The organism is Streptomyces sp. NPDC043878 (assembly GCF_056435735.1).
On the sequence record NZ_JBWKDW010000009.1, the window covers coordinates 47,201 to 104,871 of the forward strand.

The 57,671-nt window shown below is 71.5% G+C and carries 46 protein-coding genes and 1 tRNA gene (1 of these 47 cut by a window edge); 25 read left to right on the forward strand and 22 right to left on the reverse strand.

Annotation, left to right across the window (positions count from 1 at the left end):
• Positions 1-111: 111 nt before the first annotated feature.
• The 4 genes from AC07AZ_RS14640 to AC07AZ_RS14655 form a co-directional block, all read right to left on the reverse strand.
• A complete protein-coding gene (locus AC07AZ_RS14640) occupies positions 112-1,560 on the reverse strand; it encodes a S28 family serine protease (protein WP_478847463.1) in 1,449 nt (482 codons plus the stop codon).
• Between the two features lie 118 nt (positions 1,561-1,678).
• Positions 1,679-2,065 carry a hypothetical protein gene (locus AC07AZ_RS14645; RefSeq protein WP_478847465.1) on the reverse strand — a complete coding sequence of 129 codons (387 nt, stop codon included), beginning with the start codon at positions 2,063-2,065 and terminating at the stop codon, positions 1,679-1,681.
• Between the two features lie 77 nt (positions 2,066-2,142).
• Positions 2,143-5,874: an ABC transporter ATP-binding protein gene (locus AC07AZ_RS14650; RefSeq protein ID WP_478847467.1), complete on the reverse strand. Its 3,732-nt coding sequence runs from the start codon at positions 5,872-5,874 to the stop codon at positions 2,143-2,145.
• A gap of 371 nt (positions 5,875-6,245) precedes the next feature.
• Entirely contained in the window at positions 6,246-7,106 is an 861-nt protein-coding gene (locus AC07AZ_RS14655) for a serine hydrolase (protein ID WP_478847470.1), read from the reverse strand.
• Positions 7,107-7,262: 156 nt separating this feature from the next.
• Here AC07AZ_RS14655 and AC07AZ_RS14660 point away from each other — a divergent pair, with 156 nt between their 5' ends.
• The 3 genes from AC07AZ_RS14660 (at position 7,263) to AC07AZ_RS14670 (ending at position 11,252) form a co-directional block, all read left to right on the forward strand.
• On the forward strand, positions 7,263-9,536 hold the full coding sequence (locus tag AC07AZ_RS14660; protein WP_478847472.1) for an ArnT family glycosyltransferase: 2,274 nt from the start codon (positions 7,263-7,265) through the stop codon (positions 9,534-9,536).
• Between the two features lie 196 nt (positions 9,537-9,732).
• On the forward strand, positions 9,733-10,536 hold the full coding sequence (locus AC07AZ_RS14665; RefSeq protein WP_478847474.1) for an endonuclease I family protein: 804 nt from the start codon (positions 9,733-9,735) through the stop codon (positions 10,534-10,536).
• 95 nt (positions 10,537-10,631) lie between these two features.
• Complete coding sequence (locus AC07AZ_RS14670) at positions 10,632-11,252, forward strand: DUF7691 family protein (RefSeq protein ID WP_478847476.1); 621 nt, start codon at positions 10,632-10,634, stop codon at positions 11,250-11,252.
• 113 nt (positions 11,253-11,365) lie between these two features.
• Here the strand turns inward: AC07AZ_RS14670 and AC07AZ_RS14675 are convergent, their stop codons facing one another.
• A complete protein-coding gene (locus AC07AZ_RS14675) occupies positions 11,366-13,045 on the reverse strand; it encodes a thiamine pyrophosphate-binding protein (protein WP_478847478.1) in 1,680 nt (559 codons plus the stop codon).
• On the reverse strand, positions 13,042-14,010 hold the full coding sequence (speB, locus tag AC07AZ_RS14680; protein ID WP_478847480.1) for an agmatinase: 969 nt from the start codon (positions 14,008-14,010) through the stop codon (positions 13,042-13,044). The genes AC07AZ_RS14675 and speB overlap by 4 nt, the downstream gene beginning before the upstream one ends.
• A 428-nt stretch (positions 14,011-14,438) precedes the next feature.
• Here speB and AC07AZ_RS14685 point away from each other — a divergent pair, with 428 nt between their 5' ends.
• Together AC07AZ_RS14685 and AC07AZ_RS14690 are read left to right on the forward strand one after the other, a co-directional pair.
• Entirely contained in the window at positions 14,439-15,974 is a 1,536-nt protein-coding gene (locus AC07AZ_RS14685) for a PucR family transcriptional regulator ligand-binding domain-containing protein (RefSeq protein WP_478847482.1), read from the forward strand.
• Positions 15,975-16,036: 62 nt separating this feature from the next.
• Positions 16,037-16,831, forward strand: coding sequence for a phosphatase (locus AC07AZ_RS14690; RefSeq protein WP_478847484.1), 795 nt, complete (start codon positions 16,037-16,039; stop codon positions 16,829-16,831).
• A gap of 22 nt (positions 16,832-16,853) precedes the next feature.
• On the opposite strand, the gene AC07AZ_RS14695 is transcribed toward AC07AZ_RS14690, so the two are convergent.
• From AC07AZ_RS14695 to AC07AZ_RS14710, 4 genes are all read right to left on the reverse strand, one after another.
• Positions 16,854-17,840: a cation diffusion facilitator family transporter gene (locus AC07AZ_RS14695; protein ID WP_478847486.1), complete on the reverse strand. Its 987-nt coding sequence runs from the start codon at positions 17,838-17,840 to the stop codon at positions 16,854-16,856.
• Between the two features lie 5 nt (positions 17,841-17,845).
• Complete coding sequence (locus AC07AZ_RS14700) at positions 17,846-18,727, reverse strand: acyl-CoA thioesterase (protein ID WP_478847488.1); 882 nt, start codon at positions 18,725-18,727, stop codon at positions 17,846-17,848.
• Positions 18,728-18,763: 36 nt separating this feature from the next.
• Entirely contained in the window at positions 18,764-19,921 is a 1,158-nt protein-coding gene (locus AC07AZ_RS14705; protein ID WP_478847490.1) for an acyl-CoA dehydrogenase family protein, read from the reverse strand.
• 180 nt (positions 19,922-20,101) lie between these two features.
• Complete coding sequence (locus AC07AZ_RS14710) at positions 20,102-20,698, reverse strand: SACE_7040 family transcriptional regulator (protein ID WP_478847492.1); 597 nt, start codon at positions 20,696-20,698, stop codon at positions 20,102-20,104.
• 95 nt (positions 20,699-20,793) lie between these two features.
• Here AC07AZ_RS14710 and AC07AZ_RS14715 point away from each other — a divergent pair, with 95 nt between their 5' ends.
• The 11 genes from AC07AZ_RS14715 to AC07AZ_RS14765 all read left to right on the forward strand — a co-directional run bounded on the left by AC07AZ_RS14715 (position 20,794) and on the right by AC07AZ_RS14765 (position 34,875).
• On the forward strand, positions 20,794-22,410 hold the full coding sequence (locus tag AC07AZ_RS14715) for a carboxyl transferase domain-containing protein (RefSeq protein WP_478847494.1): 1,617 nt from the start codon (positions 20,794-20,796) through the stop codon (positions 22,408-22,410).
• An 11-nt stretch (positions 22,411-22,421) separates the two neighbouring features.
• On the forward strand, positions 22,422-24,434 hold the full coding sequence (locus AC07AZ_RS14720) for an acetyl/propionyl/methylcrotonyl-CoA carboxylase subunit alpha (protein ID WP_478847495.1): 2,013 nt from the start codon (positions 22,422-22,424) through the stop codon (positions 24,432-24,434).
• A gap of 8 nt (positions 24,435-24,442) precedes the next feature.
• Complete coding sequence (locus AC07AZ_RS14725; protein ID WP_478847826.1) at positions 24,443-25,360, forward strand: hydroxymethylglutaryl-CoA lyase; 918 nt, start codon at positions 24,443-24,445, stop codon at positions 25,358-25,360.
• Positions 25,361-25,371: 11 nt separating this feature from the next.
• Positions 25,372-26,532, forward strand: a complete 1,161-nt coding sequence (locus AC07AZ_RS14730; protein WP_478847828.1) for an acyl-CoA dehydrogenase family protein — start codon at positions 25,372-25,374, stop codon at positions 26,530-26,532.
• A gap of 163 nt (positions 26,533-26,695) precedes the next feature.
• Complete coding sequence (locus AC07AZ_RS14735) at positions 26,696-27,742, forward strand: ABC transporter substrate-binding protein (RefSeq protein ID WP_478847497.1); 1,047 nt, start codon at positions 26,696-26,698, stop codon at positions 27,740-27,742.
• Between the two features lie 118 nt (positions 27,743-27,860).
• Positions 27,861-28,736: a siderophore-interacting protein gene (locus AC07AZ_RS14740; protein ID WP_478847499.1), complete on the forward strand. Its 876-nt coding sequence runs from the start codon at positions 27,861-27,863 to the stop codon at positions 28,734-28,736.
• A 140-nt stretch (positions 28,737-28,876) separates the two neighbouring features.
• Positions 28,877-30,322 (forward strand): lysine decarboxylase DesA, encoded by a 1,446-nt coding sequence (gene desA, locus AC07AZ_RS14745; RefSeq protein WP_478847501.1) that lies wholly within the window; start codon positions 28,877-28,879, stop codon positions 30,320-30,322.
• The gene (locus AC07AZ_RS14750) at positions 30,306-31,589 is read left to right on the forward strand and encodes a lysine N(6)-hydroxylase/L-ornithine N(5)-oxygenase family protein (protein ID WP_478847503.1); all 1,284 of its coding nucleotides are present in this window, start codon (positions 30,306-30,308) and stop codon (positions 31,587-31,589) included. The genes desA and AC07AZ_RS14750 overlap by 17 nt, the downstream gene beginning before the upstream one ends.
• Positions 31,586-32,140: a GNAT family N-acetyltransferase gene (locus tag AC07AZ_RS14755; RefSeq protein ID WP_478847505.1), complete on the forward strand. Its 555-nt coding sequence runs from the start codon at positions 31,586-31,588 to the stop codon at positions 32,138-32,140. Before AC07AZ_RS14750 ends, AC07AZ_RS14755 begins: the two co-directional genes overlap by 4 nt.
• On the forward strand, positions 32,137-33,906 hold the full coding sequence (locus tag AC07AZ_RS14760) for an IucA/IucC family protein (RefSeq protein WP_478847507.1): 1,770 nt from the start codon (positions 32,137-32,139) through the stop codon (positions 33,904-33,906). Before AC07AZ_RS14755 ends, AC07AZ_RS14760 begins: the two co-directional genes overlap by 4 nt.
• Before the next feature lie 93 nt (positions 33,907-33,999).
• On the forward strand, positions 34,000-34,875 hold the full coding sequence (locus AC07AZ_RS14765; protein ID WP_478847509.1) for a DUF4429 domain-containing protein: 876 nt from the start codon (positions 34,000-34,002) through the stop codon (positions 34,873-34,875).
• A gap of 65 nt (positions 34,876-34,940) precedes the next feature.
• Here AC07AZ_RS14765 and AC07AZ_RS14770 read toward each other — a convergent pair whose 3' ends face one another.
• Positions 34,941-36,503: a purple acid phosphatase family protein gene (locus AC07AZ_RS14770; RefSeq protein ID WP_478847511.1), complete on the reverse strand. Its 1,563-nt coding sequence runs from the start codon at positions 36,501-36,503 to the stop codon at positions 34,941-34,943.
• A gap of 186 nt (positions 36,504-36,689) precedes the next feature.
• On the opposite strand from AC07AZ_RS14770, the gene AC07AZ_RS14775 reads away from it, so the two are divergent.
• Positions 36,690-36,947, forward strand: coding sequence for a hypothetical protein (locus AC07AZ_RS14775; protein ID WP_356036848.1), 258 nt, complete (start codon positions 36,690-36,692; stop codon positions 36,945-36,947).
• Between the two features lie 20 nt (positions 36,948-36,967).
• Positions 36,968-38,785 carry a glutamine--fructose-6-phosphate transaminase (isomerizing) gene (gene glmS / locus AC07AZ_RS14780; RefSeq protein ID WP_478847514.1) on the forward strand — a complete coding sequence of 606 codons (1,818 nt, stop codon included), beginning with the start codon at positions 36,968-36,970 and terminating at the stop codon, positions 38,783-38,785.
• 97 nt (positions 38,786-38,882) lie between these two features.
• Here the strand turns inward: glmS and AC07AZ_RS14785 are convergent, their stop codons facing one another.
• Together AC07AZ_RS14785 and AC07AZ_RS14790 are read right to left on the reverse strand one after the other, a co-directional pair.
• Complete coding sequence (locus tag AC07AZ_RS14785) at positions 38,883-39,449, reverse strand: GPR1/FUN34/YaaH family transporter (protein WP_478847516.1); 567 nt, start codon at positions 39,447-39,449, stop codon at positions 38,883-38,885.
• Positions 39,450-39,600: 151 nt separating this feature from the next.
• Positions 39,601-40,128, reverse strand: a complete 528-nt coding sequence (locus tag AC07AZ_RS14790; RefSeq protein ID WP_478847518.1) for a universal stress protein — start codon at positions 40,126-40,128, stop codon at positions 39,601-39,603.
• Between the two features lie 427 nt (positions 40,129-40,555).
• Here AC07AZ_RS14790 and AC07AZ_RS14795 point away from each other — a divergent pair, with 427 nt between their 5' ends.
• The 4 genes from AC07AZ_RS14795 (at position 40,556) to AC07AZ_RS14810 (ending at position 43,411) form a co-directional block, all read left to right on the forward strand.
• Complete coding sequence (locus AC07AZ_RS14795) at positions 40,556-40,861, forward strand: hypothetical protein (RefSeq protein ID WP_478847520.1); 306 nt, start codon at positions 40,556-40,558, stop codon at positions 40,859-40,861.
• Between the two features lie 378 nt (positions 40,862-41,239).
• Positions 41,240-42,502 carry a helix-turn-helix domain-containing protein gene (locus AC07AZ_RS14800; RefSeq protein ID WP_478847522.1) on the forward strand — a complete coding sequence of 421 codons (1,263 nt, stop codon included), beginning with the start codon at positions 41,240-41,242 and terminating at the stop codon, positions 42,500-42,502.
• Between the two features lie 119 nt (positions 42,503-42,621).
• Positions 42,622-43,224 carry an oligoribonuclease gene (gene orn / locus AC07AZ_RS14805; protein WP_478847524.1) on the forward strand — a complete coding sequence of 201 codons (603 nt, stop codon included), beginning with the start codon at positions 42,622-42,624 and terminating at the stop codon, positions 43,222-43,224.
• Between the two features lie 114 nt (positions 43,225-43,338).
• A tRNA-His gene (locus tag AC07AZ_RS14810) sits at positions 43,339-43,411 on the forward strand.
• 107 nt (positions 43,412-43,518) lie between these two features.
• Here AC07AZ_RS14810 and AC07AZ_RS14815 read toward each other — a convergent pair.
• The 5 genes from AC07AZ_RS14815 to AC07AZ_RS14835 form a co-directional block, all read right to left on the reverse strand.
• The gene (locus AC07AZ_RS14815; RefSeq protein WP_478847526.1) at positions 43,519-44,574 is read right to left on the reverse strand and encodes a LacI family DNA-binding transcriptional regulator; all 1,056 of its coding nucleotides are present in this window, start codon (positions 44,572-44,574) and stop codon (positions 43,519-43,521) included.
• Between the two features lie 231 nt (positions 44,575-44,805).
• Positions 44,806-46,257, reverse strand: a complete 1,452-nt coding sequence (locus tag AC07AZ_RS14820; protein ID WP_478847528.1) for a GH1 family beta-glucosidase — start codon at positions 46,255-46,257, stop codon at positions 44,806-44,808.
• 184 nt (positions 46,258-46,441) lie between these two features.
• A complete protein-coding gene (locus AC07AZ_RS14825; protein WP_478847530.1) occupies positions 46,442-47,362 on the reverse strand; it encodes a carbohydrate ABC transporter permease in 921 nt (306 codons plus the stop codon).
• Between the two features lie 14 nt (positions 47,363-47,376).
• Positions 47,377-48,369, reverse strand: coding sequence for a carbohydrate ABC transporter permease (locus AC07AZ_RS14830; RefSeq protein ID WP_478847532.1), 993 nt, complete (start codon positions 48,367-48,369; stop codon positions 47,377-47,379).
• Positions 48,370-48,744: 375 nt separating this feature from the next.
• Positions 48,745-50,067: an ABC transporter substrate-binding protein gene (locus tag AC07AZ_RS14835; protein ID WP_478847534.1), complete on the reverse strand. Its 1,323-nt coding sequence runs from the start codon at positions 50,065-50,067 to the stop codon at positions 48,745-48,747.
• A 637-nt stretch (positions 50,068-50,704) separates the two neighbouring features.
• On the opposite strand from AC07AZ_RS14835, the gene AC07AZ_RS14840 reads away from it, so the two are divergent.
• The 3 genes from AC07AZ_RS14840 (at position 50,705) to AC07AZ_RS14850 (ending at position 52,624) form a co-directional block, all read left to right on the forward strand.
• Complete coding sequence (locus AC07AZ_RS14840) at positions 50,705-52,138, forward strand: GH1 family beta-glucosidase (RefSeq protein ID WP_478847536.1); 1,434 nt, start codon at positions 50,705-50,707, stop codon at positions 52,136-52,138.
• Between the two features lie 115 nt (positions 52,139-52,253).
• Positions 52,254-52,418 (forward strand): hypothetical protein, encoded by a 165-nt coding sequence (locus AC07AZ_RS14845; RefSeq protein WP_478847538.1) that lies wholly within the window; start codon positions 52,254-52,256, stop codon positions 52,416-52,418.
• Between the two features lie 11 nt (positions 52,419-52,429).
• Complete coding sequence (locus AC07AZ_RS14850) at positions 52,430-52,624, forward strand: DUF397 domain-containing protein (protein WP_478847540.1); 195 nt, start codon at positions 52,430-52,432, stop codon at positions 52,622-52,624.
• 44 nt (positions 52,625-52,668) lie between these two features.
• Here the strand turns inward: AC07AZ_RS14850 and AC07AZ_RS14855 are convergent, their stop codons facing one another.
• The 4 genes in view from AC07AZ_RS14855 to AC07AZ_RS14870 are tightly spaced (at most 50 nt apart) and all read right to left on the reverse strand, a layout consistent with a single transcriptional unit that may run on beyond the window.
• Positions 52,669-54,675 (reverse strand): beta-galactosidase, encoded by a 2,007-nt coding sequence (locus AC07AZ_RS14855; protein ID WP_478847542.1) that lies wholly within the window; start codon positions 54,673-54,675, stop codon positions 52,669-52,671.
• A complete protein-coding gene (locus AC07AZ_RS14860; RefSeq protein WP_478847544.1) occupies positions 54,672-55,985 on the reverse strand; it encodes a glycoside hydrolase family 36 protein in 1,314 nt (437 codons plus the stop codon). Before AC07AZ_RS14860 ends, AC07AZ_RS14855 begins: the two co-directional genes overlap by 4 nt.
• 50 nt (positions 55,986-56,035) lie before the next feature.
• Positions 56,036-56,929, reverse strand: coding sequence for a carbohydrate ABC transporter permease (locus AC07AZ_RS14865; RefSeq protein WP_478847546.1), 894 nt, complete (start codon positions 56,927-56,929; stop codon positions 56,036-56,038).
• Positions 56,926-57,671, reverse strand: partial view of a carbohydrate ABC transporter permease gene (locus AC07AZ_RS14870; protein WP_478847548.1) — the 3' portion only. Its footprint extends 238 nt past the window's final position; the window shows 746 of its 984 coding nt (coding positions 239-984); the start codon falls outside the window, past its right edge; it ends in the stop codon at positions 56,926-56,928. The genes AC07AZ_RS14865 and AC07AZ_RS14870 overlap by 4 nt, the downstream gene beginning before the upstream one ends.

A 57,671-nucleotide genomic window follows, 5' to 3' on the forward strand; every position in this document is an offset into this window, starting at 1 on the left:
TTTCTCTCCCCCCTTCCCCCCCCGCTCCCCCCCCCCCCCCCCCCCCCCCCCCCCCCGCTCCCCCCCCCCCCCCCCCCCCCCCCCCCCCCCCCCCCCCCCCCGGCACCGGAGTCACGGACGCAGCGCCGGCTCGCGCTCCACGTCCCTGCGGTCGAGCCTCGCGTCGAACGCGGCCAGCGGCCTGGCCGCCGCCGGGTCCGCCTGCACGGCGGCGGAGGCGACGCCCGCCCACTCCAGGATGCGGGCCGTGGCGAGGGACTTCTGGTCGGCGACCAGACCGGCCACGTTCGCGCCGTGGTTCAGACCCGGCGCCGTGAAGACGTACGAGTCCTTCGCCCCCCTGCCGACGGCGAACCGCTCCGCGCCCCACGGGTCGTTCTGGCCGTAGACGAAGAGCATGTGGTGGGCGTGGTGCCGGACCCAGGAGTCGACGTCACGCATCGCCTTGGGGTGGAACCTCATGGGGATGGAGCGCGGGACGAAGTTCCGGGGCGGCTGGTAGCCGTAGCGGAGGTACTTCTTCTCGATGTACGGGAAGTGGATCGTCGGCGCGCCGAGCTGTGTGCCCGCCTGGTAGTAGTAGGGCGTGTACGGCTCCAGGCCCTGGTCGGTGTAGAAGGAGAACCCGGAGATCGTGTCGATCGAGTTCCAGATGTCGTCGTCGGTCGCGGTCCTGGCGTCCGCCGGGACCGAGGCGCAGTCGGACAGCAGGCTGTACTGCCAGAAGCCCCAGACGTAGTCGAGGACGACCGCCTCGTAGGCCCGGTCCAGGCTGCCGATGGTGTCGAAGGTGTAGCCGTTGTCGGCCGCGTAGGCCGCGTACTTCTTCTCCAGCGGCTCCCGGCGCACCAGGGCCTCGCGCTGCACCGCGTTCAGCCTGTCGCGGCACTCCTTGGTGCCGACCCGGGTGAAGAAGCGGTCGTAGGCGGAGTCCTCGTCGTTGACGACGTCGTTCGGGGCGACGTAGGCGACGACCCCGTCCATGTCCCGCGGGTGGAAGCGCTCGTAGTAGGTGGCCGTCATGCCGCCCTTGGAGCCGCCCGTCGAGATCCACTTCTTGGTGTAGACGGACTTGAGCGCCGTGAAGACGCGGTGCTGGTCGCTGGCCGCCTGCCAGATGTCGAGCTTGCTCCAGTCGGCCGGGTCGGGCCGCGAGGGGGTGAAGAAGCGGTACTCCATGGAGACCTGGTTGCCGTCCACGATCTGGGTCGGCTCGCGGCGGCTCGGGGTCGTGGAGACGCTGTAGCCGCCGGTGTAGAAGACCGTCGGGCGGGAGACGTCCTTGTGCAGCACGGTGATCCGCTGCTGGAACGTGCCCTTGGACGGGTGGCGGTGGTCCACCGGCTGGGTGTAGTTCAGGACGAAGAAGCGGTAGCCGGTGTAGGGCTTCTCCTGGACCAGGCTCATCCCCGGGATGGCCAGCAGCCGGTCCTTGATGTCGGTGTCCGTGGCGGTGGTGCCGGTGGCCTCCGGCCCGGCGGCGGCGGTGGCCGCCCCCGCCGTGCTCAACGTGCCGATGAGCACCGTGAGCGCCAGCAGCCATCTGAGCGCCTTGCGCATGCACACTCCCCTGTGAGACGTATGTGCGCCGGAAGCTAGCGGAGCAACTCGCTTCGGCACCAGGGGAGATGGGCAGAAGAGGGAAATCCCTCGGCCGAGGGGCGGGAAGCGCCCCGGTTCAGCACAGGATCCAGCCGGAGCTGACCGCTCCGCGTCCCACCGAGCCCTTGACCCACACGCAGCGGTGGCCGGCGTGCACGGTCACCGGCCCGGCGCGGTGGGAGTAGCGGCCCCGGTCGACCACGGGCCGGCTGCCACGCGCCTGGACACTGACCGACATGTCCCTGCGGGTGCCGGGTTCGTGCGGGAGGGTGACGGCACAGACGTAGCCGCCGCGCTTGTAGACCTGCACGGCGCCGGTGGCGAACGGCAGCGTGCGGACCTTGCGGCCCGAGCACGAGGTGGCGGCCTGCGCGTCCGCCGGCGCCACCAGCGCGAGCAGCCCGGACGCCGTCAGTACGGCCACCCCGGCCGCGAACCTCCGGCGTATCGCCCCACGATCCACTGTCGTCCCTCCCACACCCCGGCAACGAGCGTACGGGTGTACGGACGCAGAACGTGTGTCGGACGGTTGCCCGATTCTCAGGTGGTCGCGGTGACCGACTCCTCCGGCTCGTCCTCGCCGGCGAACGTCCGCCACAGCTCGGCGTACCGGCCGCCCAGGGACAGCAGTTCCTCGTGCGTGCCGTCCTCCACGACCCGGCCGTGGTCCACCACCACGACCCGGTCGGCGCGGGCGGCGGTGGTGAGGCGGTGGGCGACGACGAGGGTCGTACGGCGGCCCGCGAGACGGTCCGTCGCCTGGTTGACCAGGGCCTCGCTGGCCAGGTCGAGGGCGGCCGTCGCCTCGTCCAGGAGCAGGACGTCGGGGTCGACGAGCTCGGCGCGGGCCAGGGCGATCAGCTGGCGCTGGCCGGCCGAGAGGTTGCGGCCGCGTTCGGCGACCTCGTGCAGGTAGCCGCCGGTCAGGGTGGCGATCATCTCGTGGGCGCCGACCGCGCGGGCCGCCGCCTCCACCTCGGCGTCGGTGGCGCCGGGGCGGCCGTAGGCGATGGCGTCGCGCACGGTGCCCTGGAAGAGGTACGCCTCCTGCGGGACGACCCCGAGGCGGTGGCGGTAGGAGGTGAGGTCGAGGGAGCGCAGGTCCGTGCCGTCGACGGTGACCCGGCCGCCGGTGGGGTCGTAGAAGCGGGCCACCAGCTTCACCAGGGTCGACTTGCCGGCGCCGGTCTCGCCCACGAAGGCGACCGTCTGGCCGGCCGGGATCCGCAACGCGACGCCGCTCAGAGCCTCTTCCTCGGCTCCGTACCTGAAGTGCACGTCCTCGAAGGCGATCTCGCCCCGCAGGGACCGCACGGCGAGCGGCTTCTCGGCCGCCCGGGTCGAGGTCGGTTCCCGCAGCAGTTCCTGGATGCGGCCCAGCGAGACGGTCGCCTGCTGGTAGCCGTCGAAGACCTGGGAGAGCTGCTGCACGGGCGCGAAGAACAGATCGATGTACAGCAGGTAGGCGACCAGCGCGCCGGTCGTGAGCGTGGCGGCGTCCACCCGGCCCGCGCCCGCGATCAGCACGGCGGCCGCGGCGACGGAGGACAGCAGCTGCACGAACGGGAAGTAGACGGAGATCAGCCGCTGTCCGCGGATGCGGGCCTGCCGGTAACTGTCGCTGCGCTCGGCGAACCGGCGTCCGCCGTCCCGCTCGCGCCGGAACGCCTGCACGATCCTGAGCCCGGACACCGACTCCTGGAGGTCGGCGTTGACCGCCGACACGCGCTCGCGGGCCAGTTCGTACGCCTTCACGCTCGCCCGGCGGAAGAAGAACGTGGCGACGAGCAGCGGGGGCAGCGTGGCGAACACGACGAGCGCGAGCCGCACGTCGATCACCAGGAGGGCGGCCATGATGCCGAAGAAGGTGACGACCGAGACGAACGCGGTGACCAGGCCGGTCTGCAGGAACGTGGAGAGGGCGTCGACGTCCGTCGTCATCCTCGTCATGATCCGGCCGGTCAGCTCCCGCTCGTAGTAGTCGAGGCCGAGCCGCTGGAGCTGGGCGAAGATCTTCAGACGCAGCGTGTACAGGACGCGTTCGCCGGTGCGTCCGGTCATCCGGGTCTCGCCCACCTGGGCCGCCCACTGGACTCCGACGGCGAGCAGCGCGAACAGCGAGGCCGTCCAGACCGCGCCGAGGGCGGCGGCGGAGACACCCTGGTCGATGCCGCGCCGGATCATCACCGGCAGGAGCAGGCTCGTGCCGGCGTCCACGGCGACCAGGCCGAGGCTGACCAGCAGGGGCAGGCCGAAACCGCGCAGCAGCCTGCGCAGCCCGTAGGACTCCTCGGCGGTGACCGCGCGGGCCTCGTCGACGTCGGGGACGTCGGTCGCCGGGGGCAGCGCCCCGACCTGGTCGAGGAGTCCGGGGGTCGCCGGCATGCCCTCCATCGCGGTGTCCCTGGGCACGCGTTCGCCCGCCCACAGCCGGGGCGTGATGCCGCGCTCGGCGTCGAACTCGGCGTCCAGCTCCTCCCGTACGGAGGTGTCCTCCCTCGGCGCCGCGGCCGGGGCGTGGCCGGGCGAGACACCGCCGAGCTCGTCCGGGTCGGTGAGCAGCCGGCGGTAGAGGGCGGAGCGGGCCTGGAGTTCCTCGTGGGTGCCGAGGTCGGCGAGCCGGCCGCCGTCGAGGACGGCGATGCGGTCGGCGAGGTTGAGGGTGGAACGGCGGTGGGCGATCAGCAGGGTCGTCCGGCCCTCCATGACCTGCCTGAGGGCCTCGTGGATCTCGTGCTCGACGCGGGCGTCCACGGCGGAGGTGGCGTCGTCCAGGACGAGCAGGCGCGGGTCGGTGAGGATCGCGCGGGCGAGCGCGACGCGCTGGCGCTGGCCGCCGGACAGGGTGAGGCCGTGCTCGCCGACCGTGGTGTCGTAGCCGTCGGGCAACTCGGTGATGAAACGGTCCGCCTGGGCGGCCCGGGCGGCGGCCCGGACCTCCTCGTCACTCGCGTCGGGACGGCCGTAGGCGATGTTGCTGCGCACCGTGTCCGAGAAGAGGAAGGAGTCCTCGGGGACCAGGCCGATCGCGGCCCGCAGGGAGTCGAGGGTGAGCTCGCGGACGTCGTGGCCGCCGATCAGGACGGCGCCGTGCGTCACGTCGTAGAAGCGCGGCAGAAGCAGCGAGACCGTGGACTTGCCGGAGCCGGAGGAACCGACGACGGCCAGGGTCTCGCCGGGGCGGATCTCGAAGGAGAGCCCGTCGAGGACGGGGCGTCCGTCGGCGTAGCCGAAGTGGACGTCGTCGAACTCGACGCTCGCCGGGGCGTCGGCGGGCAACTCCTTGGTGCCGTCGGTCATCGACGGCTCGGTGTCGATCAGCTCCAGGACGCGTTCGGTGCCGGCCCGCGCCTGCTGCCCGACCGTGAGGACCACCGCGAGCATGCGCACCGGGCCGACGAGCTGCGCGAGGTAACTGGAGAAGGCGACGAACGTGCCGAGCGTGATGTGCCCGCGGACGGCGAGCCAGCCGCCGAGCGCGAGCATCGCGACCTGCCCGAGCGCGGGCACGGCCTGGAGGGCCGGGGTGTACCGGGCGTTCAGCCGGATCGTGCGCAGCCGCCCCGCGAAGAGCCGCCGGCCGACCTCCCGCAGCTTCCCGGTCTCCTGCTCCTCCTGGCCGAAGCCCTTCACCACCCGGACGCCGCTGACGGCGCCGTCGACCACTCCGGCCACGGCGGCGGCCTGGGCCTGGGAGTACCAGGTGGCGGGGTGCAGCCTGGTCCGGCTGCGCCGGGCGATCCACCACAGGGCGGGGGCCACCGCGAGGGCCACGAGCGTGAGCGGCAGCGACAGCCACGCCATGATCACCAGGGAGATGACGAAGAGAAGCAGGTTCCCGATGGTCATCGGGAGCATGAACAGCAGGCCCTGGATCAGCTGGAGGTCGCTGGTGGCCCGGCCGACCACCTGGCCGGTGGACAGCTCGTCCTGCCGGCGCCCGTCGAGCCGGGTGATCGTCCCGTACATCTCGGTGCGCAGGTCGTGCTGGACGTCCAGGGCGAGCCGGCCGCCGTAGTAGCGGCGGACGTAGGCGGAGACGTAGACCAGCAGGGCCGCGACGATCAGGGCGCCCGCCCAGGGGGCCATGTCACGGGTGTGGTCGCCGATCACGTCGTCGATGATCACCTTGGTGACCAGCGGGACCAGCGCCATGACGGCCATGCCGGCGAGCGAGGCACCGAGGGCGAGGACGACGTCCTTCGGATAACGCCATGCGTATCCGGCGAGTCTGCGCGCCCAGCCTCGCGTCTGCGCCTGTTGCCCTGCCACGCCGGTGCCTTCCGTTGGACCTGGTGTACCGGAAAGCACCAACGCGGCGGGGAGCGGATTTCATCCCTCCGCAACAATTCGCTTGCGCTGGCGGGTGGAGGTGGGTCGGCTGGGTGGCGGCTTGCGTGGGTGGGAAGGTGCGGGTGGGTGGGGGTTTCGCGCAGTTCCCCGCGCCCCTGTTTCACGTGCCGGTGCGTGAGGGGATTCGCGCAGCTCCCCGCGCCCCTGAGGGTGTGCCGGTGCGTGGGGCGCGGAGTTCCGCGCGCCCCCGTTCACGTGCCGGTGTGGGGGGTCGCGCGGTTCCCCGCGTCCCTGGGGGTGTGCGGGCGTGGGGGGCGGATTGCGCCGCTCCCCCGTGCCCCCGGGGCTGTCTACGTGAGGGTGCTGGTGGCCAGGTCTCGGTGGATGACCTTGGCGACGCCCTGGATGGTGGTGATGCCGTAGCTCATGGTGGCGTTGCCGTGGGTGAGGATCGTGATCATGTAGTCGTGGCCGCCGCCGTTGAAGGTGCCGACGCTGTGCACCCGCCAGCCGTGCGTGGCGCGCTCCAGCCAGCCGTTCTTGACGTGCACGGAGACGGTGGAGGGGGCGCCGTACGGGGTGCCCCAGCGCTGCGAGGAGACGACCTGGCTCATCAGCGTCTGGATGTAGGCGCGGGACGCGTCGGTCAGCACCGTGTTGCTCGCGGTGATCAGCTTGAGCAGTCGCTGCTCGTCGGTCACGTTGATCTGGGTCAGGCCCCAGTAGTTGTCCGCGCCGGGCGTGGTGTGGGTCATGTTGGCGGCGGCGAGGAAGCCCTTGACCCTCGTCAGCCCCAGCTGCTTCCACAGGGTGCTGGTCGCGCTGTTGTCCGACTGGGTGATCATGGCCTTGGCCAGCGTCTTCTCGCGGTCCGTGAGCGCGCGGCCGGTCTTCTGCGCGTCCCACAGCAGGGCACCGAGGACGGTCACCTTGACGACGCTGGCGGAGTCGAAGGCGGTGGCGGGGCGCAGCGTGCAGGTGGTCTTGGTGGTCCGGTCGTAGAGGCCGACCGCGATGGTGCCCTTGCGGCCGACCAGGGCGGCGGTGATGTCCTTCTTCAGCTTCGTCGCCAGCACCGCGTTCGTGGACGTGCAGCTGACCGTCGTCGTGGCCGCGGCCGCCGGGGCCGCGCCGGCCACGACGGGTATGAGCACGCCTGCGCCGAGGGCGGCCGCGACGAGTCTCGCGCGTCTGGGTTTCCCGTGAGTCATGCCTTGTTGACTCACGAGTTCGAACGAAAGGTTGTACGAGTCGTCTGTCGCGTTGGGCAAAGGCTGGGCAAGGCGTTACCGCGTCCTCGGTGTATTCACAGCCCGGAGCCAGCTCCGGCACAGCGCTCACCCACCCCGGCCGGACACGCTGCGCGGGTGACATCTGCCACCGACCCACACCCCCAGACGACCGTGACCTCCGACCGGCCGCCGCCGGACCCCGCCACGGCGGTCCCGGACAAGGCGCCCCGCTGGTCCCTCCCCGCGCTGATCGCGATCATGGCGCTCGCGGCGGTGCTCTACTCCTGGAAACTGTCCGGCTCCAGCCTCAACAGCTTCTACAGCGCCGCCGTGCTGAGCGGCACGCAGAGCTGGAAGGCGTGGTTCTTCGGCTCGCTCGACGCGGGCAACTTCCTCACCGTCGACAAGCCGCCGCTCGCCCTCATGGTGATGGGCCTGTCCTGCCGGATCTTCGGATACGGCACGTGGCAGATGATGACGCCGATGATCGTGGCCGCCGTCGGCACGATCTGGATCCTGCACGCCGGCGTCAGGCGGGTGTTCGGGCACGTGGCCGCCACCGTGGCCGCGCTGGTCCTCGCCCTGACCCCGATCACGGTCGCCATCAACCGCGACAACAACCCGGACACCCTGCTGGTCCTGCTCATGGTGGGCGGTGCGGCGCTCGGCCTGCGCGCGGTCCGGGACGGCCGGCTGCTGCCGCTGCTGGGTTCGGCGGTCTGCTTCGGCCTCGCCTTCAACACGAAGATGCTCCAGGGCTACATCGCGCTGCCGGCCGTCTTCGCGGTCTATCTGTACGCGGCCCGGCCCGGGCTCGTGAAGCGGCTCGTGAACCTGCTGCTCGCGGCCGTGGCGCTGGCCGTCTCCAGCTTCTGGTGGGCGGCTGCCGTGTCCCTGGTCCCCGCCGCCGACCGGCCCTACATCGGCGGCTCGACGGACGGCACCGCCTGGAACCTGATCATGGGCTACAACGGCCTGGGCCGGGTCTTCGGCGGCGAGGGCAACGGCGGGGGCGGCGGCGGCGGGGGCGGCGGCTTCTCCGGGACCGCGGGCCTCGGACGGCTCTTCAACGGCATCCTCGGCGGCCAGATCTCCTGGCTGATCCCGTTCGCCGCGATCGCCTGCGCCGGCGGCCTGGTCCTGTGCGGGCGCGCCCCGCGCACCGACCTGACCCGCGCCGCGCTGGTGCTGTGGGGCGGCTGGACCGCCCTGCACTACCTGACCTTCGCCATGGCCGAGGGCACCATGCACCCCTACTACACGACCGCGCTCGCCCCGGGCATCGCGGCGCTGTGCGGAGGCGGCGGAGTGCTGCTGCTGCGCGCCTTCCGCACCGACAAGCGGTGGGTGTGGGTGCTGCCGGCCGGGCTCGCGGTCACCGCCGGCTGGGCGGTCGTCCTGCTGCGGCGCTCCTCCGGCTGGAACACCTGGCTGTGGCCGGCGATCGCGGTCGTCATGGCGCTGGCGATCACCGGTCTCCTCGTCTTCCGCTCCGGCGACCGCGCCCGCCTGCTGGCGGCCTCCCTCGCGGCGGCGGTCGTCGCGGCGGTGGCGGGCCCGGCGGCCTACGCCTGGTCGGTGCCGTCCGGTTCGGGCGGCGGCATGGGCGGTACGAACCCCACGGCGGGCCCCTCGACGGGCGGCGGCTTCGGCGGCGGTCCCGGCGGCGGTGGCGGAACCCGGGGCGGCTTCCCCGGCGGGCAGCAACAGGACGGGCAGAACAGCCAGGCCGGCGGTCAGGCCGGCGGCGAGCTGCCCGGCGGTGGCCAGATGACGCCGGGCGGCGGAAACGGTGAACTGCCGGGCGCCCCGGGCGGACAGAACGGCCAGGCGCCGGGCGGTACCGGCGAGATGGGCGGCACGCCCCCCGGCGGCGCTGACGGCACGACAGGCGGCGGTACGGCCGGGAGCGGGGCCGGTACCGGTGCCGGGCAGCCGGGTGCGGCCGGCCTGGGCGGTGGGCCCGGTGGCGGCATGGGCGGCGCGAGCACCGAACTCGTCGCGTACCTGAAGAAGCACCAGGACGGTGCCAAGTGGCTGCTCGCCGTGTCCAGTTCACAGAGCGCGGCGCAGCTCATCCTCAGCAGCGGTGAGCCGGTCATCTCCATGTGGGGCTGGTCCGGCTCCGACAAGGCGATGACGCTCACCAGGCTCAAGGAACTGGTGAAGAAGGGCGAGCTGCACTACATCCAGCTCGGCGGCGGCATGGGCGGGGGCATGGGCGGTGGTTCGGACGTCAGCTCCGAGGTCACCGCGTGGGTGCAGAAGAACGGGACGGCGGTGAAGGAGAGCGCCTACAGCAAGACGGCGTCCTCGTCCGCCGACTCTTCGTCCTCGTCGTCCTCCTCGTCCTCCGCGCAGAGCACCGCCTCGGCGGTCTACCGCCTGGACGCGTCCGACGTGAACTGACACCCGCGCCCACCGGCACCCGGCGGCCCCCGACCACGGTCGGGGGCCGTTCTGGTACGTCAACTCGCGTAGACAAGGGGCGGATTGCCGGTCTCCGTCATCGGATGGACACGTTCGGTTCATGGACAAGCCTGCATGTCCATGCCACTCTCCCGTTTGCCGCCTTCATTCAACCCGCGTAGATGGGACCCCCTACATGCCGGCGACACGCCTACGCCACTGGAAGTCGGTGGCGCTCACCACCGCCACCGTCCTGGTCGGACTCACCGTTCCCGCGCTCACCGCGACCCCCGCCGCGGCGACCACGACCGCGTACGACTCGACGTACTACAAGAACGCGATCGGCAAGACCGGTACGAGCCTCAAGTCCTCGCTGCACACGATCATCAGCAGCCAGACGAAGATCTCCTACTCCGCGGTCTGGAACGCGCTGAAGGTCACCGACCAGGACCCGAACAACAGCAACAACGTGATCCTGCTGTACAGCGGCGTCTCGCGCGCCAAGTCCCTCAACGGCGGCGACGCCGGCGACTGGAACCGCGAGCACACCTGGGCCAAGTCCCACGGCGACTTCGGCGAGGTGACCGGCCCCGGCACCGACCTGCACCATCTGCGCCCCGCGGACGTGCAGGTCAACAGCACCCGCGGCAACCTGGACTTCGACAACGGCGGCAGCACGGTCACGGGCGGGGGCGGCAGCCTCGTCGACTCCGACTCCTTCCAGCCGCGCGCCGCCGACAGGGGCGACGTGGCCCGCATGATCCTCTACATGGCCGTGCGCTACGAGGGCGACGACGGTTTCGCCGACCTGGAGCCCAACGAGAAGGTCAACAACGGCAGCAACCCGTACATGGGCAAGCTCTCCGTCCTCAAGGCCTGGAACGAGGCGGACCCGCCCAGCGCCTTCGAGGAGAAGCGCAACCAGGTCATCTACGACACCTACCAGCACAACCGGAACCCGTTCATCGACCACCCGGAGTGGGTCGAGGCGATCTGGTAGGACCGCTTTCGCCGGGCGCGGTGCCCCCCGCCGCACCGCGCCCCCACCCCGTTGCGGATCATGGACGCAGTCGTCCGGCCAACGGGGAGGAAAGAGTGGGCTACTGCCTGGAGATGAGCACCGGGGACATGCGGGACGTGATCCGACTGCTCACGGCGGTGGAACGCACGGAAAAGCAGGAACGGGTCCTCGGAGTCGTCCGTGAACGCTGCGCGCGGACCGACGCGCGGTTTCGCGAGCAGCACATCGAACTCGGTGTGACCGTGAGCCGGGCGCTCGACGAACTGATCGAGGGAACGCCGAGCGAGGAGATGAGCCCGGCGTACACGTACGCCTTCCACGAGGCGGTGGCCTCCCACTTCTCCGACACCACCGACCTCGGGGTGTGGCGCTGGCCGTCCTGGTTCTACCGCGTGGACGACGAACTGGTCCGCCACGGTGTGCCGTCCGACCTGCTGCCGGGCTCGTTCCTGTTCAGCGGGCCGCCGATCCGGCTGCCGCATCCCGGCGACGGCTTCCCCTCGGTGGGGATCCTGCCGGCTCAGCGGGCGGCGGCGCTCGCGGACGTGTACGAGGCGATTCACGACCGGCTGAGTCCCGAATACCAGGACACGGTGCGGAAGTTCGCCGGGCTGATGCGGTATGAGGCGGAGGAGTGGGAGCGGGCGCAGAAGCTTGGACGGTGCCCTGACACGATCTTCTTCTGGTTCAGCTGACGTTCGCGGGCGGGGCGTTGGGGGGTTCGCGCGGTTCCCCGCGCCCCTGGTGGACCCGCACCTCCGTCGGTCGGGTGCGGGTGCGTTGTGGTTTCGCGCAGTTCCCCGCGCCCCTAATGGGTCGGAGCGAACATGCGGAGCAGCGCGGGGAGGACGACTACCGAGGGGCCGGGGGACGTGAGGGCTTTGGTCAGGTCGTGTTCCAGCGTCTCGGGGGTCGTCCTGGTTGCCGGGACCGCGAACGACTCGGCCAGGGCCACGTAGTCGGGGCGGCTCAGTTCCGTCGCCGTGGCCTGGCCGAAGGCGTCGGTCATGTACTCGCGCAGGATGCCGTAACCGCCGTCGTCGACGATCAGCCAGGTGACGTTCAGGTCGTGCTGCCGTGCCGTCGCCAGCTCGGCGACGGAGTACAGCGCGCCGCCGTCACCGGACACCGCGAGCACCGGGCGGGTGGGATCGGCGACCGCCGCGCCCAGGGCCGCCGGGAAGCCGTAGCCGAGGCCGCCGGCGCCCTGCGCCGAGTGCATGTGGTTGGGACCCTTGGCGTCGAAGGCCGACCACGCCCAGTACGCGAGGATCGTCATGTCCCAGAAGGACGGCGAGTCGTCCGGCAGCGCCCGCCGCACCGACGCCAACAGGTCCTGCTCCAGGGTGAGTTCCTGGGCGTCGATGCGCTCACGCACCTTCGACAGCAGCGTTCGTACACGCTCCGGGGCGCTCGCGTCCTCCCGCGTGTCCACCGTCTCCAGCAGGGCCTGGAGCGCGAGGCGCGCGTCGGCGTGGATGCCCAGCGCCGGCTGGTTGGACTCCAGCTTGCCGAGGTCCGCCTCGATCTGGATCACCCGGCCCCGGGGCCTGAACGTGTGGTAGTTCGAGGAGAGTTCGCCGAGGCCCGAGCCGACGACCAGGACGACGTCGGCGTCCTCCAGGAAGTCGGTCGTGTGCCGGTCCTCCAGCCAGGACTGGAGGGAGAGGGGGTGTTCCCAGGGGAACGCGCCCTTGCCGCCGAAGGTCGTGACGACGGGTGCGCGGAGCCTCTCCGCCAGCTGGCGCAGCTTCCTCGACGCGTCCGCCCGGACGACTCCCCCGCCCGCGATGATCACCGGACGCTCGGCCTGCGAGAGCAAGTGGGCTGCCACGGCGGTCAGTTCGGGGCGCGGCGGCAGCTCTTCCGGGGTCGCGTCCACCGCCGTCACGACGGGGAGGGGCGTCTCGGCGAGCAGTACGTCCTGCGGGATCTCCACCCACACGGGCCCGTGCGGAGCCGTGAGCGCCGACTTCCAGGCCGCCGCGATCGCGGACGGGATCTGGGACTGGGCGCGCACGGTGTGCACCGACTTCACCACGCCGCGGAACGAGGCCGCCTGGTCGGGCAGTTCGTGGAGGTAGCCGTGGCGGCCGCCGCCGAGACCGCGGGCCGGGATCTGGCTGCTGACCGCCAGCACGGGGGCGGAGGCGGCCGCCGCCTCCTGGAGTGCGGCCAGCGAGGTGAGCGCGCCCGGACCGGTGGACAGCAGCAGCGGCGCGGCCTCGCCGGTGACCCGGCCGTAGGCGTCGGCGGCGAAGCCCGCGTTGTTCTCCACCCGCAGGCCCACGTAGCGCAGGTCCGAGCGGCGCAGCGCGTCGAACATGCCGAGGGCGTGCTGGCCGGGCAGCCCGAACACGGTGGTCGCGCCGAGCCCGGCCAGTGTCTCCACGACCAGGTCTCCGCCGTTGCGGCCGGGAGGAGGATTCAGCGCGGCCTCCGTCTGGGCGGGCGTGGGACGGAGTTCGAGGTCGTGGTCGTGCGTCACTTCGAGCGGGCCTCGGCGATCTGGCGGGACATGATCGTGGTCAGTTCGTACGCCGTGTGGGACGCGGCCACCGAGGTGATCTCGGCGTGGTCGTAGGCGGGGGCGACCTCGACGACGTCGGCCGAGACGAGGTGGCAGGAGGCGAGGCCGCGCAGGATCTCCAGGAGTTCGCGGGAGGTCATGCCGCCCGCCTCCGGCGTCCCCGTGCCGGGCGCGTGCGCCGGGTCGAGGCAGTCGATGTCGATGGAGATGTACAGCGGGCGGTCGCCGATGCGCTGGCGGAGCTGGTCGGCGACCTCGTCGGCGCCGCGCCGGTAGACGTCGGCGGAGGTGACGATGCCGAAGCCCATCTTCTCGTCGTCGGTGAGGTCCTGCTTGCCGTACAGCGGGCCGCGGGTGCCGACGTGGGACAGCGCCGAGGTGTCGAGGATGCCCTCCTCGACCGCGCGGCGGAACGGGGTCCCGTGCGTGTACTCGGCGCCGAAGTAGGTGTCCCAGGTGTCGAGGTGCGCGTCGAAGTGGAGCAGCGCGACCGGGCCGTGCTTCTTCGCCACCGACCGCAGCAGCGGCAGCGCGATGGTGTGGTCGCCGCCCAGGGTCATCAGGCGGGCGCCGGTGCCGAGCAGGTCGTCGGCGGCGGCCTCGACGGTCTCGACGGCCTCGTTGATGTTGAACGGGTTCACGGCGATGTCGCCGCCGTCGGCGACCTGCGCCAGCGCGAAGGGTGACGCGTCCTGGGCGGGGTTGTAGGGGCGCAGCAGCCGGGACGCCTCGCGGATCGCGTTGCCGCCGAAGCGGGCGCCCGGCCGGTAGGAGACGCCCGAGTCGAACGGCACGCCGATCACGGCGACGTCGGCGCGGCCGACCTCGTCCAGGCGCGGCAGCCGGGCGAAGGTCGCGGGTCCGGCGTAGCGCGGGACGCGGGAGGAGTCGACGGGGCCGCGGGGCGTCTCGTTGCTGCTCATGGGGAACTGCCTTCTTTCCTACGCTTCATCGCGTATGTACTGCGTCTTCTGACGACTTTACTGGGAAGCCGCCACGGGTTCGGATACGCGTTCGGGAGACCGGCCGGCGAGCCGCTCGCGCCGGGCGGCGAGGACGGCCGCGTCGGTCGGCCGGGTCGGTCGGCCGGGTCGGTCGGCCGGGTCGCCAGGGACACGACGACGTGGGCGGCCAGGGACGACAGGAGGCCGTGGTGGACGGCCATGGGGCCCTCCTTCGCGCGCGGTCGGTGGCGTGTCGTGCGGATTCCGGGGACGGCCGGCGGCGGTTCACGGGGACATCCGCCCGTACCCGTGGCCGCCGGTCGGGACCGACACTAGGTGGCCGGAAAGCGGCTGCGAAGTGTACGTTTCATCCACTCCCGACGCCCAGGACGGAGGAAACGTCCACCATGCCGGACCCCGCGGTTCCGCCGACCCCGCCCGTGCCCCTCGCGGCCCTGCTGGCCCGGGAGGACCTCGCCCTGCGCCGCGTCGCCGGGCCGGCGGACCCGGCCGTCGTGATCCACTGGGCGCACACCTCGGAGATGGCCGACCCGTACCCGTACCTGCTGGGCGGGGAGCTGCTGCTGACGGCCGGGGTGCACATCCCGGAGGCGGCCGGGACCGGCACGTACTTCGACGACTACGTCTCCCGGATCGTGGCGGCGGGCGGCGCGGCCCTCGGCTTCGGCCTGGCCCCGGTGCACGACACGGTGCCGCGGGCGCTGGTGGCGGCCTGCGAGGCGTACCGGCTCCCGCTGCTGGAGGTGCCGCCGCAGACCACGTTCTCGGGGGTGGCCCGCGCGGTCTGGCAGCTGATGGCGCAGGCCCGCCTGGCGGAACTCCGCCGCGTCACGGCCGCCCAGCAGAGCCTGGCGGCCGCCGCCTCGGGCCCGGACCCGGTCCCGTCGGTACTGCGCCGGCTCGCCCAGCGCCTGGGCGGCCGGGCGGTGCTCTACGGCCCGGAGGGCGCGGAGATCGCGTCGGCGGGCCGGGAGCCGGTCCCCGGGACGAGGGACGCGCTGGCGACGCTGGCACACGTGGTCCGGCCGGCGCCCCCGGACCCCCGGGACGGGGCGGGTGCGGGGGCCGGGGCGACCGGTCCCGAACCCGGTCCCGGCCCCGCGCGTCCCGCCTCCGCGACCGACACCGTCGGTGAGGCGCGTCTCGCCGCCTACGCGCTGGGGGCCGGAGAGGGGTTCGTGCTCGGGGTCGCGGTGCCGGGACGGGAGCCGGGGGATCACACGATCGCCTCCGTCGCCGCGGTGCTGCTCTCGCTGCTGACCGGCGAGCGCCGGGGCGGCGCCGGGGCGGACCGGTCGTCGGCGCTCGTGCGGCTGCTGCTGGGCGCGCCGCCCGAAGACGTCGTCCCGCTGCTCGGCGGGCAGGAGCGGTGGCTCGTCGTGCACGCCCGCCCGGACACCCGGGCACCCGACTCCGTGGCCGCCGCCGCACTCGGCGCGGCCCTCGGATCCCCGCTGGTCGACCTGGCGGCGGACGTCGTCCGGGTCCTCGTCCCGGCCGGCCGCGAACCGGCCCCGCAGCCCGGCTGGACGCTGGGCGTCAGCGACGTCGTCACCCCCCGGGAGTGGGCGGCCGCCGACGCCCGGGCGGCCCGTGCCCTGGCCCGGGCCCGCGCCACCCGCACGGACCTGGTCCGGCACGGCTCCCGGGCCGGCCTCACCGCGCTGCTCCCCCGCGACGAGGCCGAGGCCCACGCCCGGACCCTCCTCGCGCCCGTGGCCGCGCTGCCCGCCCTCACCGAGACCCTGCGCACCTGGCTCTCCCTGCACGGCAGCTGGGACCGTACGGCGGTGGCCCTGGCCGTGCACCGCAACACCGTCCGGCAGCGGATCGCGCGCTGCGCGGCCCTCCTCGGCACGGACCTGGACGACGCGGACGTACGCATGGAGCTGTGGTTCGCCCTGCGTCAACAGGACCAGTGACACACGTCCCAGCGGACGGGACGCCGGGGACTCGCCCAGTCGCCTGCCTCACAATGGGAACCATGCCGATATCCGGGACACCCAGCCGCGCCGAGCTCGTCGACCATCTCGTACGGACCCGCATCGCGGGCGATGTCGCGACGCCCCGCGAGAACAACCTCTCCCACTACCGCCAGCTCTCCAACGGCGTCCGCAACTTCTGGCTCGGCCTGGACCTCGGCGACCGCTGGACCGATGAGCAGGACGTGCTCGCGGTGATGGCGGAGCGGGTCGGGGTGAACGACGATCCCGAGTACCGGTTCGGCCAGGACACCATCGACCCCGAGCTGACCGTCGACGCCCTCCAGCGGCTCGCGGGACGGCTGCGCAAGGCCGCCGAAGGACAGCAGCGGGTGCTGTTCGCGACCGGTCACCCGGGCGGCCTCCTCGACGTGCACCGCGCCACGGCCGACGCCCTGCGCGCGGCCGGCTGCGAGATCGTCGTGATCCCCGACGGGCTGCAGACGGACGAGGGGTACGTCATGCAGTTCGCGGGCGTGGCGGTGCTCGAACACGGCGCGACGCTGTGGCACACGCACTCCGGCGAACCGATGAAGGCGATCCTCACCGCCCTGGAGCGCGAGGGGCGCCCGCTGCCCGACCTGGTCGTCGCCGACCACGGCTGGGCCGGATACGCCGGCCGGCACGGCGTGGACTCCGTGGGCTACGCCGACTGCAACGACCCGGCCCTGTTCCTCGCCGAGGCCGAGGGCACCGTCCAGGTGACGGTCCCCCTCGACGACCACGTGCTCAGCCCGCGCCACTACGACCCGATGACGGCGTACCTGCTGGCGGAGGCCGGACTCGCGCAGAGCTGAACAGGCCGGTGCGGCGGTCCGCTCACGGCCAGGGATTGAGCCCTTCGGCCCGCCGTTGCGCGAACCCGGGCGTCGGGTCCAGATAGACCCGGCTCACCGCGGGCACGACCTCCCGCAGCCGCTGCTCGGCCTGCTCGCACGCCCACTCGATCTGGGCGGCCGTGGACACGTCCCGGAAGTCGACCTTGGCGGCCACGAGGGCCTCCCGCGGGCCCTGCACGAGCGTGATCAGCTCCAGTACGGCCTCGATGTGCTCGACCGCGAGCAGCTCCGCCCTGATCCGCTCCCGCACGGACCTCGGCAGCGGCCGTCCGATGAGCAGTTCGGCGTTGGAGCGGCCGAGCACCCAGGCGACGTACAGCAGGAGCACGCCGATCAGGAGCGAGGCGACGCCGTCCCACACGCCCGACCCGGTGAGCTGCCCGCCGAGCAGTCCGCCCGCGGCGAGGACCAGGCCGACGAGGGCGGCGGAGTCCTCCAGGACGACCGCCTTCACGGCGGTGTCGGGGGTGTGCCGGAGGTAGCGCCCGAAGGCCACCCGGGCCCTGGCCGCCTCGCCGCGCGCCTGCCGGATGCCGGTGCGCAGGGAGTAGCCCTCCAGCAGGAAGGCGACCGCGAGCACGATGTACGAGACGAGGGGATCCCCGAGGTCCTCGCCCGCCACCAGGGTGTGGATGCCGTCGTAGAGGGAGAAGACCGCGCCGCCGACGAAGGTCGCGACGGCGGCGAGCATGGCCCAGATGTAGCGCTCGGGGCCGTAGCCGAGCGGATGGTCCTCGTCGGCCGGTTTCTCGCTGCGCTTCAGCGCGGTCAGCAGCAGGACCTCGGTGACGGTGTCGGCGACGGAGTGCGCGGCCTCCGACAGCATCGCGCTCGATCCGCTGATGACGCCGGCGACCGCCTTGGCGAGCGCGATGCCCAGATTGGCCACGGCGGCGACGATCACCGTGAAGGTGCTCTCGCCGCCGCCCTGCTGTTGCTGCGTCTGTTGTGCCTGCACCTGTGCCATGTCCTTCAGTTTTCCCGAGGGACCCGGACCACGCCCTCCTGTACGACCGAGATGGCGAGCCGGCCGTCCTGCGTGTAGATGCGGGCCTGCCCGAGACCGCGGCCGCCGTGCGCGGACGGCGACTCCTGGTCGTACAGCAGCCAGTCGTCGGCGCGGAAGGGCCGGTGGAACCACATGGCGTGGTCCAGGGAGGCTCCGACGACGTCTCCGACGGCCCAGCCGCCCCGGCCGTGCGCGATCAGGATGGAGTCGAGCAGGGTCATGTCGGAGACGTACGTGGCGAGGACCACGTGCAGCAGGGGGATGTCGACGGCGCCCTCGAGCTTGCCGTTGGTGCGGAACCAGACCTGCGAACGGGGTTCGCGGGGCTCCCCGAACTCACCGTAGGGCGGTTCCTCGACGTGGCGCAGGTCGATCGCCGCGCGCGCCTCGATGAACTTCTCCACCACCCGCGGGTCGAGATGGCGGTAGCCGCGCAGCCGCTCCTGCGAGGTGGGCAGCGTCACCGGGTCCGGCGCGGGCGGCATCGGGGCCTGGTGGTCGAGTCCCTCCTCGTACGTCTGGAAGGACGCCGACAGACCGAAGATCGCCTTGCCGTGCTGGACGGCGACCACCCGGCGGGTGGTGAAGGAGCGGCCGTCGCGAAGCCGGTCGACGTTGTAGACGATCGGCGCGCCGGGGTCACCGGGGCGCAGGAAGTACGCGTGCAGGGAATGGGCGTGCCGGTCCGCGGGGACCGTCCGCCCGGCGGCGACCAGCGCCTGGGCCGCGACCTGCCCGCCGAAGACCCGGGGGACGACGGCGGACCGCGACTGGCCGCGGAAGATGTTCTCCTCGATCTGCTCCAGGTCGAGCAGATCGAGGAGATCGAGTAGTGCCTGGCTCATGGGGCTCAGTTCTACCGGCCGGAAATTTCGCGGACCTTACAGACCCATGTTCTTCGCGATGATCGACTTCATGATCTCGCTGGTGCCGCCGTAGATGCGGTTCACGCGGTTGTCCGCGTACAGGCGGGCGATCGGGTACTCGTTCATGAAGCCGTAGCCGCCGTGCAGCTGCAGGCAGCGGTCGATGACGCGGTGCGCGACCTCGGTGCAGAACAGCTTCGCGCTGGCGGCCTCCGCGGCGCTCAGCTCGCCCGCGTCGAGGGCCTCGAGCGCGCGGTCGGCGACGGCCTCGGCCGCGTCCACCTCGGCCTGGCAGGCGGCCAGCTCGAACTTCGTGTTCTGGAACGAGGCGACGGACTTGCCGAAGACCGTGCGCTCCTGCACGTACTCCTTGGCGAACCGGACCGCGGCCTTGGCCTGGGCGTAGGCGCCGAAGGCGATGCCCCAGCGCTCGGAGGCCAGGTTGTGGCCGAGGTAGTAGAAGCCCTTGTTCTCCTCGCCGAGGAGGTCCTCGACGGGAACCTTCACGTCGACGAAGGCGAGTTCGGCGGTGTCGGAGGTCTTCAGGCCGAGCTTGTCGAGCTTGCGGCCGATGGAGTAGCCCTCGGACCTGGTGTCCACGGCGAACAGGGAGATGCCGAAGCGGCGGTCCTCGGCGGTCGGCGCGGAGGTGCGGGCGCAGACGATGACGCGGTCGGCGTGGACGCCACCGGTGATGAAGGTCTTGGAGCCGTTGAGGACGTAGTGCGTGCCGTCCTCGGAGAGCTTGGCGGTGGTCTTCATGCCGGCGAGGTCGGAGCCGGTGCCCGGCTCGGTCATCGCGAGGGCCCACATCTCCTCGCCGGAGACGAACTTCGGCAGGAACCGCTTCTTCTGCTCGTCGTCGGCGAGCATCTTGATGTACGGCAGGCCGAGCAGCACGTGCACGCCGGAGCCGCCGAACTGGACGCCCGCGCGGGCGGTCTCCTCGTACATGACGGCTTCGAACTTGTACGAGTCGATGCCGGCGCCGCCGTACTCCTCGTCCACGCGGATGCCGAACACACCGAGCTCGGCGAGCTTGTAGTAGAAGTCGCGCGGCGCCTGGCCGGCAGCGAACCACTCGTCGTAGACGGGGACGACCTCGGCCTCGATGAAGGCCCGGAGGGTCTCCCGGAACGCCTCGTGATCCTCGTTGAACACCGTACGGCGCACCGCCGCCACCCTTCCTTGCGCCTAAACCGGCGCCGCTCTCGCGTACGTGGTTGCTCGCCGTCGGGGTTGCTCAATCGATGGTTCCGGCTTTTCCCGTGGCTAAGCGCTTGCTCATCAACCGTACCGGTGGGTAGGGAGAGGCGTCCAGAGGATCGGGGCAGGGTGGAGCCGTAACGCTCGTCACTCTCCGGCGGCCGCGAAGGCTCCCCTCGCCATGCGGTGCAGCAGCGCGGCGGTGCCCGCGCGGCCGGGGAGCGCGCCGGGGCGGCCCAGGTGGGGGGTGGAGTTCAGCAGACCGAAGACCGAGTGGACCGCCGAGCGGGCGGCGGGTTCGGCGAGACCCGGGTACACCTCGCGGACCACCTCCACCCACAACTCCACGTACTGCCGCTGCAACTGCCGCACCAGCTTGCGGTCGGTGTCCCGGAGGCGGTCCAGCTCGCGGTCGTGCAGGGTGATCAGAGGCCGGTCGTCGAGGGCGAAGTCGATATGACCCTCGATGAGCGAGTCGAGGACCGCGCCGGGGTCCGCCGCCTGCCGGGCCTCCTGGAGGCGTCGCTTCGCACCGGTCAGCAGCTGGCCGCTGATACCGACCAGCAACTCGGCCAGCATCGCGTCCTTGCCGGCGAAGTGCCGGTACAGACCCGGCCCGCTGATGCCGACCGCGGCACCTATCTCGTCGACTCCGACGCCGTGGAAACCACGCTCGGCGAACAGCCGGGCGGCCTCCTTGAGGATCTGTTCGCGCCGCGTGGGGGCGTCGGTTCTGGTGGTCATGGAAGCAATTCTAGACAGGGAGGTTAGCGGTCGTTAACCTGAAGGAAATGGTTAACGCTCATTAACAGTCGATCGCTGGGTGAGGGGACCGCAGGATGCAAGAGGCACCGGAGCTCCAGACCGCGGAAGATCCCGCGTCGGAGGCCTGGAGGGCCAACGAGGAGGCGCACCGCGCCCTCGTCGAGGAGCTGCGCGGCAAGCTGGCCGCGGCCCGGCTGGGCGGCGGTGAGAAGGCCCGGGCCCGGCACACCGCGCGCGGGAAGCTGCTGCCGCGCGAGCGCGTGGACACACTGCTCGACCCCGGCTCGCCCTTCCTGGAGCTGGCGCCGCTGGCCGCCGACGGGATGTACGACGGGCAGGCCCCGGCCGCCGGGGTCATCGCCGGGATCGGCCGGGTCAGCGGCCGGGAGTGCGTGATCGTCGCCAACGACGCGACCGTCAAGGGCGGCACGTACTACCCGATGACCGTGAAGAAGCACCTGCGCGCGCAGGAGGTCGCCCTCGACAACCGCCTGCCCTGTCTCTACCTGGTCGACTCCGGCGGAGCCTTCCTGCCCATGCAGGACGAGGTGTTCCCCGACCGCGACCACTTCGGGCGGATCTTCTACAACCAGGCCCGGATGTCGGGCGCCGGCATCCCGCAGATCGCGGCCGTGCTCGGCTCCTGCACGGCCGGCGGGGCGTACGTCCCGGCCATGAGCGACGAGGCCGTCATCGTCCGCGGCCAGGGCACCATCTTCCTCGGCGGGCCGCCGCTGGTGAAGGCCGCCACCGGTGAGGTGGTGACCGCCGAGGAGCTGGGCGGCGGCGAGGTCCACGCGCGCGTGTCGGGCGTCACCGACCATCTCGCCGAGGACGACGCGCACGCGCTGCGGATCGTGCGGAACATCGTCGCCACGCTCCCCGCGCGCGGCCCGCTGCCCTGGGAGGTGACGGCGCCCGCCGAACCGAAGGTCGACCCCTTCGGGCTCTACGGCGCGGTGCCGGTCGACTCCCGCACCCCCTACGACGTGCGCGAGGTCATCGCGCGCGTGACCGACGGCTCCCGCTTCGCGGAGTTCAAGGCCGAGTTCGGGCAGACCCTGGTCACCGGCTTCGCCCGTATCCACGGCCACCCGGTGGGGATCGTCGCCAACAACGGCATCCTGTTCTCCGAGTCCGCCCAGAAGGGCGCCCACTTCATCGAACTGTGCGACCAGCGCGGCATCCCCCTGGTGTTCCTGCAGAACATCTCGGGCTTCATGGTCGGCCGGGACTACGAGGCCGGCGGCATCGCCAAGCACGGCGCCAAGATGGTCACGGCGGTGGCCTGCACCCGTGTGCCCAAGCTGACGGTGGTGGTCGGCGGGTCCTACGGCGCGGGGAACTACTCGATGTGCGGCCGGGCGTACTCGCCGCGCTTCCTGTGGATGTGGCCGGGCGCCAAGATCTCCGTGATGGGCGGCGAGCAGGCGGCCTCCGTCCTCGCGACCGTCAAACGCGACCAGTTGGAGGCGCGCGGCGAGTCCTGGCCCGTCAAGGAGGAGGAGACCTTCAAGGACCCGATCCGCGCGCAGTACGAGCGCCAGGGCAACGCCTACTACGCCACGGCCCGCCTGTGGGACGACGGTGTGATCGATCCGCTGGAGACCCGCCAGGTGCTGGGGCTCGCCCTGACCGCGTGCGCCAACGCGCCGCTGGGCGAGCCGCGGTTCGGCGTCTTCCGGATGTGAGGAGGGGACTCATGTTTGACACAGTGCTCGTGGCCAACCGGGGCGAGATCGCGGTCCGCGTCATCCGCACGCTGCGCTCGCTGGGTGTGCGCTCGGTGGCCGTCTTCTCCGACGCGGACGCCGACGCCCGGCACGTCCGGGAGGCCGACACGGCGGTGCGCATCGGTCCGGCGCCGGCGGCGGAGAGCTATCTGTCGGTGCCGCGGCTGCTGGAGGCGGCCGGCCGCACCGGCGCCCAGGCCGTCCACCCCGGCTACGGCTTCCTCGCCGAGAACGCCGGCTTCGCGCGCGCCTGCGCCGACGCCGGGCTCGTCTTCATCGGGCCGCCCGCCGACGCGATCTCCCTCATGGGCGACAAGATCCGCGCCAAGGAGACCGTCCGGGCGGCCGGGGTGCCGGTCGTGCCCGGGTCCAGCGGCAGCGGTCTGACCGACGGTGAACTGGCCGCCGCCGCACGGGAGATCGGCATGCCGGTCCTGCTGAAGCCGAGCGCGGGCGGTGGCGGCAAGGGCATGCGCCTGGTGCGCGAGGAGGCCGGCCTCGCCGACGAGATCGCCGCCGCCCGCCGCGAGGCCCGCGCCTCCTTCGGGGACGACACGCTCCTGGTCGAGCGGTGGGTGGACCGGCCCCGCCACATCGAGATCCAGGTCCTGGCCGACGGCCACGGCGGCGTGATCCACCTGGGCGAGCGCGAGTGCTCCCTGCAACGCCGGCACCAGAAGATCATCGAGGAGGCGCCGAGCGTCCTGCTGGACGAACCGACCCGCGCCGCGATGGGCGAGGCGGCGGTCCAGGCGGCCCGCTCCTGCGGGTACCGGGGCGCGGGCACGGTGGAGTTCATCGTCCCCGGCACCGACCCCTCCTCGTACTACTTCATGGAGATGAACACCCGCCTCCAGGTGGAACACCCGGTCACCGAACTGGTCACCGGCCTCGATCTGGTGGAGTGGCAGCTGCGGGTGGCGGCCGGTGAGCGGCTGCCGTACACGCAGCGGGACGTCACGCTCACCGGGCACGCCGTGGAGGCCCGCCTGTGCGCCGAGGACCCCGCGCGCGGGTTCCTGCCCTCGGGCGGCACGGTGCTGCGGCTGAGCGAACCCCAGGGCGACGGGGTGCGCACCGACTCCGGGCTCAGCGAGGGCACGGAGGTCGGCAGCCTGTACGACCCGATGCTGTCCAAGGTGATCGCCTACGGCCCCGACCGGGCGACCGCGCTCCGCAGGCTCCGGGCCGCCCTCGCGCGGACGGTCACGCTGGGCGTGCCGACCAACGCCGGGTTCCTGCGCCGGCTGCTGGCCCATCCGGCGGTCGTGGCAGGCGAGTTGGACACGGGGCTGGTGGAGCGGGAGGTGGACTCCCTGGTGACCACCGAGGTGCCGGGCGAGGTCTACGCGGCGGCCGCGCTGCTGCGCCAGGCCGCGCTCGCCCCCGCGCACGGACCGGGCTGGGTGGACCCGTTCGCCGCCGCGGACGGCTGGCGCCTGGGCGGCGAGCGGGCCTGGACGGCACATCATCTGCACGTGCCCGGACACGACCCGGTGACCGTCCGTCTGCGACCCGGCGCGGACGGCGGGACGGAGGTCCTGCTGGACGGGGAGGACACCCCGCGCAGCGGTTCCGGGGGCTCGCCCCCGCCGGCCGGGGACGCCCGGTTCACCTGCCGGCTCGACGGCGTCAGCCACACCTTCGCCGCCCTGCCGGACGGCACCTGGCTGGGCCGCGACGGCGACGCCTGGCAGGTCCGCGACCACGACCCGGTCGCCGCGTCCCTCACCCGGGGGACGCACGCGGGCGCCGACTCGCTCACCGCGCCGATGCCCGGCACGGTCACCGTCGTCAAGGTCGCCGTCGGCGACGAGGTGAGCGCGGGCCAGAGCCTGCTGGTGGTGGAGGCGATGAAGATGGAGCACGTCATCTCCGCCCCGCACGCCGGCACCGTCGCCCAACTGGACGTGACCGCGGGCACGACCGTCGCCATGGACCAGGTCCTGGCCGTCGTCGCCCCGGCGGAGGAGGACCAGTGACACTCCCCATGGTCGTGCCGGCCCCGGGCCTGCCCGCGCGGGTGCGCATCCACGAGGTAGGCGCCCGGGACGGCCTGCAGAACGAGAAGACGACCGTCCCGACGGCCGTCAAGGCGGAGTTCGTCCGCCGCCTCGCCGGCGCGGGGCTGACCACGATCGAGGCGACCAGCTTCGTCCACCCGAAGTGGGTGCCCCAACTCGCCGACGCCGAGCAGCTGTTCCCGCTGGTGAGCGATCTGGAGGTGGCGCTGCCGGTCCTGGTGCCGAACGAACGCGGGCTCGACCGCGCGCTCGCCCTCGGCGCCCGCCGGGTCGCCGTCTTCGCCAGCGCCACCGAGTCCTTCGCGAAGGCCAACCTCAACCGCACGGTGGACGAGGCGCTCGCCATGTTCGAGCCGGTGGTGGCGCGCGCCAGGGCCGAGGGCGTGCATGTGCGCGGCTATCTCTCCATGTGCTTCGGCGACCCGTGGGAGGGCGCGGTCCCCGTCGCCCAGGTCGTCCGGGTCTGCCGGGCCCTGCTGGACCTGGGCTGCGACGAGCTGAGCCTGGGCGACACCATCGGCGTGGCGACCCCGGGGCACGTCGGGGCGTTGCTGGGCGCGCTCGGCGAACGGGGAGTTCCCACGGGCGCGCTCGGTGTGCACTTCCACGACACCTACGGCCAGGCGCTCGCGAACACCCTGGCCGCCCTGCAGTTCGGCGTCACGACCGTCGACGCCTCCGCGGGCGGCCTCGGCGGCTGCCCGTACGCGAAGTCCGCGACCGGCAACCTCGCCACCGAGGACCTCGTGTGGATGCTCCAGGGCCTCGGTGTCGACACCGGGGTGGATCTGGGCCGTCTCACCGCCACCAGCGTGTGGATGGCCGAACGACTGGGCCGACCCAGCCCGTCACGCACCGTCAAAGCCCTCTCCCACCAGGAGTGATCACCATGTCCCTGGACCACCGCCTCTCGCCCGAGCTGGAGGAACTCCGGCGCACGGTCGAGGAGTTCGCCCACGACGTCGTCGCACCGAAGATCGGCGACTTCTACGAGCGGCACGAGTTCCCCTACGAGATCGTCCGCGAGATGGGGCGGATGGGCCTGTTCGGGCTGCCGTTCTCCGAGGAGTACGGCGGGATGGGCGGCGACTACCTCGCCCTCGGCATCGCCCTGGAGGAGCTCGCCCGGGTCGACTCCTCGGTCGCCATCACCCTGGAGGCGGGGGTGTCGCTGGGCGCGATGCCCTTGCATCTCTTCGGCACCGAGGCCCAGAAGCGGGAGTGGCTGCCCCGGCTGTGTTCCGGCGAGATCCTCGGCGCGTTCGGGCTGACCGAGCCGGACGGCGGCTCGGACGCGGGCGCGACCCGTACGACGGCCCGCCTCGACGCCGACACCGGCGAGTGGGTGATCAACGGCACCAAGTGCTTCATCACCAACTCGGGCACGGACATCACGGGGCTGGTCACCGTCACGGCCGTCACCGGTCGCAAGCCGGACGGCAGGCCGCTGATCTCCGCGATCATCGTCCCGTCCGGCACGCCGGGCTTCACCGTCGCCGCCCCCTACTCCAAGGTCGGCTGGAACGCCTCGGACACCCGTGAGCTGTCCTTCCAGGACGTCCGGGTGCCGGCGGCGAACCTGCTCGGCGAGGAGGGCCGCGGCTACGCGCAGTTCCTGCGCATCCTCGACGAGGGCCGGGTCGCGATCGCGGCGCTGGCGACGGGCCTGGCCCAGGGCTGTGTGGACGAGTCGGTGCGCTACGCCAGGGAACGGCAGGCGTTCGGCCGTCCGATCGGGGCGAACCAGGCGATCCAGTTCAAGATCGCCGACATGGAGATGAAGGCGCACACCGCCCGTCTCGCCTGGCGCGACGCGGCCTCCCGCCTGGTGTCCGGCGACCCCTTCAAGAAGGAGGCGGCACTGGCGAAGCTGTACTCGTCCACGGTCGCCGTGGACAACGCCCGTGACGCCACGCAGATCCACGGCGGCTACGGCTTCATGAACGAGTACCCGGTGGCCCGGATGTGGCGCGACTCCAAGATCCTGGAGATCGGCGAGGGCACGAGCGAGGTGCAGCGGATGCTGATCGCGCGGGAGTTGGGCCTGACGGACTGACAGCCGGGGCCCGCCGTGGTGCACGCGTGGCCGGCCCGCACGGGGCCGACCACGCGCAGGCGAGCGGGTCACGCCCGCCCTGTGGACAGTTGATGAGGTTAGGCTAACCTTCATTCGAACCTGTCCGGCGGGCGCTCCGCCCCGTTCGAAAGCGGCCACACTCATGCCCAACGCCCGTGCCACCCACTTCACCCGCCGCGGCATCCTCGCCGCGGGCGGCGCACTCGGCCTCGGTGCCGCGCTCGCCGCCTGCGGTGGCGACAAGGAGACGAGCGGTGGTTCGGGCGAGGGGACCACGGCCGCCGCGTCGGGCCCCTGGACGTTCAGGGACGACCGCGGCACGACCGTGAAGCTCGACAAGGTGCCCACGGACATCGTCGCGTTCACCGGGGTCGCCGCCGCGCTGTACGACTACGGCGTCCAGGTGAAGGGCGTCTTCGGCCCGACCAAGACCGCCGACGGCAAGGCCGACGTCCAGGCCGGCGACATGGACGTCAGCAAGCTGACCGTCCTCGGCAACGCCTGGGACCAGTTCAGCGTCGAGAAGTACGCGGCGCTCGCCCCCCAGCTCCTCATCTCCACGATGTTCGACGACGCCGGCACCCTCTGGTACGTCCCCGAGGCGTCCAAGGGAAAGATCGCCAAGCTGGCCCCCAGCGTCGGCATCTCCGTCTACGACCGTCAGCTGACCGCGCCGCTGGAGCGCATGTGGAAGCTCGCGGAGTCCCTGGGCGCCGACCTGACGGCCGCCAGGGCCACCGACGGCAGGAAGAGGTTCGAGGCGGCGGCCACCCGGCTGCGCGCCGCCGCGAAGGCCAAGCCCGACATCAAGGTGATGGCCGGTTCCGCGAGCCAGGAACTCTTCTACGTCTCCGGCACCAACCTCTCCGTCGACCTGGAGTACTTCAAGGCCCTCGGCGTGAACTTCGTGGAGCCCCCGGAGAAGGCCAAGGCCGTCGGCGGCGGCTGGTACGAGTCCCTGAGCTGGGAGAACGTCGACAAGTACCCGGCCGACATCATCATGATGGACGACCGCTCCTCGACCATCCAGCCGGCCGACATCACCAAGGCCACCTGGAAGAAGCTGCCCGCCGTCAAGGCCGGCCAGGTCATCGCGCGCTCCCCCGAGCCGATCCTGTCGTACGACAAGTGCGTCCCGCTGCTCACCGGCCTCGCCGAGGCGCTGGAGAACGCGAAGAAGGTCAGCTGACGAACGGGTGGCTCCGGTCGGGGTGAACCGCGGGCCCGTTGCGGCTGGTCGCGCGGTTCCCCGCCCCCTTGAAGGAAGGTGAGCCGCCCTCTCCCCCACCCCTGTGAGGAGCACCCTCGTGACCACCGCAGTCGCCGCGCCCTTCCGGTTCTTCGCGCTCCACGTCGTACGGACCCGGCAGCTCGGGCCGTCTCTCGTCCGGATCTCGTTCGCCGGGCAGGATCTCGGGCACTTCCACTCCGACGGACGCGACCAGAGCCTGTCCCTGTTCCTGCCGCACCCCGGCCAGTCCGAGCCGGCCGTGCCGTTCGAGCTCGGCGACAGCTGGTGGCAGGCATGGCGTGAACTGCCCGACGGCGTACGGGCGGTGATGCGCTCGTACACGCTGCGCGCGCTGCGCCGTGACGCGTACGGGAACACCACCGAGATCGACATCGACTTCGTGCTGCACGGCGTGGAGCCGGGGTCGGCGGTCCAGGCCGGTCCCGCCTCCCGGTGGGCCGCGCGGGCCGCCGCCGGTGACCGGGTCGTCCTGCTCGGCCCGGCGATCGCCGACAACCGGGCGATCCGGTTCCGGCCCCCCGAGGACACCGACCTGGTGGTCCTGTGGGGCGACGAGACCGCCCTGCCGGCGGTCTCCGCGATCGTCGCGTCGCTGCCGGCCGGCACCCGGGCCCGGGTCTGGCTGGAGGTGGGGGACGCCGGGGACATCCAGGACCTGGCGACGGAGGCGGACGCCGAGATCACCTGGCTGGTGCGCGAGGGAAGCGGCACGGACGGCTCCCCCGGCTCCCCGGCGGCCCTCCGGGCGCTGCGTGGGGAGCGACTCCCGCCCGCGGAGCACCCGTACGTCTGGATCGCGGGCGAGTCCGGGTGCGTGAAGGCGCTGCGCCGCCACTTCGTGCGTGAACGGGGCATCGACCGCCGGCGGGTGACCTTCGTCGGTTACTGGCGGCGGGGACTGAGCGAGGAACAACTGCGCGAGACGGAGTAGCGGCGACCTCGTCCGGAGTGACGCCGGTCACGGAAGGGCGGAGTTTCCCGGTCAACTAATTAGGTTAGGCTTACCTAAGTTGGAGTCGGAATTCCGCTCTTCCCGTCCCGCACGGACCGTCCCCACCGGAGGACCCCCAGATGCGCTCGCACCTGCTCAATGACACGACCACGGAGCAGTACCGCCGCTCCGTGACGGAAGGCGTGGAGCGGGTGGCGGCCAAACTCGCCACCACCGAACGACCGTTCACCGGCGTCACGGTCGACGCCCTCTCCCCCCGCATCGACCGGATCGACCTCGACCGGCCCCTGCTCGACACCACGGCCGCCCTGGACGAGCTGGAGGAGGTCTACCTGCGGGACGCGGTCTACTTCCACCACCCCCGCTACCTGGCCCACCTCAACTGCCCGGTCGTCATCCCGGCCCTGCTCGGCGAGGCGGTCCTGTCGGCCGTCAACTCCTCCCTCGACACCTGGGACCAGTCGGCCGGCGGCACCCTCATCGAGCGCAGGCTGATCGACTGGACGACCGCGCGTATCGGCCTCGGCCCGGCCGCCGACGGCGTGTTCACCTCCGGCGGCACCCAGTCCAACCTCCAGGCGCTGCTGCTGGCCCGCGAGGAGGCGAAGTCCGACGGATCACTCGCCCCGCTGCGCGTCTTCGCCTCCGAGGTCAGCCACTTCAGCGTGCAGAAGTCAGCGAAACTGCTGGGCCTGGGCCCGGACGCGGTCGTGTCGATCCCCGTCGACCACGACAAGCGCATGCAGACCGTGGCACTCGCCCGCGAACTGGAGCGCTGTGAGCGGGAGGGCCTGATCCCCATGGCCGTGGTCGCCACGGCCGGCACCACCGACTTCGGCTCCATCGACCCGCTGCCGGAGATCGCCGAACTGTGCTCCCGCCACGGCGCCTGGCTGCACGTCGACGCGGCCTACGGCTGCGGGCTGCTCGCGTCGCGCAGGTACCGCGGCCGCATCGACGGCATCGAGCGCGCCGACTCCGTCACCGTCGACTACCACAAGTCCTTCTTCCAGCCGGTGAGTTCGTCCGCCGTGCTGGTCCGCGACGGCTCGACCCTGCGGCACGCCACCTATCACGCGGAGTACCTCAACCCGCGCCGCATGGTGGAGGAGCGCATCCCCAACCAGGTCGACAAGTCCCTGCAGACCACCCGCCGCTTCGACGCGCTCAAGCTGTGGATGACCCTGCGGGTGATGGGCGCCGACGGCATCGGCGAACTCTTCGACGAGGTCTGCGACCTGGCCCGGGCGGGCTGGGAACTGCTGGCCGCCGACCCGCGCTTCGACGTCGTCGTCGAGCCCAGCCTGTCCACCCTGGTCTTCCGGTACGTCCCGGCCACCGTCACCGACCCGGCCGAGATCGACCGCGCCAACCTGCACGCCCGCAAGGCCCTTGCCGCCTCCGGCGACGCGGTGGTCGCGGGCACCAGGGTGGGCGGCCGCCACCACCTGAAGTTCACCCTGCTGAACCCCGAGACCACGACGGCCGACATCACCGCCGTCCTCGACCTGATCGCCGGCCACGCCGAGCAGTACCTGGGAGAGTCCCTTGACCGCGCATCCTGAACCCCGCACGCACACCCACGACTTCGTGGGCATCGGGCTCGGGCCCTTCAACCTCGGCCTGGCCTGCCTGACCGAGCCCATCGCCGGACTCGACGGGGTCTTCCTGGAGTCGAAGCCCGACTTCGAGTGGCACGCGGGCATGTTCCTGGACGGCGCCCACCTCCAGACCCCGTTCCTGTCGGACCTGGTCACCCTCGCCGACCCGACCTCGCCGTACTCCTTCCTCAACTACCTGAAGGAGCGCGGCCGGCTGTACTCGTTCTACATCCGGGAGAACTTCTACCCGCTGCGCGTCGAGTACGACGACTACTGCCGGTGGGCCGCGAACCAGCTGGACAGCGTCCGCTTCGGCACCACGGTCACCGAGGTGACGTACGACGAAGGGGCCGAGCTGTACGCCGTGCGCACCGAGGCCGGTGACACCTACCGTGCCCGGCACCTGGTCCTCGGCACCGGCACCCCGCCCCACATCCCCGACGCCTGCCAGGGGCTCGGCGGCGACTTCATCCACAACTCCCGCTACCTCCAGCACAAGGCGGAGCTCCAGGCGAAGGAGTCGATCACGCTGGTCGGCAGCGGCCAGTCCGCCGCCGAGATCTACCACGACCTGCTCAGCGAGATCGACGTCCACGGCTACCGGCTGAACTGGGTCACCCGCTCCCCGCGCTTCTTCCCGCTGGAGTACACCAAGCTCACGCTGGAGATGACCTCCCCGGAGTACGTCGACTACTACCACGCGCTGCCGGAGCAGACCCGCTACCGCCTCACCGAGGAACACAAGGGCCTGTTCAAGGGCATCGACGGCGACCTGATCAACGAGATCTTCGACCTGCTCTACCAGAAGAACCTCGCCGGCCCGGTCCCCACCCGGCTGCTCACCAACTCCGCGCTGACCTCGGCCGCCCACGCGGACGGGACGTACACCCTCGGTCTGCGCCAGGAGGAACAGGGCAAGGACTACGAACTGCGCTCCGAGGGCCTGATCCTGGCCACCGGCTACAGGTACGCCGAGCCCGAGTTCCTCAAGCCCGTGCGCCACCGGCTGCGCTACGACTCCCACGGCAACTTCGACCTCGCCCGCAACTACGCCGTCGACGTCACCGGCCGAGGGGTCTTCCTGCAGAACGCCGGAGTCCACACGCACAGCATCACGTCCCCCGACCTGGGCATGGGCGCGTACCGCAACAGCTACATCATCCGTGAGCTGCTCGGCACCGACCCCTACCCGGTCGAGAAGACGATCGCCTTCCAGGAGTTCGCGGTATGACCACCCCCGCCACCGAGATCGGTGCCCTCTCCGTCCGCCCGCTCGACCCGCTGAAGGACGCCGCACTGCTGCACGGCTGGGTCACCCACCCCAAGTCGGCCTTCTGGATGATGGGCGACGCCGGGCTGGAGGACGTCGAGCGGGCCTACACGGAGATCGCCGCCGACGAGCACCACGACGCGTACCTCGGCCTGCACGACGGCGTCCCCGCCTTCCTGATGGAGCGGTACGACCCGGCCCACCGGGAACTCGTCGGCCTGTACCCGCCCGAACCTGGCGACGTCGGCATGCACTTCCTGGTCGCGCCGACCGACACACCGGTGCACGGCTTCACCCGGGCCGTCATCACCGCCGTCATGACGCACCTCTTCGCGGACCCCGCCACCGCCCGCGTCGTCGTCGAACCCGACGTGGACAACAAGGCGGTGCACGCGCTGAACGAGGCCGTCGGGTTCCTGCCCGAGCGGGTGATCCGCAAGCCGGAGAAGCGGGCCCTGCTCAGTTTCTGCACCCGCGAGCGGTTCACCGCGGTGACCGGGGTGTCCGCATGAGCCTCGCCGACGCCGTGTCCCACCTCTCCCCCGAACGCTGGGCGCGGGCCAACCGCCTGCTGATCCGCAAGGCGCTCGCCGAGTTCGCCCACGAGCGGCTGATCACGCCCGAGCCGGACGGCGACGGATACCTCGTGCGCGGCGACGACGGCCTGACCCGCTACCGCTTCACCGCCGTCCGCCGCGCCCTCGACCACTGGCAGGTGGACGCCGACTCGATCACCCGCCACCGTGACGGGTCCGAACTGCCCCTGGAGGCACTGGACTTCTTCGTCGAGCTGCGGAAGTCGCTCGGTCTGAGCGACGAGATCCTGCCGGTCTACCTGGAGGAGATCTCCTCCACCCTGTCCGGCACCTGCTACAAGCTCACCAAACCGCGGATCCGGTCCGCCGAGCTGGCGGGCGGCGGCTTCCAGGCGATCGAGACGGGGATGACCGAGGGCCACCCCTGCTTCGTCGCCAACAACGGCCGGCTCGGCTTCGGCATGCACGACTACCTGTCGTACGCCCCCGAGACCGCGAGCCCGGTCCGGCTGGTGTGGCTGGCCGCGCACCGCTCCCGGGCCGCGTTCACGGCCGGGGTGGGCATCGAGTACGAGTCCTTCGTGCGGGAGGAACTCGGGGACGCGACCCTGGACCGCTTCACCGCCACCCTCCGCGACCGGGGCCTCGACCCCGACGACTACCTCCTCATCCCCGTCCACCCCTGGCAGTGGTGGAACAAGCTGACCGTGACCTTCGCAGCCGAGGTCGCGCGCGGCCACCTCGTGTGCCTCGGGGAGGGCGACGACGAGTACCTGGCCCAGCAGTCCATCCGGACCTTCTTCAACACCTCCCACCCAGGCAGGCACTACGTGAAGACGGCCCTGTCCGTCCTCAACATGGGGTTCATGCGGGGGCTGTCCGCCGCCTACATGGAGGCCACCCCCGCGATCAACGACTGGCTGGCGCAGCTCATCGCGAACGACCCGGTGCTGAGGTCGACGGGCCTGACGATCATCCGCGAGCGGGCCGCGGTCGGCTACCGGCACCTGGAGTACGAGGCGGCCACGGACCGCTACTCGCCGTACCGGAAGATGCTCGCGGCGCTGTGGCGCGAGAGCCCCGTCCCCTCCCTGGCGGACGGCGAGTCCCTGGCGACGATGGCCTCCCTGCTGCACGTGGACCACGAGGGCACGTCCTTCGCGGGCGCGCTGATCGAGCGGTCCGGACTCACCCCGAAGGAGTGGCTGCGCGGCTATCTGCGGGCGTACTTCACCCCGCTGCTGCACAGCTTCTACGCCTACGACCTGGTCTACATGCCGCACGGCGAGAACGTGATCCTCGTCCTGGCGGACGGCGCGGTGCGGCGCGCGGTCTACAAGGACATCGCCGAGGAGATCGCGGTCATGGACCCGGACGCGGTGCTGCCGCCGCAGGTGCGGCGCATCCGGGTCGAGGTGCCGGAGGACATGAGACTCCTGTCGGTGTTCACGGACGTCTTCGACTGCTTCTTCCGCTTCCTGGCCGCGAACCTCGCCGCCGAGGGGATCCTGGAGGAGGACGGCTTCTGGGACACCGTCGCCGAGGTCACCCGCGACTACCAGCGCTCGGCGCCCGAACTCGCCGACCGGTTCCGGCGGTACGACCTGTTCGCCCCCGAGTTCGCCCTGTCCTGCCTCAACCGGCTCCAGCTGCGCGACAACCGGCAGATGGTGGACCTCGCGGACCCCTCCGGCGCGCTCCAGCTGGCCGGCACCCTGCGGAACCCCCTCGCCGGCCGGTGACCGGCAGGCGGGGACGGCCGTTCACCCCGCGGTACGGTCCCGCGGGGTGCCCGGCGGCCCTGCGGGAGGAGACCGGGGTGGGACAATCCACGCATGGCGGAAATCATCCAGAAGGACGGCATCTGGGCCTTCGACGCCGACGCCCTGCGGCTGACACCGGGACGCGACCGGGACGTCAGCCTCTTCCGCCGGGCCCTGGGTGAACTCGTCGTTCCGCTGGGCGCGTTGGCCGGCATCTCCTTCGAACAGGGCAAGCGGTCCGGCCGGATGAGACTGCGGCTGCGCGACGGCGCCGACCCGCTGCTGCGCGCCACCGGCGGGCGGCTCACCGAACCCGACGACCCCTACCAGCTGAGCGTCCGGTCCGACCGGTACGGCGTCGCCGAGTACCTCGTCGAGGAGGTCCGCGAGGCGCTGCTCCTGGACCGGGTGCCGGCCGACCCGGTCGACGCGTATCTGCTGCCGGGCCCCGCCGTCCCCGTGGCCGCCTCCGCGGGGGACGGCAGCGCGCGCTTCGACGGCGAGCGGGTCCGGCTGGAGTGGAACTGGAAGACGGAGGACACCAAGGCCGCCGCCGGCCCGCGCGTCCTCACGCTGCCCGAGATCACCGCCGTGGAGTGGCACCCGGCGGCCGGCCTGGAGAACGGGCATCTCCGCTTCAGCGTCCGCCACGCCCCCAGCACGGCCCCGCCGAAGTACGACCCCAACGCCGTGGAGCTGTGGGGCTTCAGGAAGGACCCGCTGATGGCGCTGGTCGCCGCGGCCGTACAGGCCCGCCTCCCCCATCCGGCCGCCGCCCGCCCGTGCGGGACCGGACCCCGGGTGCCGAGGCAGCTGCCGCCCGCCGGGGAGGACGGCCATGACGCGCTGCTGCGGCGGCTGCGCGAGCTCGGCGAACTGCACCGCTCGGGTGTCCTGACCGAGGCGGAGTTCACGCAGGCCAAACAGGCGGTCCTCAAGCGGATGTAGTCCTCACCCGCCCGGGGACCGCCTGTCGCTCCCGCGCCCCGGGCCGCCGGGGCGCGGGAGCGGTGTCACTTGGCCCTGCGGGCCACCGTGAAGTGGTCGACCTGCTCACCGGACTCGGCGATGCCGCGCACCGTCAGGGTGGCGTGCCGGCCCTTGGCCGCGGGGGTGACGTCGACGCGCAGGAACGAGTAGTCGAGGTAACGCACGCGCGACCAGGTGACCGTCTCGTTCTGCTTGCCGTCCTTGGCGTTGACGAACGAGGCCACCGACTCGACCTCGTTCTCGTGGCCCTCGTAGGACAGGGGGGCGGTGAACGCGTAGAGGCTGCGGCCGGCCGCGCCCGCCGTCACGTACACCACGCCCTCCGTCTCCGGGTACGCCGTGCCGCCGATCGGGAGCTTCTTGGTGACCGCGCCCGCCTTGATGACGTCGGTGCGCTCGTACTGGTGGTTGTGGCCGTTGATGACCAGGTCCACCGTGTACTTCTCGAACAGCGGCACCCACTCCTGGCGGACGCCCCCCTCCGAGGCGTGCGCGGTGGAGGTGCAGTAGGCGCAGTGGTGGAAGAAGACGACGACGAAGTCGACGTCCTTCGAGGCGCGGAACTTCTTCAGCTGCGCCTCCAGCCACCTGGTCTGGGTGCCGCCGGAGATGCCGAGGTTCGCCGGGATCTCGAAGGAGATGTCGTTGGCGTCCAGCGAGATGACCGCCGTGTTGCCGTAGACGAAGGAGTACACGCCCGGCAGGTTCTTCTTGTCGGGGCCGTTGCCGGGCAGGTTCCAGCGGGCGTCCTCGCCGCCGTAGCCGTTGGGCGAGTACCAGGCCTCCATGTCGTGGTTGCCGTAGGCCGGCATCCACGGGACGGACTTGGCGACGGACTCGGTCTGCGCGAGGAACTGGTCCCACACCCGGGAGTCGAAGCCGGTGTCGGCACTCTTGCCCTGGCCGGCCGGGTCGGCGTAGGCGATGTCGCCGGCGTGCAGGTGGAAGGCCGGGTTCTGGCCCAGCAGGAGGCTGTTGTTGGCGAGGCCGTGGTAGCCGACGCCCTCGTCGCCGAAGGCGGTGAAGGTGAAGGGCTTCTTGTGCGCGGGGGCGGTGGTGAAGGTGCCGAGGGTGCCCAGCAGGTGCGGGGCGGCCGGGTCGAAGCCGGCGTGGCCGACACCGTAGTAGTAGGTCTTGCCGGGCTTGAGGTGCGTGAGCTCGGCGTGCAGGTAGTACTGCGTGTGGTCGCCGCTGGCGCCGACACCGGCCGGGGTGTACAGGGTGCGCGCCTCGGCCTCGATCCTGCGGGAGAGGTCCCAGGGGTGGGCGCCTATCCGGATGAAGGGCTTCTTCACCGCGACCGGGACCTGCCAGGAGACGGTGATCTCGGTACGGGGGTCGCCGCCGAAGGCGAGGTGGCGCCCGAAGGGGGCGACGAGGGCGCCGTCGACGTGCTCGGTGCTCGTCGCGGCCCGCGTCGGCACGGCGGCCTGGGCGGTGGCGCCCGGTACGAACGCGCCACCCGCGACGGCGCCCAGGGTGACGGCGCCGCCTCTGATCATCGTGCGCCGGGAGAATCTGGCGCGCAGGTACTCGTGCTGCTCGGCCATGCTCATGCGCTCGGCCAGCTGCTCCGGTACGCCCATGCGAGGAGTGTCCATGGCGTCTGAAACTCGTCTGCTCAGGCGACGGGTCGCCGGACACAGGATGGACGGCTCACGAACAGGGGCCCATAACAGATTCAATGTTCTCCCAAGGGCCCTCAACAGGGGCTTGCCCGAAATCGGGCAGGATTCTTGCGAAACGGTGCGCGGTCCCCCAGGATCTACCGGGTGCACGACGAACTCGTTGATCACCTGACGCGCTCCACCCCCCTGAGCCGGGGCGAAGCGCTGCGCGTGATCCAGGACGTTCTCGCCTACTTCGACGAGACGACCGAGGAGTACGTCCGTCGCCGCCACCGCGAGCTCCAGGCCCAGGGCATGGTGAACGCGGCGATCTTCGAACGGATCGGGGCGGACCTGAAATACCGCGCGGTGGCACCGCCGGAGCTCACGCTCCGGCAGCTGCGCCGCCTGGTCTACGGCTGAGAACTGAGGGATACGTATACATGTGCGGAATCGTCGGATACATCGGCAGGCGTGACGTGGCACCCCTCCTGCTGGAGGGTCTCCAGCGCCTGGAGTACCGCGGCTACGACTCCGCGGGCATCGCCGTCACGTCCCCGAAGACCACCGGTCTGAAGATGGTCAAGGCCAAGGGCCGGGTCCGCGACCTGGAGGCCAAGGTTCCGGCGCGCTTCAAGGGCACCACCGGTATCGCCCACACCCGCTGGGCCACCCACGGCGCCCCCTCCGACGTGAACGCCCACCCGCACATGTCGGCAGACGACAAGGTCGCCGTCGTCCACAACGGCATCATCGACAACGCCGCCGACCTGCGCCGCAAACTGGAGGCGGACGGCGTCGAGTTCCTCTCCGAGACCGACACCGAGGTCCTCGTCCACCTCATCGCCCGCGCGCAGGCCGAGAAGCTGGAGGACCGGGTCCGCGAGACGCTGCGGGTCATCGAGGGCACGTACGGCATCGCCGTGCTGCACGCCGACTTCCCCGACCGCATCGTGGTGGCCCGCAACGGCTCCCCTGTCGTGCTGGGCATCGGCGAGAAGGAGATGTTCGTCGCCTCCGACGTGGCCGCGCTGGTCGCCCACACCCGGCAGATCGTCACGCTGGACGACGGCGAGATGGCCACCCTCAAGGCCGACGACTTCCGCACCTACACCACGGAGGGCACCCGGACCACGTCCGAGCCGACCACCGTGGAGTGGGAGGCCGAGTCCTATGACATGGGCGGCCACGACACCTACATGCACAAGGAGATCCACGAGCAGGCCGAAGCCGTGGACCGCGTGCTGCGCGGCCGCATCGACGACCGCTTCTCCACCGTGCACCTCGGCGGCCTCAACCTGGACGCCCGTGAGGCCCGCGCCGTGCGCCGGGTGAAGATCCTCGGCTGCGGCACCTCGTACCACGCGGGCATGATCGGCGCCCAGATGATCGAGGAGCTGGCCCGCATCCCCGCCGACGCCGAACCGGCCTCCGAGTTCCGCTACCGCAACGCCGTCGTGGACCCCGACACCCTGTACATCGCCGTCTCCCAGTCCGGTGAGACCTACGACGTGCTGGCGGCCGTCCAGGAGCTGAAGCGCAAGGGCGCGCGGGTGCTGGGCGTGGTCAACGTGGTCGGCTCCGCGATCGCCCGGGAGGCGGACGGCGGCGTCTACGTCCACGCCGGCCCCGAGGTCTGCGTGGTGTCCACCAAGTGCTTCACCAACACCACGGTCGCCTTCGCGCTCCTCGCGCTGCACCTGGGCCGCACCCGTGACCTCTCCGTCCGCGACGGCAAGCGGATCATCGAGGGCCTGCGCCGGCTGCCCGCGCAGATCTCCGAGATGCTGGAGCAGGAGGACGAGATCAAGAAGCTGGCCCAGGAGTACGCCGAGGCCCGCTCCATGCTCTTCATCGGCCGCGTCCGGGGCTACCCGGTGGCCCGTGAGGCCTCCCTGAAGCTCAAGGAGGTCTCCTACATCCACGCCGAGGCCTACCCGGCCTCCGAGCTCAAGCACGGCCCGCTGGCCCTGATCGAGCCCGCCCTGCCCACGGTCGCCATCGTCCCGGACGACGACCTCCTGGAGAAGAACCGCGCCGCCCTGGAGGAGATCAAGGCCCGCAGCGGCAGGATCCTCGCGGTGGCCCACCGCGAGCAGGAGAAGGCCGACCAGACGATCATCGTCCCCAAGAACGAGGACGAACTCGACCCGATCCTCATGGGCATCCCCCTCCAACTCCTGGCCTACCACACGGCCCTGGCCCTCGGCCGGGACATTGACAAGCCCCGAAACCTGGCGAAGTCGGTAACGGTCGAATAGCCCCACTCCCAAAACAGGGCGGGACCCCACACGCGCCACCCGCACACGGGGTCCCGCCCTGCCGCCGGAGGCCGCCCTACCCTCCGGCCGGCGCAGCTCAACCGGTGGCCGTCACCCCCCGGCCGGCAGCGCGTCGCGGAAGGACGGTGGGCCAGTGCGCCAGCGCGGCGGTCGCCGCGTACCAGGCGACCACCCCCGCCGCCACGGCGACCCAGCCGCCCGCCTTGGCCAGGCCGTCGTTGTCCGCGAAGCGGCCGACGGCGAGCAGCAGGAGCGAGACGCAGAACAACCCGTAGGTGCCCTGGCCGAGTTGGTCGCCACCGGCCAGGGTGAGGGAGAGCGTCACGAGGGCGAAGAGCAGCAGGAACAGCCCCGCCGCGTTGTCGGAGACCTGGCCGCCGGCCGAGACGGCCCAGGTGAACCAGAGGGCGCCGAGCGCCGAGAAGGCCGTACCGTTGACCGTGTCGCGGTCGCGGAACGCGAACAGGCCGGCGACGAAGAGGGCAACTCCGCCGACGTAGTGGGCGAGTGACACGGCGTCAGCCGCCGTCACTCCGTCGAGGACGCCGGTGGTGCCGAGGCCGAAGGCCAACAGGGTGATTCCCAGGGCGAGTCGGCCGAGGATCGTAGTGGTGGTGCTTCCCGCGGAGACGTCGTTGTCCACGGCGGGCTCCCTTCCTGCGTGCGCGGTGGTGCGGTGAGCGATATATGCCCTTCACAAAGGCACAAACACCTCTACGCGCGAGTAGCTTCAATCGGCGCACGGCAGTCGGCGGGGAGGGCCCAGGGCGCAACTCACCTGGGAGAAGCGCTGGTTACGGAATGACGACGACGGGCCGCTGCGCCCGCTTGGCGAGTCGCCCGGCGACCGATCCGAAGAGCCGGCCCACGAGACCGTGCGTGGAGCCGACGACGATGGCGTCCGCCTCGTACTCCCGCCCGACCTCCTCCAGTTCGTGGCAGATGTCCCCGCCGCGCTCGACGAGGATCCACGGCACTTCTGCGAGGTACTCCGCGCAGGCGAGTTCGAGGCCGAGGACCTCGGTCCGGTGGTCCGGCACGTCGACGAAGACCGGCGGTTCGCAGCCCGCCCACACGGTGGTGGGGAGCCGGTTGGCGACATGCACGATGATCAGGCCGGACCCCGAACGATGGGCCATGCCGATGGCGTAGGCGAGGGCTCGCTCGCTGGAGGTGGAGCCGTCGAAGCCGACCACGACGCCGTGCTTGAAGGCGGGGTCGCAGGAATGGCGTGGCTCTTTCGCCGCCAGGGGCTCGGACGCCGTCTGATCGGCTACCGGCCGCTTGCGGTCCGCGGGTTCGAAGAATTCGTGACCGGCCATGAGTGTCTCGGCGTTAGATCCTCGTGGGAGGGACGACAGTGTGCGGAGGAGCTGTGTCCGGGAATCATCTTCCCAACCCCATACCCCCAAGGGTACGGCGGCACGCCTCCTTAGCCCAGTTCCCGCGCATGCTCCGCGGGGGTTCCCCGGAGCATGCACGAGGGGGCGCCCGTAACGCAATGGTTGCTGCGGCGTACAGGCGGTTTGCACGGCATTCACCTGCCGTCACGGCTTCCGGAGGGGCCCGCGTCCCGGCCGGAGGCGGCGCGGAGCGGGCCGGAGGCCGGTCCCGAGCGGCCCGGGACACCGCCCGCGGACGTCCGGCGGCCCGTACGGCGGACGAGGGTCGGGGGAAGCGGGTGACACCCAGTGACCGACCCGGCGCGCCCGCGTTGAACCTGCCGAGCCGCACCAGAGGGAGCACTGCATGCCGGGACCCCGAACGCCCTCCCAGGACACCGCGACGGACCTGGTCCGCTGGGCGGCCTTCAGCTGTGTCCTGGTTCCGGTGGTCCTGGTCTGGTACGGCACCTCCCTGGCCGGCGCCGCCGGCACCGCCTTCGGGCTGGCCGCGGTCACCGCCGTCTGCCGTATCCTCCTGCGCCAGTCCGAGCGCGGCGCGGCCCGCCTGCGCGAGGAGGAGGAAGCATCCCGGAGCGGGCGTCATCAGCGGGGTGGCACGGGGGGTCACCGGGGTGGGCGTCACTCCGGGGGCAATACACCGGTCGCCTGACCGGTTTCCGCGCACGCGGCCGCTTCTTTTCAGCCAACTTCCGGGTTCGGCGCATTCCCTCCCCCCACTCCCCCTCATCCCTGGTGCGACCTGCGAGAAAAGCCCTTCGGGGACCCCGCGCACCCTATGGGGATTGGCCACTGCGACAAGGCGCACTTCCCTGCACGGCCCGTGAGTGCAACGCTTCGTGATCGAATGCTTCACGCCAAGTTGCCATGTCGACAATGTGCCGAGTGCTGAAGTTGTCACGCCGGCACCACGCGACACAGTAGATTCGATCTTGACTGTCTTACGGCGGGGGACTCGTGCAGGACCGAGGGGAAACGTGCAGGAGCGACACAACCGAGGAGCCGCGACCACCGAGGGGGGCTTAGCAGTATGAGCCACGACTCCACTGCCGCGCCGGAAGCCGCGGCCCGGAAGCTTTCCGGGCGACGCCGCAAGGAGATCGTCGCGGTGCTGCTGTTCAGCGGCGGCCCCATCTTCGAGAGTTCCATACCACTGTCGGTGTTCGGGATCGACCGCCAGGACGCCGGCGTGCCCCGCTACCGACTACTGGTGTGCGGCGGCGAGGAAGGCCCACTGCGGACCACAGGGGGCCTGGAACTCACCGCACCACATGGCCTGGAGGCGATCTCGCGGGCGGGCACCGTCGTCGTGCCCGCGTGGCGTTCGATCACCTCCCCGCCACCGGAGGAGGCGCTCGACGCACTGCGCCGAGCGCACGAGGAGGGTGCCCGCATCGTCGGGCTGTGCACCGGGGCGTTCGTCCTCGCGGCGGCGGGCCTGCTGGACGGCCGTCCCGCGACCACCCACTGGATGTACGCACCGACGCTGGCGAAACGCTATCCGTCGGTGCACGTCGATCCGCGCGAGCTGTTCGTCGACGACGGCGACGTGCTGACGTCGGCGGGTACGGCCGCCGGGATCGACCTGTGCCTGCACATCGTGCGCACGGACCACGGCAACGAGGCGGCCGGGGCCCTGGCCCGCCGCCTGGTGGTCCCGCCGCGCCGCAGCGGCGGTCAGGAGCGCTACCTCGACAGGTCTTTACCCGAGGAGATCGGCGCCGACCCCCTCGCGGAGGTCGTCGCCTGGGCGCTGGAGCACCTCCACGAGCAGTTCGACGTGGAGACCCTGGCGGCGCGGGCGTACATGAGCCGGCGCACCTTCGACCGCCGGTTCCGCTCGCTGACCGGAAGCGCACCCCTGCAGTGGCTGATCACTCAGCGCGTCCTGCAGGCGCAGCGCCTCCTGGAGACGTCGGACTACTCGGTGGACGAGGTCGCGGGCCGGTGCGGGTTCCGCTCGCCGGTGGCGCTGCGCGGTCACTTCCGCCGCCAGCTGGGCTCCTCCCCGGCCGCCTACCGGGCCGCGTACCGGGCCCGCAGGCCGCAGGCCGAGCGGCCCACGGCCGACGAGAGCCTCCCGCACCCGTCCGGCATGCCGTCCGCGGTGGGCTCGTCCGGCGTGCCGGCGGCCCTGCACCAGGAGGGCGGCCCGCTTCCGCTGCAGACCCGCCGAACCGCGGCGGCGAGCTCGGTGGGACCCTCGGCCTCGATGTCGACGGGCCCGGACAACGGGCGCGACGCGTACGTGCCGAGCAGGGCGAGCGTCCCGGGGCAGCGCAGCGGTACGTGACGGTGACCGGCTGACGCCGGACGGGCCGGGTGAACCGGCCCGTCCGGCGTTCGGCTGCCGGGACCGAGGTCACGGCACGGTCGGCTCAGCGCACGGCAACGAGCCTTAAGGTGAGACACATGAACGATCGCATGGTGTGGATCGACTGCGAGATGACCGGCCTCTCGCTGTCCGACGACGCGCTCATCGAAGTGGCCGCCCTTGTCACCGACTCCGAGCTGAACGTGCTCGGCGAGGGGGTGGACATCGTCATCCGTCCGCCGGACCCGGCGCTGGAGACGATGCCGGAGGTGGTGCGCCAGATGCACACCTCCTCGGGACTGCTCGACGAGCTTGCGGGCGGCACGACCCTGGCCGAGGCCGAGGAGCAGGTCCTCTCCTACATCCGGGAGCACGTCAAGGAGCCGGGCAAGGCCCCCCTGTGCGGCAACTCCGTGAGCACGGACCGGGGTTTCCTGTTCCGCGACATGCCGACGCTGGAGAGCTACCTGCACTACCGGATCGTGGACGTCTCGTCGGTCAAGGAGCTGGCCCGCCGCTGGTACCCCCGCGCCTACTTCAACAGCCCCGAGAAGAACGGCAATCACCGGGCTCTCGCCGACATCCGCGACTCCATCGTGGAACTCCGCTACTACCGGGAGGCCGTGTTCGTGCCGCAGCCCGGACCCGACTCGGAGACCGCCCGCACGATCGCCTCGAAGCACGTCCTGCCCACGCGGTAGCGGCCGCGCGCGGGCCCGGAGGGCGCCCGGAAAGCCGGGCGCGAGCACCCCTTCGGACCCTGTACACTTTTTCTCAGCCGGTCGGGGAAACCACGCGATGAACCGCCGGTCATGGTGGGTGTAGCTCAGCTGGTAGAGCACCTGGTTGTGGTCCAGGATGCCGCGGGTTCGAGTCCCGTCACTCACCCTGAGTAGTCAGCCGGTGACCTTCGGAAGAAGGTCACCGGCTGACTGCGTTGTGGGAGCGCCCGCGATGCACGGGCCCCCGTTCCCCCGTCACCCCCGCGCCCCTGGTCACGACGACGCCCGCTCCACCAGCTTCGTCGCCAGCACCACCTGCCGCCGCTCCAGGCCCCGGGGCACCGACGGGCTGCTGTCCGCGATCTCCGACAGCAGCAGGTCGATCATCCTGCGGCCCATCTCCTCGATGGGCTGGCGGACGCTGGTGAGCGGCGGATCCATGTGGCGCGCTATGGCCGAGTCGTCGTACCCGACGAGCGCCACGTCGTCGGGGATGCGGCGGCCCTGCTCGCGCAGGACCTGCCGGGCACCGGCCGCCATGACGTCCGAACCGGCGAACACCGCGTCGAGGCCGGGGCGCCGCCCGAGCAGCGCGGTCATCGCGCGGCGACCGCCCTCCTCGGTGAAGTCCCCCGGCTCGATGAGCTGTTCGTCCGCCGCGTGGCCCGCGTCGCGCAGCGCCTCGCGGTAGCCGTCGACGCGGCGCTGGGCACCGTACACGTCGAGGCGTCCGGTGATGTGGGCGATCTCGCGGCGACCGCGCGTCAGCAGGTGCTCGACGGCGGAGCGGCCGCCACCGTAGTTGTCGGAGTCCACCGACGCCAGCGACTCGCGCGCCGACCTCGGGCCGCTGATCACGGCGGGGATCTCCAGCTGGGCGAGCAGGTCGGGCAGCGGGTCGTCGGCGTGCACGGACACCAGCAGGACGCCGTCCACCCGGTGCGCGGCCAGGTACTGGGCGAGCCGGCGGCGCTCCTTGTCGCTGCCCGCGAAGATCAGCAGGAGCTGCATCTCGGTGTCCGACAGCTCGGCCCCGACGCCCTTCAGCATGTCCGAGAAGTACGGCTCCGCGAAGAAGCGGGTCTCCGGCTCGGGGACGACGAGGGCGATGGCGTCGGTGCGGTTGGCGGCCAGGGCGCGGGCGGCCGTGTTCGGGACGTAGCCGAGTTCGGCGACCGCCGCCTCGACGGCCGCGCGGGTCGCGTCGCTGACCCGGGGTGAGCCGTTGATCACCCGGGAGACCGTGCCGCGACCGACTCCGGCACGAGCGGCGACCTCCTCCAGGGTCGGCCGGCGGCCGCCCCGGCTCCGCCCACTGCTGACCGCCATGGTCGCCGCCTTCCGTTCGCAGCATTCAGGCCAGGAATGTAACAGTCGCAGGCCCGGCCCTCCCCGGCCCATCCTCCCTCGCCGACCGGGGGTTTCTCTCCCCGGGCCGCAGGAAGACGCGGCCGGGCCGCACCGCCCGGCGCACCGCCCGCCGCGCTCACGCGAGGGCGCCCCGGGGCGCCGTGCGGGGATCGGCCGGGGTGCGCACTCGGGCTCCCGTCGGCCCGGGGCTCACTCCTGTCCGGCGGCGGCCGGCAGCGCGTTCCCGCGGATCACCTCGGCGTACCAGTGGGCGCTCGCCTTGGGGATACGGCGCTGGGTGGCGTAGTCGACGTAGACCGCGCCGAAGCGCTTCGAATAGCCGTAGGACCACTCGAAGTTGTCCAGCAGGGACCACAGGAAGTAGCCGCGCACGTCGGCTCCGTCGGCCACGGCCCGTCGGACGGCGTCCAGGTGGGAGTGCAGGTAGGCGATCCGCTGCGGGTCGTTCACCAGGCCCTCGGGAGAGACGTAGTCGTCGAAGGCGGCGCCGTTCTCGGTGACCATCAGCGGCAGTTGCGGGTGCGACGCCGCCAGGTCGGTCAGCAGGGTGTGCAGGCCGCTGGGGTCGATGGCCCAGTTCATCGCGGTGAGCTGGTCGTTGGCGAGGTGGAAGCCGACGTGCTCGGAGCCGGTCCACGGGGAGTGGTCGCTCGCACCGTGGCCGTCGTTCTTGGTACCGGTGCCGTCGCCGGCCGAAACCACCGTCGGGGCGTAGTAGTTGACGCCCAGTACGTCGATGGGGCGGGAGATCTCCTCCAGGTCGCCGTCGTGCACCAGCTCCGCCCAGTCGACGATGTGCGAGGTGTCGGCGATCAGGTCCTCGGGGTAGACGCCGTCCAGGACGGGGCCGGTGAAGATCCGGTTGCCGACCGCGTCGATCCGGCGGGCGGCGTCGGCGTCCTCGGGGCTGTCGGTGAGCGGGCGCACCTGGTGCAGGTTGAGGGTGATCGAGGTCCGCGCGGACGCCGGGAGGTTCGTGCGCAGCGCTCCGACCCCCAGGCCGTGGGCCAGGTTGAGGTGGTGGGCGGCGCGCAGCGTGGCCGCCGGGTCGGTGCGGCCGGGGGCGTGCACACCGGAGCCGTAGCCCAGGAAGGCGCTGCACCAGGGCTCGTTGAGGGTGGTCCACAGTCCGACGCGGTCCCCGAGAGCCCGGCCCATGATCTCCGCGTAGTCGGCGAAGCGGTGCGCGGTGTCGCGCTGCGGCCAGCCGCCGGCGTCCTCCAGCTCCTGCGGCAGGTCCCAGTGGTAGAGGGTGGCGACCGGGGTGACGCCCGCCTCCAGGAGCTCGTCGGTGAGCCGGCGGTAGAAGTCGAGGCCGCGCTCCACGGCAGGACCGCGGCCGGTGGGCTGGACCCGCGACCAGGAGATCGAGAAGCGGTACGCGCCCAGGCCGAGGTCCTTCATCAGCGCCACGTCGTCGCGGTAGCGGTGGTAGTGGTCGGCGGCGATGTCACCGGTGTCGCCGTTGCGGACCTTGCCGGGGGTGTGGCTGAAGGTGTCCCAGATGGACGGGGTGCGGCCGTCCTCCGCGGCGGCGCCCTCCACCTGGTACGAGGCGGTGGCGGCACCCCAGAGGAAGCCCGACGGGAAGGACGTGTCTGCGGCCGGCTTGGCCTTGGTCTCGGTTCGTACGGCAGTCATGGAGAGGACGCTCCCAAGTGGCGTGTGGAAGGGCCGGACGGTGATCCGGCGATGGGGGGAAGCGGACGGGGCACGGCTCTGGGCGCCCGGCCGGGTACGGCCCGCGTGCGGGGCGGGCCGTACGGAGCGGCGATCGGGGGGTGCCGGGGTGTCGGGACCGGCACCCCGGCGACTGGCCTCGGGATCAGCCCTTGACGGCGCCCGCCATGATGCCGCCGACGATCTGCTTGCCGAAGAGCACGAAGACCAGCAGCAGCGGCAGGGTGCTGATCAGCGCCCCGGCCATGACGATGCTCTGGTCGGGGGTGTAGGAGGCGCTGAGCTGGCCGAGCGCCACCTGGAGGGTCGGGTTCTCCTGGTTCAGGGCGAGGAAGGGCCAGAAGAAGTCGTTCCACGCCTGCACGAACGTGAGCATGCCGAGGACCATCATCGCGGGCCGGGCCGCGGGCAGGACCACGTTCCAGACGATGCGGATGTTGGTCGCCCCGTCCACCTTGGCCGCCTCGATGAGCTCGTAGGGCAGGGCCTCCATCAGGTACTGGCGCATGAAGAAGACGCCGAAGGCGCCGACCAGGGTCGGGAAGATCACCGACTCCAGCTTTCCGCCCCACCCGATGTCCGACATCATCATGAACAGCGGGACGACGCTGAGCTGCGGTGGAATCGTCAGGGTGGCGATGACCGCGGTCATCAGGGCGCCACGGCCGCGGAAGCGCATCTTGGCGAAGGCGTAACCGGCGAGGGTGCAGAAGAACAGGGTGGCCGCGGTGATGCAGCCGGCCACGATGAAGCTGTTCACGATGGCCTTGCCCAAGTGGGCCTGGTCCCAGGCCGCTTGGAGGTTGCTCCACAGCCGGCCGCCCGGCAGGAACGGCGGCGGGCTGTCGAGGACCCGCTGCTGGTCGTGGGAGGCGGCCACCAGCGTCCAGTACAGCGGGAAGATCGAGCCCAGGCCGACGACGATCAGTGCGGCGTAGGTGAACGGTCCGCCCTTGAGGTGCTGGCCGGCGCCGAGCTTGAAACGGCTGCCGCTCTTGTCGGGGGAGGCGGGAAGCGGTGCCGGGTCGAGGTCCGGCACGGTGCTGGTGGGACTGGTCGTGGTCATCGAAATCGCTCCCGTCAGGCCGCGCTCTTGCGCACGAACCGGCCGACGATCCAGTTGATCAGGGCGATGAGCAGCAGCAGGACGAGCATGGCCCAGGCCACGGCCGCCGCCGGACCCAGATGTCCCAGCTTCCAGCCGTAGTTGAAGAGATAGATGCTGAGGGTCTCGTACTGGTGCTCGCTGCCTCCGACGGCGCCGATCGTGCCGCCCTGCAGCAGCAGCGGCTCACCGAACAGCTGCATGGACCCGATCGTCGAGATGACGATGGTGAACAGGATCGTCGGTCGCAGCGAGGGGATGGTCACCTTACGGAACTGCTGCCAGCGCGTCGCACCGTCGATCGACGCCGCTTCGTACAGGTCGGTGGGCACGGCCTGCATGGCCGCCAGGTAGATCAGGGCGTTGTAGCCGGTCCAGCGCCAGATCACGATGACGGAGATGGCGATCTTGGACGTCCACTCGCCGTCGCCCCAGTCGGTGTTGCCGATGCCGACGAAGTGGAGCACCCAGTTGAGCAGGCCGCCGTCGGCCCGGAAGACCAGGGCGAAGACCAGGGCCGCGGTCGCCACCGAGGTGGCGTACGGGGTGAGGATCACCGTCCGCCAGAACGTGCTGGCGCGCAGCTTGTAGTTGAGCAGGTGGGCGAGGCCCAGCGCCACGAGCAGCTGCGGGACGGTGGAGATGACGCCGATCACGAAGGTGTTCGTGACGGCCGTCCAGAACTCGGAGTCCTGGAGGATCCTGGCGAAGTTGTCCCAGCCGACCCACTCGGACTGGTCGAGGCCCGTCATCTCCACCCGGTGCAGGGCTATCCAGCCCGTGTACAGCAGCGGGTAGAGCCCGAAGGCGCCGAAGATGAGGAAGAAGGGGGCGATGTACGCGTACGGCGACGCCTTGTCGTCGAAGCGCCACAGTCGCGTACGCCACGCGCTGGGTCCGTTCGACGTGGCGCCGGAGCCGCCGGGTGGCGGGGTGTGGGCACCCCGTGTGGGGGTTGTGGTTGCCACGGAGGGAGTCCTTCCCTGGAGAGCTGGGCCGGGTAGGGGCGGGAGGCGAGTTGACGGGCCGGGCGCCGGTCCCGCCGCCTGCGCGGATCGGTACGGTGGCGAGCGGCCCGCGTCCCGGCGGTGACGTGGCACCTCCTGCTCGCCCGGAGCCCGTCGCGCGGCTCGCGCCACGTCCTCGGACTCCGGTCACCGCCCCCGGACGACACACGGCCGCGACGTCCGGTCAGTGTCTGCCGGATGTCGCGGAACCAACCGGCCTCGGACGACCGGCCCGGCGCGCGGGCCCCCCGCGCCGGCGGCGCGGAAGCCGCCGCACGGCCCCGCGCGCCGCAGCGCGGTGCGGGCAGCCCGTGGGGCCGCCCGCACCGGCGGGTGTCAGCCGATCACCTTGTCGATCGTCTCGGTCGCGGCCTTCCACGCGTCAGCGGGCTTGGTGCCGCGCTTCTCCATGTTGTTGATCTGCGTGGAGATCGTGTCCTTGATCGTGGCGTCCTTCGGGCCGAGCACGGTCTCGGGGATGGCCTTGGCCTCGTCGGCGTAGATCTGGCCGATCGGGGCGTCGCTGAAGTAGGGGAGCTTCGCGTCCTTGACGTCGGCGAGCTCGTAGGCGCCCTTGTTGGACGGGAAGACACCGATCGCCTTGAACACGGCGGCCTGCTGCTCGGGGGCGGTCAGCCACTTGACCAGCTCGGTGGCCTCCTTGACGTGCTTGCCGCTCTTGGGCACGGCCAGGAAGGAGCCACCCCAGTTGGCCGCGGTGGTGCCGGGCGCACGGCTGATGTCCCACTTGCCCTTGTAGGCGTCACCGGAGTTGGTGGAGATCTGGGCGGCCATCCAGGCGGGGCAGGCCACGGTGGCCACGGTGCCCTTGCGCAGCGCCGCCGTCCACGGGTCGGTGAACTGCGGCAGACCCTGGGTCAGCTTCTTCGACGCGGCCTCGGCGGCCAGGTTCCAGCCCTGCTGCACGGACGGGCTGTCCTTGTAGACGGCCTTGCCGTCGGCGTCGTAGTACTGCTTCGGGGAGGAGCTGACGACCGCGTTGTACATGGCGCTCGCGGAGTCCATGAAGTAGGTGCCGGACGGCGCCTTCCTCTTGTACTTCTCACCGAGCTTGAGGTAGTCCTCCCAGCCGCCCTTCACCGCGTCGGCGACGGCCTCGCGGTCGGTCGGCAGGCCCGCCTTCTCGAAGAGGTCCTTGCGGTAGCACAGGGACATCGGGCCGATGTCGGTACCGGCGCCTATGACCGTGCCGTCCTTCGCGGTGGCCTGCTTCTCCTTCCAGGAGACCCAGTCGCCCACGTTGATCGTCTTGCTGAGGTCGGCGAACTTGGCCGCCTGGGTGTCGGTGACCTCCTTGATGCGGCCGACCTCGACGCCGGTCACGTCCGCCAGACCGCTGCCCGTGTTCAGCTGCTGAAGAAGCTTCGGGTAGTAGTCCTGCTCGTTGGCGGTGGTCTCCTCCTTCACCGTGATGTTCGGGTGAAGGGTGTGGTACTTGGCGAACAGGCCGGCTTCCTTGTAGCCGAACTGCCCGAAGTCGGCCACCTTGAGAGTGATGTTCCCGTTGGAGTCCGAGGCGTCCGAGTCGCCGCCGTCGTCGCTGCAGCCGGTCAGCAGCAACGCCGAGGCCGTCAGGACCGTGGTGGTCAGGGCCGCTGCTTTGCGGCCGCGACCGCCGCGGGTACGGGTGATGCGCATTCCACTACTCCTTGTTCCAGTGGGGAACGGGATCTCAGGAATCGGACCGCCGGGGTTCGACGCTCCCGACCTGCCCTCTCGATTCGAGCGGTGGCCAGCCCACAGCACGCGGGGTGCGGTGGAAAAGCGCTGGTCAACGATGGCGCCATGTGCGACGGAGGGAAGGACTGTTGGTGGTTCGGCCCACGGAAGAGAGGCCCTCGACAGTCCGTGGGACCGCTCCCACGCGGCATGCCGGAAGACTCCTTCCTGCCGGGCCGGGTGTCAAGACTTGAAAACGGCGTTGTTGCCTAAGCGTGTTCTGCACGTCACGCGAATGTGTCGCATCGCAATGTGCCACCGGCCCGGACATCGACCCGCCCCTCGCCGGAATCACGCAGGTCATCGCCGGGTCCGCGCTCGGCGGGAGGGGACCGCGCCGATCGCCGGCGGCCTCGTCCGGCTTTTCCCGGGCCGGAACGGGGCGGGTCCGACCGGGCCGCCGGAAGGTGAACGATCAGCCCCTGGCGCACCGGAACGGGGTGCCGCCGGCGGGCGGCACGGCGAAGGACCGGACCTTTTCGACCGCGCCTCCCCCTTTTGCCGTGGGAGCGCTCCCATGCATAATGGGCGCTCACCCGACCACGGGAGCGACTCCATGCCCGACCTGACGACCGCGGCCTTTCCTCCCGCCTTCCTCTGGGGTGCCGCGACCTCCGCGTACCAGATCGAGGGCGCGGTGCGCGAGGACGGCCGCACCCCCTCCATCTGGGACACCTTCAGTCACACGCCGGGCAGGACCGCCGGCGGTGACACCGGGGACATCGCCGTCGACCACTACCACCGCTACCGCGACGACGTGGCGATGATGGCGGACCTCGGCCTGTCCGCGTACCGCTTCTCGGTCTCCTGGTCCCGGGTGCAGCCCACCGGCCGCGGCCCGGCCGTCCAGGTGGGCCTGGACTTCTACCGCCGCCTGGTGGACGAGCTGCTCGCGCACGGCATCAAGCCGGCCGTCACCCTCTACCACTGGGACCTGCCGCAGGAGCTGGAGGACGCGGGCGGCTGGCCCGAGCGGGACACCGCGTACCGCTTCGCCGAGTACGCGCAGCTCGTCGGCGCGGCGCTCGGCGACCGGGTGGACCAGTGGATCACCCTCAACGAGCCCTGGTGCAGCGCCTTCCTGGGCTACGGCTCCGGTGTGCACGCGCCCGGCCGCACCGACCCGGCGGCCTCGCTGCAGGCCGCCCATCACCTCAACCTCGCGCACGGCCTCGGTACGACCGCCCTGCGCTCGGCCATGCCGGCCCGCAACTCCGTCGCGGTCAGCCTCAACTCCTCGGTGGTCAGGCCCCTTTCGCAGGACCCGGCCGATCTGGCCGCGGCTCGCAAGGTCGACGACCTGGCCAACGGCGTGTTCCACGGCCCGATGCTGCACGGCGCGTACCCCGAGACGCTGTTCGCGGCGACGGAGTCCGTCACCGACTGGTCGTACGTGCAGGACGGCGACCTGGTGGCGATCAACCAGCCACTGGACGCGCTGGGCCTCAACTACTACACGCCCACGCTGGTGTCGGCGTCCGGCTCCGCGGCCGGCGGACCCCGTGCCGACGGCCACGGAGGCGGCCCGCACACGCCGTGGCCCGGCGCGGACGACGTGGCCTTCCACCAGACGCCGGGCGAGCGCACCGAGATGGGCTGGACCATCGACCCGGCGGGACTGCACGAACTGATCACGCGCTACACCCGCGAGGCCCCGGGCCTGCCCCTCTACATCACGGAGAACGGCGCGGCCTACGACGACAAGCCCGACCCGGACGGCCGCGTCCACGACCCGGAGCGCATCGCCTACCTGCACGGCCACCTGTCCGCGGTCCGCCGGGCCATCGCCGACGGCGCGGACGTCCGCGGCTACTACCTGTGGTCCCTGCTGGACAACTTCGAGTGGGCCTACGGCTACGAGAAGCGCTTCGGCGCGGTGTACGTCGACTACGCGACGCTGGCCCGCACCCCGAAGTCCAGCGCCCACTGGTACGGCCGGGCGGCCCGAACGGGCTCGCTTCCGCCCCTGGAGAACGACCTGATCACCTGACCAACCGACCCGGGGGACGGGGAAGGGGGCGCGGCACGTCGTGGGGGCGAGCCGCGCCCCGCGCCGTCATTCACGGTGGTTCCCGCCGTCGTACGACAGCTCGAACCAGGTGGCCTTGCCCCGCCCCGTCCGGGATGGAGACCAGCTGGACGAGTACGCGAAGGTGTGCGAGCGGCTCTCGGAGCCGGCGCCGGCGCCGGTCGACCCGGAGGCGGCACCGGAGTCGCACGAGACCCGCGACTCGCTGAGTCTCGTCCAGCATGTGACGTACGCCCTCTGAAAGGACCCGCCATGCGGTGCCCCGCCTGGCAGAAGTCGTCGTTCAGCACCGGCGGCGAGGGCGAGTGCGTCGAACTGGCGATGTCGTCCAGCCCCAGCCACATCCACCTCCGCGAGAGCGACCGCCCCCACGAGGTCACCACGGTCACCCCCCGCGTCCTTGCGCGGCTCCTCCGCGCCGTGAAGACGGGCGACCTCGGTCGCTGACCGCGGGCACCGGGTCGACCAGCGGGGCCACCGGGTCGGCCCGCTCAGTGGCGTGGTTCCCGTACGACGGCCACGCCCCCCGGCGCCACGGTGACCGTGCCGTTCTTCAGGGTTTCGGCGGTGAGCAGTTCGACGGCGTCCGGGGCGACGGGCACCTGTGCGCCGGCTCCCCGGTGGTCGACGAGGAAGAGGTAGTCCGCGTCCTCGCCCCGCCGCAGGACGGCTTCCACTCCCTCCGGTGTGACCCGGACCGGTGCCACTCCCGCCTCGGTGCGGATCCGGTCCAGCAGTGCGGCGAGGGTGTCCGTGTCGGGGAGCGTCGCCAGGTACCAGGCGGTGCCGGTGCCGTGCGCGTGCCGGGTCACCGCCGGTACACCGGTGAGGGGTCCCGAGGTGTAGGAGGCGACGGCCCGCGCGCCGTCCAGGCGTACGCGTTCGGTCCACAGCGACGCCGTACCGCCGCTGTCCAGTTCCACCGTCTCCCCGGGCAGCAGCGGGAACAGTTCGTCGGTGCGGACGCCGAGCACCTCGCGGAAGGCGCCCGGGTAACCGCCCAGCCGGACATGGCTGTTCTCGTCGACGGCGCCGCTGTGGAAGCCCACCGCGAGGGTGCCGCCACGGGCGGTGAAGGCGGTGAGATTGGCGGCGGACTCGTCGTCGACCAGGTAGAGGCTGGGGACCAGGACCAGACGGTACGAGGACAGGTCGGCGTCCGGGCGGACGAAGTCGACCGCGACCCCCGAGCGCCACAACGGCTCGTACCAGGACCGGACGAGGTCCAGATACCGCACCCGGTCGCTGGGCTGCGAGGGCAGTTCCAGGGCCCACTTGGCGTCCCAGTCCCACACCACCGCGACCTCGGCCGCGCCGGTGCTGCCCCGCACCTCGGCGAGGGCCTTGAGGTCGGCTCCCAGCGCGACGACGTCCTGCCAGATCCGGCTGTCGGTACCGGCGTGCGGCAGCATCGCCGAGTGCCACTGCTCGGCGCCCGCCTTCGCCGCCCGCCACTGGAAGTAGGCGATGCCGTCGGCGCCGCGGGCGACGTGGGCGAGGGCGTTGCGGCGCAACTCCCCCGGGTTCTTCGCCCGGTTGACCGGCTGCCAGTTGACGGCGCCGGTGGAGTGCTCCATCAGCAGCCAGGGGCGGCCACCGGCCAGGGAGCGGACCAGGTCGCCGCTGAGCGCGATGTCGATCTGCGACTCGGGGTCGGTGGAGCGCAGGTAGTGGTCGTTGGAGACGATGTCCAGCTGGGGCGCCCAGCGCCAGTAGTCCAGCGCGTCGAAGTTGTGCATCACCATGAAGTTGGTGGTGGCGGGCCGCTCGGGGGCCGCCCTGCGCAGCACGTCGCGCTCCGCCTCGTACAGCGACAGCAGGGCGTCGCTGCAGAAGCGGCGCCAGTCGAGGCGGTGGGTGGGGTTGGGGACGGCGCCGGTCGCGCGCGGCGGGATGATCTCGTCCCAGTCGTAGTACCACTGGCTCCAGAACGTGGTGCCCCAGGCGTCGTTGAGCGCGTCCAGGTTCTCGTACCTGGCGCGCAGCCACACCCGGAAGGCCGCCGCGCTGGCGTCGCAGAAGCACTCGGCGTTGTGGCAGCCGTACTCGTTGTGCACGTGCCACATCACCACGGCCGGGTGGTCCGCGTAGCGCCGGGCGAGCTCCCCGGCGATGCGCAGGGCGGCCGTCCGGTAGGCGGGGCTGCTGGAGCAGAAGGTCTGGCGGCTGCCGTAGGAGAGGGTGCGGCCGTCGTGGTCGACGGGCAGGGCCTCGGGGTGGGCCCGGAAGAACCAGGCGGGCGGCGCCGCGGTCGGGGTGGCCAGGTCGGCGGCGATGCCGTTCGCGTGGAGCAGGTCGAGGACGCGGTCCAGCCGGGCGAAGTCGTAGGTGCCCTCGGCGGGTTCGAGCAGTGCCCAGGAGAAGATGCCGACGCTGACCAGGTTCACCCCGGCCTCGCGCATCAGGCGTACGTCCTCCTCCCAGACCTCCTCCGGCCACTGCTCCGGGTTGTAGTCGCCGCCGTATGCGATGCCGGGAACGGAGAGGGTGCGGCTCACTGGTCAACTCCCGTGAGGAGACGTCGGGTTGTGGTCACGCCCCAGGCGTCCAGGGACAGCAGGCGGTCGCTGGAGGCGATCAGGCCGCCGGTCGCCTCGACGTGCGCGGCCCAGCGTTCACGGGTCTCCACCGCCGGGCGGGCCATCAGGCAGTCGGGGTCGTTGACCCAGAGACGGCCGTGCTGCCACTGGCGGCCGGCGCCGGTGAACTCGGCCGGGTCCTGCCCGGGCTGGCTGTAGTCGCCGGCCTCGGGGAGGCGGTGCGGGGCGGTGTCGGGGCTGACGCGCATGGCGTCGAACAGGCCGATCGAGGGCAGCACGGGTGCGCCGCAGCCCAGCAGGTAGGCGTCCGGGCCGATGGCCGCGCGGATCAGTTCGACGCCCGCGCGGTAGGCGGCGAGGGCGTCACCGGACGCGTGCCGTACGCCGTCCAGCGCGCCCGCGTACAGGAAGTCGGTCTTGAAGTAGTCGTAGCCCTCGGCGCGCAGGGTGGTGAACACCTCGGTCAGGTAGGCCGCCGCGTCGGGGTGGGTGGTGTCCAGGACGCGCAGGTCGTGGCCCCAGTTGCGGCCGGCGTGCGCGAAGCCGCCGTCGGTGTCGCGCACCAGCCAGTCGGGGTGCCCGGCGGCCAGTTCGCTGCTCGGGTCCACCAGGAACGGCGCCGTCCAGATGCCCGCCCGGCGGCCCCGGGCCCGGATGGCGTCCGCGATGTCCCGGCGGGAGCGGAAGCGGCCGGAGAGGGTGAGCCAGTCGCCGAGGGCGCTCTGGTAGCCGTCGTCGATCTGCACGACGTCGACGGGCAGGTCGAGGGTGTCCATCGCGCGGAGGTTCTCGTGGATGTCGTCCTCGGTGACGGCCGTGAAGTACTCGTACCAGGAGCACCAGACGGTGGGCGCCGGGCGGGGCGCCGCGAGGCCGAGGCCGGCCGCCCAGTCGGCCAGCACCGACTGGATGTCCGGGCCCGTCCACTCCTTCACGGGGCCGTCGGCGAGGACCTCCGCCACCCCGTCCGCGACGGTCAGCCGGACCGACGGCACCTCGCGGGTCGGGTCGGCCGCCGCCCACAGCCGCACCGGTGAGCCGTCACCGGGGTCGAGCGCGAGCAGCCCCTCGCCCTGGAAGGCGCCGGCCGGGACGGTGACGCCAGGGCGGTAGCACACGGTCGCCCAGTTGTCGTTCGTCGGGCGGTACGGCGCCGCGTCGAGGGCGTAGGCGCCGCTGGGGCTCCAGGACTGCCAGCCCTCCTCGTGGACGCGGGCGGTACGGACGTCCACGGGCACGGAGGCCACGGGCGTGAAGGGGTGGGGCACGGTGGTTCTCTTTCACAAAGGGGGCTGGTCCGGCCGGTGGACGGGACGGGTCAGCCCTTGTTGGCGCCCAGCGTGAGACCGCTGACGAACTGCCGCTGGAGCGCGAAGTACACGATCAGGGTCGGGATCGCGGTGAGCAGGGCACCGGCGGCGACCAGGTTGGGGTCGGTGAAGTACTGGCCGGAGAGGTTGTTCAGGGCCGAGGTGATCGGCATGTTCTCGCCGGTCGAGATCAGCACGATGGCCCAGAAGAAGTCGTTGTAGATCCAGATCGAGAGGAGGGTCGCCAGGGCGGCCATCGCGGGCTTGCACAGCGGCAGCACGATCTGCCAGTACATCCGCCACACCGACGCCCCGTCGACCAGCGCGGCCTCGGTGAGTTCGTGCGGCAGCATGCGCATGTAGTTGCTCAGCACGAAGGCGCAGAACCCGGACTGGAACGCCACATGGATGAGGACCAGGCCGAGCGCGGAGTCGTACAGCTTGCCGCTGTCCGTGACACCCGGCAGGTTCACCAGCAGGTACAGGCGGTACAGCGGGGTGATGATGACCTGCTGCGGCAGCAGGTTGCCGGCCGTGAAGACCAGCAGCAGGAAGATGTTGAGCCGGAAGTCGAAGCGACTGACGTAGAAGGCGACCATCGACGACAGCAGCAGCGTCAGCAGCACGGCCGGGACCGCGATGATCAGCGTGTTGCCGAAGTAGTGCATCATGTCGGACTGCTTGAACGCGTTCGTGAAGTTCTCGAGGCTCAGCTTGTCCGGCCAGGACACGTACCCCTTGTCGCTGGTCTCGGCGTACGGCCGCAGCGCGGCGAACACCGCCCACAGCAGCGGGGCGAGCCAGGCGAGCGAGGTGACGACGAGGAACACGTGCAGCACGACCCGCGCCGGGCGGAGGGGGGTGCGCTGCTTCGCGCCGAGCGCGACGGTGGAGGTGCTCATGCGCGCCGCTCCTTCCGGAAGGTGGCCACCAGATACGGGATGATCACGACGAGGGAGATGACCAGCAGGACGACGGCGATCGCCGACCCGTACCCGATCCGGCTGGACTCACCGATGATGTTGTTGGTGATCAGGATCGACAGCAGCTCGGTGCCCTGGGCGCCCTTGTTGAAGACGAACACCAGGTCGAAGGCGCGCAGCGCCTCGATGATGGTGACCACCAGGACGACGGTGTTGGTGGGCCGCAGCGTCGGGAAGATCACGTTCTTGAACGTCTGCCACTCGTTCGCGCCGTCCAGCGCGGAGGCCTCCCGCAGGGAGGGGTCGACGCCCTTGAGACCGGCCAGGTACAGGATCATCATGTAGCCGGTGTGCCGCCAGGACGCGGCGATCAGGACGGCCCACAGGTTGAGGTGCGGGTCACCGATCCAGTCGATGTAGTGGCCGGGCTTGTTCGCCCCGATGAGGCTGTTGATCAGGCCGGTGTCGGGGTTGTAGATGAGCTGCCAGACGAACCCGGTGACCGCCAGCGACACCACGACCGGCAGGAAGAAGGCGGTCTGGTAGACCCGGCTGAACCGGATCTTCTTGTCCAGCTGCACGGCCAGGAACAGGCCGAACGGGGTCGGGATCACGATGAGCACGACGAACCAGATGACGTTGTGCTGCAGGGCCGGCCAGAACTGCGGGTTGTTGCTGAACAGGTCCCGGAAGTTGTCCAGCCCGACCCACTTGATGGAGT

Coding starts and splice junctions, on each gene's coding strand:
- AC07AZ_RS14735 (WP_478847497.1), top strand. CDS start 26,696: ATGCCCAACGCCCGTGCCACCCACTTCACCCGCCGCGGCATCCTCGCC.
- AC07AZ_RS14815 (WP_478847526.1), bottom strand. CDS start 44,574: ATGGCGGTCAGCAGTGGGCGGAGCCGGGGCGGCCGCCGGCCGACCCTG.
- AC07AZ_RS14795 (WP_478847520.1), top strand. CDS start 40,556: ATGCCGGGACCCCGAACGCCCTCCCAGGACACCGCGACGGACCTGGTC.
- AC07AZ_RS14690 (WP_478847484.1), top strand. CDS start 16,037: ATGCCGATATCCGGGACACCCAGCCGCGCCGAGCTCGTCGACCATCTC.
- AC07AZ_RS14665 (WP_478847474.1), top strand. CDS start 9,733: ATGCCGGCGACACGCCTACGCCACTGGAAGTCGGTGGCGCTCACCACC.
- AC07AZ_RS14720 (WP_478847495.1), top strand. CDS start 22,422: ATGTTTGACACAGTGCTCGTGGCCAACCGGGGCGAGATCGCGGTCCGC.
- AC07AZ_RS14715 (WP_478847494.1), top strand. CDS start 20,794: ATGCAAGAGGCACCGGAGCTCCAGACCGCGGAAGATCCCGCGTCGGAG.
- desA (WP_478847501.1), top strand. CDS start 28,877: ATGCGCTCGCACCTGCTCAATGACACGACCACGGAGCAGTACCGCCGC.
- glmS (WP_478847514.1), top strand. CDS start 36,968: ATGTGCGGAATCGTCGGATACATCGGCAGGCGTGACGTGGCACCCCTC.
- AC07AZ_RS14865 (WP_478847546.1), bottom strand. CDS start 56,929: ATGAGCACCTCCACCGTCGCGCTCGGCGCGAAGCAGCGCACCCCCCTC.
- AC07AZ_RS14850 (WP_478847540.1), top strand. CDS start 52,430: ATGCGGTGCCCCGCCTGGCAGAAGTCGTCGTTCAGCACCGGCGGCGAG.
- AC07AZ_RS14760 (WP_478847507.1), top strand. CDS start 32,137: ATGAGCCTCGCCGACGCCGTGTCCCACCTCTCCCCCGAACGCTGGGCG.
- AC07AZ_RS14640 (WP_478847463.1), bottom strand. CDS start 1,560: ATGCGCAAGGCGCTCAGATGGCTGCTGGCGCTCACGGTGCTCATCGGC.
- AC07AZ_RS14700 (WP_478847488.1), bottom strand. CDS start 18,727: ATGAGCCAGGCACTACTCGATCTCCTCGATCTGCTCGACCTGGAGCAG.
- AC07AZ_RS14770 (WP_478847511.1), bottom strand. CDS start 36,503: ATGGGCGTACCGGAGCAGCTGGCCGAGCGCATGAGCATGGCCGAGCAG.
- AC07AZ_RS14825 (WP_478847530.1), bottom strand. CDS start 47,362: ATGACCACGACCAGTCCCACCAGCACCGTGCCGGACCTCGACCCGGCA.
- AC07AZ_RS14725 (WP_478847826.1), top strand. CDS start 24,443: ATGGTCGTGCCGGCCCCGGGCCTGCCCGCGCGGGTGCGCATCCACGAG.
- AC07AZ_RS14755 (WP_478847505.1), top strand. CDS start 31,586: ATGACCACCCCCGCCACCGAGATCGGTGCCCTCTCCGTCCGCCCGCTC.
- AC07AZ_RS14820 (WP_478847528.1), bottom strand. CDS start 46,257: ATGACTGCCGTACGAACCGAGACCAAGGCCAAGCCGGCCGCAGACACG.
- AC07AZ_RS14765 (WP_478847509.1), top strand. CDS start 34,000: ATGGCGGAAATCATCCAGAAGGACGGCATCTGGGCCTTCGACGCCGAC.
- AC07AZ_RS14835 (WP_478847534.1), bottom strand. CDS start 50,067: ATGCGCATCACCCGTACCCGCGGCGGTCGCGGCCGCAAAGCAGCGGCC.
- speB (WP_478847480.1), bottom strand. CDS start 14,010: ATGAGCAGCAACGAGACGCCCCGCGGCCCCGTCGACTCCTCCCGCGTC.
- AC07AZ_RS14685 (WP_478847482.1), top strand. CDS start 14,439: ATGCCGGACCCCGCGGTTCCGCCGACCCCGCCCGTGCCCCTCGCGGCC.
- AC07AZ_RS14695 (WP_478847486.1), bottom strand. CDS start 17,840: ATGGCACAGGTGCAGGCACAACAGACGCAGCAACAGCAGGGCGGCGGC.
- AC07AZ_RS14790 (WP_478847518.1), bottom strand. CDS start 40,128: ATGGCCGGTCACGAATTCTTCGAACCCGCGGACCGCAAGCGGCCGGTA.
- AC07AZ_RS14710 (WP_478847492.1), bottom strand. CDS start 20,698: ATGACCACCAGAACCGACGCCCCCACGCGGCGCGAACAGATCCTCAAG.
- AC07AZ_RS14840 (WP_478847536.1), top strand. CDS start 50,705: ATGCCCGACCTGACGACCGCGGCCTTTCCTCCCGCCTTCCTCTGGGGT.
- AC07AZ_RS14800 (WP_478847522.1), top strand. CDS start 41,240: ATGAGCCACGACTCCACTGCCGCGCCGGAAGCCGCGGCCCGGAAGCTT.
- AC07AZ_RS14655 (WP_478847470.1), bottom strand. CDS start 7,106: ATGACTCACGGGAAACCCAGACGCGCGAGACTCGTCGCGGCCGCCCTC.
- orn (WP_478847524.1), top strand. CDS start 42,622: ATGAACGATCGCATGGTGTGGATCGACTGCGAGATGACCGGCCTCTCG.